We start from the raw sequence: 52,431 nt of genomic DNA, 5'->3' as shown, positions 1-52,431 counted from the left end.
GTACGTCGGCTTGATGCCGACGACGCCGCAGAACGCGGCGGGACAGCGGACGGAGCCACCGGTGTCGCTGCCGAGGGCGATGTCGGCCTCGCCGGCGGCGACGGCGGCGGCGCTCCCGCCGGAGGACCCGCCGGGCACTCGGGACTCGTCGACGGGGTTCTTGGTCGGGCCGAACGCCGACGTCTCCGTCGTCGTCCCCATCCCGAACTCGTCCATGTTGGTCTTGCCGACGATGGTCGCGCCCGCGTCTTTCAGGCGTTCGACGACCGTCGCGTCGTACGGCGGCACGTAGTCGGCGAGCATCTCGGAGCCACAGGTGGTCCGGACGCCTGCCGTCGAGATGTTGTCCTTGACGGCGACGGTGCGGTCCGCGAGGGGGCCGTCGTCGGCGCCCTTGATGTCCGTCTCGGTGATGAACGCGTCGTGGCTCATGAGACGCTCGGTCCCTTGAAGTAGCCGTCCTCGGTTTCCGGGGCGTTCTGGAGCGCCTCCTCCTGTGACAGACCCTCGCGCACCTCGTCGGGGCGCATGACGTTCACCAGGTCGGCCTCGGCGTCCACCTCGGGCACGTCGTCGAGGGCGTCGAAGTAGGAGAGAATGTCGGCGAACTGCACGGCGAAGCGGTCCACCTCCTCCTCGTCGAGGTCGATCCGCGCGAGGTCGGCCACGTGGCGTACCTCGTCGGGGTCGACCGGCGTCTCGCTCATGTCTCTGGGCACTGCCGGGCCGGCACTAAGGGTTTCGGTCCCGCCGCTGGCGACGGCCAGTAGCGCTTATGTGACTCGGGCAACCACGCTCCGCCGATGGTCGACGGAACCTTCGGCGGCTACGGTGGCCGTCACGTCCCCGAAGCACTCGAAGAGCCCCTCAAACACCTCGCGAACGCGTACGACGAAGTCGCGACGACCGAGGAGTTCCAGTCGGACCTGCGCGACCTGCTGGAGACGTTCGCCGGGCGCCCGACGCCCATCTATCACGCCCGCAACCTGAGCGAGCGCTACGGCGCCGACATCTACCTCAAGCGCGAGGACTTGCTCCACGGCGGCGCCCACAAGATAAACAACACGCTCGGGCAGGCCCTTCTCGCGAAGCGAGCGGGCAAGGACCGCCTCATCGCCGAAACCGGCGCCGGCCAGCACGGCACGGCGACGGCGATGGCGGGTGCGCTCCTCAACCTCGACACGGAGATTTACATGGGGAAAAAGGACGTGGAGCGCCAGAAGATGAACGTCTTCCGGATGCGGCTGATGGGCGCGACGGTCAACGAAGTGACGCGCGGCGGCGCGGGCCTCGCCGACGCCGTCGACGCCGCCCTCGAAGACATGGCCGAGAACATCGAGGACACCCACTACCTCGTTGGGAGCGTCGTCGGCCCCGACCCCTTCCCGCGGATGGTCCGCGACTTTCAGTCGGTCATCGGCGAGGAGGCGCGCGAGCAGACCCTCGACCGCCTCGGTGAACTCCCCGACGCCGCGGTGGCCTGCGTCGGCGGCGGGTCGAACGCCATCGGCCTGTTCCACCCCTTCCGCGACGATCACGTGGCCTTCTACGGCGCCGAAGGCGGCGGCGAGGGCGAAGGCTCCGGCCGCCACGCCGCACCACTCGCCGAGGGTGAAGACGAGGTCATCCACGGCATGAAGACGCGCGTCATCGACGATGATACGGAGGTTCACTCGGTGTCGGCAGGGCTCGACTACCCCGGTGTTGGCCCCGAACACGCCATGTTCCAGTCGGTCGGTCGAGCCACCTACACCGCCGTCAGCGACGACGAAGCGCTCGCCGCCTTCCGCGAACTCTCCGAGACGGAGGGCATCATCCCGGCGCTCGAATCGAGTCACGGCGTCGCGCTCGCCATCGAACTGGCGGAGGCGGGCGACCACGACACCATTCTCGTGAACCTCTCCGGGCGGGGCGACAAGGACATGGAGACGGCCGCGGAACACTTCGATCTGTAGCTGTACCACCCCGCCCCGCGCCGTTTACTCACGTCGAACAGCCGTGGCCCAGTCTATCGAATTACGGTTGCCTACTAGCCGTTCGGAATCTACAACTCCCTCCACATTTGTTTAGGCCTGCCAAAATTGAGGGTGATAGCGGGTGTACTGCCGGTTCTGTCTGCGAACAATTTGTAATTGGTTTTGATTACTTTGAGAATGATTGTTAATGGTGTTTGCGGGTGTCGATACACCGATTCCAAAATACTGTATGCGGAGAATAACGTCGTCAAGAGAGATATAATGACAGATTAAGCAAGCACCTCGATTCCATCAGGTTCGAATTTCGCGGAAGTGTGTACGTAAAGGCAAATGTTTATCACTGTTGGCACCCACTGTGTGAGTGTAATGGTTCAATCTATCACACTCGACACGGCAACGAAGTTGATTGAAGCGGCCAAGGAGAAGGCCGAAGAGATCGACAACCCGATGGTAATCGCAGTCACCAACAGCGAGGGCAACCTCATCGCACAGCATCGGATGGACGACGCGTGGCTCGCGTCCGTCTCGATTTCGCGAAACAAAGCCTACACCTCGGCCGCGCTGGACATGCCGACGCACGAACTCGCTGAGCCGTCCGAGCCCGGGAACTCCCTCTACGGTCTCCAGACCACTGACGAGGGACGCATCGTCATCTTCGGCGGCGGTTATCCGCTCCTGAACGACGAGGGCGACGTCGTCGGTGCGTTCGGCGTCTCCGGCGGCGCCGTCTCGCAGGACATGGAAGTCGCCGAAGCGGGTGTCGAACACTGGGAATCCATTCGTGGTGACGTGACCGAGGTGGCGCACTGATGTCCATGAACGCAGTCGTCTACCGAGGCCCCCACGAGGTAGCTGTCGAGGATGTTGAGGAACCCGAGATTCAGCACCCGAACGACGTCGTCATCGACATTACGACGACGTGTATCTGTGGCTCCGACCTTCACATGTACGAGGGGCGGACGGCCGCCGAACCGGGCATCGTCTTCGGGCACGAGAACATGGGCATCGTCGAGGAAGTCGGCGAGGCCGTCTCGAGCCTCGAAGTCGGTGACCGCGTCGTCGCGCCGTTCAACGTCGCCTGTGGACACTGTGAGAACTGTGAGAAGGGCTACACAGGCTTCTGTACGAACGTCAACCCCGGCTTCGCCGGCGGTGCGTACGGCTACGTCGCCATGGGTCCGTATCAGGGCGGACAGGCGGAGAAGCTCCGCATCCCCTACGCGGACTTCAACGCGCTGAAGCTCCCGAAGGGAACCGAACACGAGGACTCTTTCGCGCTCCTCGCGGACATCTTCCCCACCGGATGGCACGGCGTCGAACTCGCCAACCTCGAAGCCGGCGATTCGGTCGCCGTCTACGGCGCCGGTCCGGTCGGCCTGATGGCCGCCTACAGCGCGAAGCTCAAGGGCGCCTCCGAAATCTACATCGTCGACCGCGTCCCGAGTCGACTCGAACTCGCCGAGGAACACTGCGACGCGACGCCCATCAACTTCGAAGAGGGCGACCCCGTCGAGCAGATTAAGGAGATTCACGGCGGCGGCGTGGACAAGGGCGTCGACGCCGTCGGCTACCAGGCCGTCGACCCCGACAAAGAAGGCAGCGGCGACGCGTACGACCCCGCTCGCGAGAACCCTGCGGTCGTCATCAACAACCTGATTCGGACGGTCAAGCCGACCGGCGAACTCGGGATTCCGGGCCTCTACGTGCCGGAAGACCCCGGTGCGCCGGACGAGATGAACGCACAGGGCCGCATCGGTATCGACTTCGGCCTCCTCTTCGAGAAGGGGCAGGCGCTCGGCACCGGTCAGTGTAACGTCAAGGAGTACAACCGCGAGCTCCGCGACATGATTATCTCCGGTCGTGCCGACCCGAGTTGGGTCGTCTCCCACCGCGTCGATCTCGAAGACGCGCCGGAGATGTACGAGGCCTTCGACAACCGCGAGGAAGGCGTGACGAAGGTTCTCCTCGAACCGTAGCCGCGCCGCCCCGCTGACTCCCTCCGCGACACGCCTATTACCACTCCACGCGAACCACCTCCCATGTGCCAGTACTGTAGCTATCGACAACACGACGGCTGGACGGACTTACTCACGTACGACGACACCTACCAGACGGCGATGCAGGCCGACTCAGCGTCGACCTACGGCTTTCACGAGTCGTGGGACGACCTCCGCGACGACATCGGCCTCGGCGCCTAGGCCTCTCGCGGGAAGGGGTCGGTCGGCGCCGACGCCGCGCGCTCTTTTTCGGTCGCCAAACACTCGTCGAGCGCCGCCGTGACCGCGTCGGCGTCGAGGTCACGACTGATGACGACGAGACGCGTGGCGGGGTCGTCGTCGCCCCACTCGCCGATGGGGCCCGCCTGCACGGCCGGTCCGGCCTGACTGACGCCGAGGACCTCGTCGGGGCGACTCGCGACCCACGCGAACCCCTTCATGCGGACCACGTCGCCCTCCCAGTCGTCGAGCCACGCGTCGAATCGCTCCGAGTGGAACGGTCGGTCTCGTCGGTAGACGAACGACTCGACGCCGTGGGCGGCGGCGGCCGACTGCTCGCCGTGGTCGTGACCGCCCTCGTGGTCGTGACCGTCGTCGTGGTCGGCCCCCTCCGCCGCCGCGAGCGCCTGTTTCCAGCCTTGCTGTCGCTTCGTCGCTTCGAAGTCGAATCGCCCTGTTCCGAGGACGGCCGACGGGTCGATTTCGGAGTAGGTCGTCCGATAGAGTTCGGCGCGTGGCTGGAGTTCGCGAATGGACTCCTCGACGGCCGCGAGTTCGTCGTCGGGGACCATGTCGCACTTGTTCAACAGGAGCACGTCACAGAACTCGATTTGGTCGACGAGCACCTCCGCGAGTGGGCGGTCGGGCGTCGGCGCCGTCTCGGGCAGCGACGCCGAGGGGTCGAACGCCTTCCAGAACCCGTAGGCGTCGACGACGGAGACGGTGGTGTCGAGGCGGAATCGGTCGGGGAGCTGCCCCGACTCCGTGCCGACGGTGAGCGTCTTGGCTATCGGCATCGGTTCGCTGATACCGGAGGCTTCGACGACGAGGTAATCGAACGACCGCTCCTCGGCGAGGCGGGTGACTTCGGTGACGAGGTCGTCCTGCAGCCGACAGCAGATACAGCCGTTCGAGAGGTCGATGACGCCGTCCTCGCTCTCCTGTTCCAAGAGTTCGGCGTCGATGTTCACCTCGCCCATGTCGTTGACCACGACGGCGATGCGTCTGTCTCCCGGGTCGTTCAGCAGGCGGTTGACGAGCGTCGTCTTGCCGGCGCCGAGCGGACCGCTGATGAGGGTGATAGGAATCGTCGTTTCATTCTCGTGCATGTCGTTTATATCGTAACGACGAGCAGTTATCAATCCCCGGTCGTCCGCGCGAGAAGTGCCGAAGAAATGGCCACTGTACTCCAACAGACTTAAATGTATGCGCTGAATTACGTTCTGTATAGAGCCGTTTTGCTCACTGATACCCAATGACCGATAGCGTACGCGGTTACACGACCGAGCGCTCACGCGCGCGCGAGAGCGAGGACGAATCCGAGAGTACCGACAGCAGTGAACAGTTGCATTGCCCCGAGTGTGGCGGGCAACTCACCACGGACACCGAACACGGAGAGACGGTGTGTGCCGACTGCGGCCTGGTGGTCGAAGAGGACGAAATCGACCACGGGCCCGAGTGGCGCGCCTTCGACTCCAAGGAGAAAGACCAGAAGTCCCGCGTCGGCGCCCCGACGACCCAGATGATGCACGACAAGGGGCTGTCGACGAACATCGGCTGGCAGGACAAAGACGCCTACGGCAAGACGCTCTCCTCGCGACAGCGCGAGAAGATGCAGCGTCTGCGCACCTGGAACGAGCGTTTCCGCACCCGAGACTCCAAAGAGCGCAACCTGAAGCAGGCGCTCGGCGAAATCGATCGGATGGCCTCCGCACTCGGCCTGCCCGAGAACGTCCGCGAGACGGCGAGTGTCATCTACCGCCGTGCCCTTGCCGACGACCTACTCCCCGGCCGCTCCATCGAGGGCGTCGCCACGAGCGCACTCTACGCCGCGGCCCGACAGGCGGGCACGCCCCGCTCGCTCGACGAAATCGCGACCGTCTCTCGCGTCGAGAAAGACGAGATTGCGCGAACGTACCGCTACGTCGTCCGCGAACTCGGCCTCGAAATTCAGCCGGCCGACCCCGAGCAGTACGTTCCTCGCTTTGCCTCCGAACTCGACCTCTCCGACGAGTCCGAGCGCCGCGCTCGCGACCTGTTGAAGACGGCCAAAGACCAGGGCGTCCACAGCGGCAAGAGCCCCGTCGGCCTCGCCGCCGCCGCCATCTACGCCGCCGCCCTCCTCACCAACGAGAAGGTGACGCAGAGCGAAGTGAGCGATGTCGCCAACATCAGCGAAGTGACCATCCGGAACCGGTACCACGAACTCCTCGAAGCTGAAGAGCAGCTACAGGTTCCCTAATTCTCGGCTATTCGCGCTCGATGTTCACGGGCGCGTCGGGCGGAAGCACGATTCGCACGTCGTCACCAGAGAGGTCGATTTCTATCGTCCCAACCGTCGAATCGACGGGTATCGTCCGGTCGAGATAGTCGTCTGTGATGTGTACGTGTGTCACTGTCGGAGGGCACCTGTTGAAATATCCGTGTCAGCCGGCAAAAAGGTACGCGTCGCAACACCGATACGCACGGGGTTCGACCCCCTCTCTATGGAGACGACGCGACATTTCACCGCGACGGTGTACGTCGTCGAAGGCGGCGCCGTCGCGCTCCACGAACATCCACGACTCGGCATCCGTCTGCCGCCCGGCGGCCACGTCGACAGAGGCGAACTCCCACACGAGGCGGCGCTCCGCGAGGCGTGCGAGGAGACGGGACTGGAGCCGACACTGCTGACCGACTACGACGACGTGCGCTCGGAGACGGCGCGCGCCATCCCGCGTCCGCGACACCTGATGCTCGCGGACGTGAACGTCTGTGACGGCGAGGTGGGCCACCAACACGTCGACCACGTCTTCTACGCGACTGCCGAGAATCGAGCTATCGACCCCGCGCCCGGCGAACCCGACGCAGAGGCGTGGGCGTGGTACGACCCGCCGGCACTCCGCGAGGCCGACGTAGACCCAGACGTGCGCGAACTGGGACTGGAAGCGATTGCGGCCGCGGACTAGACGAGCGAGCGGACGTACTGCCCGAGGTGGTCGTCCATCCGCCGCTTGAAACCCGCTTGCCGCGCGAGGCGGTCGAGTTCGCGCGAGACCAGACTGCCGTACTGAACTGCTTTTTTGTCCGTCTCGACGACCGACGACGGGAGCCACTCGCGGGCGGCGCGGCGCAACCCCACTTTCCGTTCGTCGTCGGTGGCGAGGAGGTGTTCCGGAAGGGGGAGTGCGGCCTCAACGACACCGTCCGCGAGGAGCGGCGTCACCGGTTCGACGCCCGCCGCTCGGAGCGCGAGCACGTCGCGTTCGAGTTGGGCGGGGAGGCTCGCGATTACCTCGCGAGTCGCGCCGCGGACTGTCGTCGCGTCCACGCGGTCATCGTCTGCGGGGTCGACCACCTTCGCGTACCCGCCGAACAGTTCGTCGGCGCCCTGCCCGAGTGCGAGGCGGTCGGCGCCGTCGGCGGCGGCGCGCTCGGCCACTAGATAGAGCGGGAGCGCGATGCAGACGTCCATCGGATTCGTCCGCCCCGTCGCCGCGACCACCTCGGGGACGGCTCGCTCCAAGTCGTCGTGAGTCAGTTCGACGACCCGGAGGTCACGGTCCATCGCTTCGGCGGCGCTCCGGGCTGCTGCCACGTCGTGGGCGTCGGGAAACCCGACGACGTAACAGAGTGCATCGGGGACGCCGGCGGCGACGAGCGCGGAGTCGACGCCGCCGGAGAAGGCGACGGCCAGTCTCTCGGGGTCGAGCCGAGACAGCGAGTCGTCGATGGCGGCGCGAAGGTCGGCGATGGCCGTCGCATCGTCGCTCGCGGCGGGTGGGTCGGGCAGCGACCAGACGCGGCGGTCCGTCCCGTCGGCCTCGCGGACGTGTCCGGCGGGCACGGGTGTCGGGTCCGCGGCGTCGACGTCGCTCGGCGCGAACCCCCAGTCGTCGGGCGTGCCGAAAATCGGCTGGCGCCCGAGCACGTCGCGGACGAGCGCCCCGTCCAGCGCGCCGGCGAACCCGTTCGTTCCGGGGAGCGGGTCGCCCGAGTCGAGCGCGCGGCGGACCGTCTCGGCGTCGGTGCCGCGAATCACAGCCACTCGTTCACCGCTCTGATGACGCGGCGTTTCACGCCGCCAGCGGCCTGTCGGAAGCTGATTCGCCACGGGGTCCGGCGGCCGACGACGCTGGTTCGGCCCTCGGCGATGGCGTCAAGGATGCCCGCTGCGGAGTGGTCCGTCGCGTCGACTTCGGTGACCGCCTGCCCGACCATCTCGGCGATGTGGGCGTCGCTCCCGGCGGTCATGGGGAGGTCGTTGGCGATGGCGAAGCGCTCCGCCTTGCGGTTCGAGCGCCCGGTGAGGAGTCGGGAGTTGTACACTTCGATGGCGTCCGCGCTCGCGAGCGTCGCCCGCGAGATGTGGGGCGCGACGCCGTGGCGCGAGGATTGGAACGGGTGGGGGACGACGGCGATGCCGCCCTGCTCGTGGATTTGGTCGAGCGTCGCCTCGAAGGAGAGGCCCGCGGGGACGGCCTCGCGCACGCCGAGGGCGAGGACGTGTCCGACGGCGGTGGTGATTTCCATGCCGGGAATACCAATCAGGCCGTACTCGGGGGCCTGTTCGACCGCGTCGAGGCTGGCGTCGATTTCGTCGTGGTCGGTAACGGCGATGGCGTCAAGCCCGACCGATTCCGCCTGTTCGAGCAGATGCTCGACCGGGTCCCGCCCGTCGTGCGACAGCGACGAGTGCGTGTGCAGCTCGACCGATAACACACGCGACGTGTCGATGCGGGCGGTAAAAAGCGCGCCGATACGCGGCAGGCTAATGGAAAGACATTACCTCCACAGCGCGAAAGACGGAGGTGAATGAGCCTGTCCGATCCGGACCACGACCTCGTCACCGCCGAACTCGGGCGGGACCCCACGCCCGCCGAGGCGGCACTCTTCGAGAACCTCTGGAGCGAACACTGTGCGTATCGGTCGTCGCGCCCACTCCTGTCGGCCTTCGATAGCGAGGCGGAACAGGTCGTCGTCGGTCCCGGCGACGACGCTGCCGTCGTCTCCCTTCCAACGCACGCCACAGACGGCGAGGAGACGTATGTCGCCATGGGTATCGAGAGCCACAACCACCCGTCCTACGTCGACCCCTACGACGGCGCGGCGACGGGCGTCGGCGGTATCGTCCGCGACATCCTCTCGATGGGCGCCTACCCCATCGGTCTCACGGACTCGCTCTACTTCGGCGGCTTCGACCGCGAGCACTCCCGCTATCTCTTCGAGGGCGTCGTTGAGGGCATCGCCGACTACGGCAACGCCATCGGCGTCCCGACCGTCGGCGGGAGCGTCGAGTTCCACGACGACTACGAGGGCAACCCGCTGGTGAACGTCGCCTGCGTCGGCCTCGTCTCGTCGGACCGACTCGTCACGGCCGAGGCCAAGACGCCGGGCAACAAACTGATGCTCGTCGGCAACGCCACCGGCCGCGACGGCCTGGGCGGCGCCTCCTTCGCCAGCGAGGACCTGAGCGAAGACGCCGAGACCGAGGACCGCCCCGCGGTACAGGTGGGCGACCCCTACACGGAGAAACTCCTCATCGAGGCCAACGAGGCGCTCATCGACGAGGACCTGATTCGGGCGGCCCGCGACCTCGGTGCTGCCGGCCTCGGCGGCGCCTCCAGCGAACTCGTCGCCAAGGGCGGTCTCGGCGCCGAAATCGAACTCGACCGCGTCCACCAGCGCGAACCCAACATGTCCCCGCTCGAAATCCTGCTCGCTGAGTCTCAGGAGCGGATGTGTTACGAGGTCCGACCCGAGGATGTGGACCGCGTCCGCGACATCGCCGAGCGCTACGACCTCGGCTGTTCGGTCATCGGCGAGGTGCGCGAGGGCAACTACGTCTGTACCTTCGAGGGCGAGACAGTCGTCAACGTTCCCGCCCACTTCCTCGCCGAGGGCGCGCCGATGAACGACCTCGACATGGACGAACCCACGCAACCGAGCCGGGACCTCCCCGACGCCGACCTCGAGACGGCCTTCGACTCGGTCATCGGGAGTCCGAACACGGCGAGCAAGGCGTGGGTCTACCGGCAGTACGACCACGAGGTGGGCACGCGGACGGCCCGCCGCCCCGGCGACGACGCCGCCATCCTCGCGATTCGGGAGGCCGGCACCGGCCTCGCGCTCTCGGCGGGGGCGATTCCGGCGTGGACCGACGCCGCCCCCTACGACGGCGCACGCGGCGTGGCGCTGGAGAACGCGACCAACATCGCGGCCAAGGGCGCGACGCCCCACGCGGCGGTCGACTGCCTCAACGGCGGCAACCCGGAGAAGCCGGACGTCTACGGCGGCTTCGGCGCCATCGTCGACGGCCTCGCGGACATGTGCCGCGACCTCTCGGTGCCCGTCGTCGGTGGCAACGTCTCGCTGTACAACGACTCTGTCGCCGGCCCCATCCCACCGACGCCGACGCTGGCGATGATCGGCGTCCGCGAGGGCTACGACGCTCCGCCCCTGTCCGTCTCGGGCGAGGGGACGCTGCTGGAAGTCGGCGCGCGCGGCGACGCGCTCGGCGGGTCGACGTATCTCGCGGCGGCGGGTGGCAGCGACCGTTTCCCGGACCTGCCCGCGGACCCGGCGGCGGCCGTCGAGGCGGTCCGCGACGTGGCCGCCCTCGACTCGACGCTCGCGACTCACGACGTGAGCCACGGCGGCCTCGCCGTGACGCTCGCGGAGATGGTCGAGGACGCGGGCGTCGAGGTGAGCGTCGAGAGCGTCACCGCCCTGTTCGACGAGACGCCCGGCCGCGTCGTCGTCGAGACGACGGACCCCGACGCGGTGCGCGACGCCGCCGGCGACGTGCCCGTTCGCGAACTCGGAACGGCGACGGCGGACGCGACGCTCTCGCTGTCGGTCGGCGACGACGAACTCGTGCGGGACGCGGCGGCCATCCGTGACCTGCGCGACGTCATCGACCGCGAACTGGCGTAGTCGGCGCCACCACTTTACCGCGCTGGCGTGACAATAGGGGCGTGACCGACGACGCCCTCCGCAAGCGCCTCGACGCCGCGCTCGTCCTGTTGACCGCTAACTTCCTCCTGTTGCTCGGACTCTCCTTCCAGTCGACGCCGGAAACGGCGATTGGACTGCTGGTGCTGGCGGCGCTGCTCGGCTACGGGTTCGTGCGACAGAAGTGAGTGAGTCTCAGAACACCAGCGGCAGACCGAACGTCACCGCGAGACCGACGAGGAGGACGACGAAGCCGACACCGGCCTGCCCGGCCGTGAAGTCCTGCATCGGCGACGTGACGCGGCCCGTTTCCTCGTGGTGGTCGTCGTGAGCGTGGTCGTCCATGTCTCATCCTGCGGCGTCGGGCTACAAAAACACACCTGATTGGCGACACCGGGCGCCTTTTGACAGCCCCCGGCGTAGTTCGCGATACGGATGGCCGTAACCAAGCGCATCATTCCCTGTATCGACGTGGACATCGACGACGACGGCAACGCCGCCGTCTACACGGGCGTCAACTTCGAGGACTTGGAGTATACGGGCGACCCCGTCGAGATGGCGCGAGAGTACAATCAGGCCGGCGCCGACGAGTTCGTCTTCCTCGACATCACGGCCAGCGCCGAGGGGCGCGAGACGATGCTCCACGTCGTCGAACAGATTGCCGACGAGGTGTTCATCCCCCTCACTGTCGGCGGCGGCATCCGCACCCGTGAGGACATCAAGGAGACGCTCCGAGCGGGCGCGGACAAGGTATCGATCAACACCGCGGCCATCGAGAATCCCGACCTGGTGAACGAGGGCGCCGCCGCCTTCGGCAGTCAGTGCATCGTCATCAGCGTCGACGCGCGCCGGCGCTACGATGAACAGGGCGAACACTACGAACAGGTGGACGGCGAGTCCTGCTGGTTCGAATGCACCATCAAGGGCGGACGCGAGGGCACCGGCGTCGACGTCGTCGAGTGGGCGCGAGAGGTCGAATCGCGCGGCGCCGGCGAGCTCTTCGTCAACTCCATCGACGCCGACGGCACCAAGGACGGCTACGACATTCCGCTCACCCGCGCCGTCTGTGAGAACGTCTCGACGCCAGTCATCGCGTCGTCGGGGTGTGGTGGTCCGGAGGACGCCTACGAGGTGTTCACCGAAGCGGGGGCGGACGCGGCGCTCGCGGCCTCTATCTTCCACTTCGACGAGTACAGCATCCGCGACGTGAAGGAGTATCTCGACGAACGAGGCGTCCCGGTTCGGCTCTAAGCCGCCGCGTCGAACGCGGCCGTGAAGTCGTCCGCGAGGTCCTGCACGCGTCGGGACGCGTCACCGACGGCGTCGAGTGGGTCGGTGCCGTCCTCGGTCTTGACCGAGAGGATGGGGTCGGTCTGCCCACCGGACTGTTCGGGGTTCATGTCGTAGGTGGCGGCTTCGACGCCCGCCGTCTCCAGCAACGCCCCCTTCAGGACGTTCATGAACGTGTGGTCCTCCCCGGCAATCTCCATCCGCAGTTCCTCGTCCGTCTTCTCGATGACCCGCAGTTCCATACCCTTGGATACCCGTGGTTCGCGTTTCAAGGTTTCGTCTGTCGACGCCGAGAAACGGCAGTCGGCCGCTCCGAACGAACGGGCGACGCCGAAATGGCGTCCCCCGAACGGAGAACGTACGGGACCACACGTGGTGGCCATCCGACTGACCAAGCCACTGCGAGGAGCACCTGACTCGCAATGTGCTTCGATGCCGTGACGCGTTCGGTCAAACACCGACCGCGTCGGTTCCTAGGTTTACGTATGTGTTAAAAAATCTGTTGATAAGAATAATATCGGCCACTATTCTCTCCATCAGTAGTCATATACTCGTCAACATAGTCGTACGTAGCGCTGCACCCAGCCGACGCTACGGACCCAGCGGCGACTGCGTCGAGAAAAGCCACTCAGCGAACGAGATACGGTTCGTTGCCGGCGACGAACCGGCCGAGGTCCGTCTCGCGGCGGTAGTCGGTGGCACGGAGAGTGTCGATGGCGTCGACCAACTGCGTCGCGTCGTCGGACGCCCACGCCGTCGGCTCCCGAATCGGCAACACCAGCCAGCCACTCCCGAGCACTTCCGTCGCATGGAGGGCGTCGATGTCGACGTCGTCGGGGTTGCGAGCCGTGCAGGTTTCGAGTACGTGTCGCGTGGCTCGTTCGCCCACTGGGAGGAGGACGTGCGCGGCGATGGCGCGGAGTTCCGCGTCGAAAAAGGGCTCCATCCGGGCGTAGTCGTCCTCAGTCGGGTCGCCATCGGGGACGCAGGTATGGAGATAGGAGAGGTACGTCGAGTCGACGCTGGGTTCGTCGCCCGTCGACTCCAAGAGGCCGGCATCGTGGAGCGCGCGCTGGAGTCGGTGGCCGGCCTCGCAGTCGGTGAAGGGGACGCCCGTCTCGCTCCCGCCGTGGACACCGGGGTGGTCGCCGACGACGTGAAAGTGGGCGTTGGCGTCGCCGTAGCCGGGGACGAACCGCTCACAGGGCGGTTCCATACCGAACGGATTGCTGATGCGGTCGGTGACGGTTCGCACGGCCTAGAGTTCGACGCCCGACGGGATCAGACTCTTGGAGCGAAGCAGACTCCCGTTGGCGTCGTAGACGAGGAAGGTGCTCTTCTCGTAGGTGGCGACGGTGTCGCCGTCGACGCGGATGACGACGCTGTACTGTCCGCCGTCGTCGGTCGTCTGCCCGTACTCGCGGGCGGCGCGGACGAACTGTAACACGTCGTCGGCGTCTTCGTTGAGTTCGAGGAGGAAGTCACCGGTGATGCGGTCGGTGACGCTCACGACCCCTGCCGCGTCCGGGCTGTCGAGTGGGTCTTGGAGTCGGAAGGCAACGTCCGTCTCCGAGGCATCGAGCAAGTCGCCGTCGGCCCCCGTCAGTCGCTCGGTCAGTGTGTCCTCCGGCCCCGTGAAGTCGATGACGACGCGCGGCTCTGCTGGCGGCTCCCCCGACTCCACCCAGTCGACGTTGTGTACTTCCAACTCGAAGTGGTCGCGCCTCATTCCTTATAACCACCTTTGAGTTCAGGCGGTATGAACGTAACGCCCCGCGCGGTCGCCGTCTGTCGGCGCCGGCCGATGGGTTTTATCTGGTGGCTCTCATCGGGCACGCGTATGTGGGTCCGGTCCGAGTACGCCGGCGAACTGGCCGTCCTCTTGACGTGGCTGTCCGCGTTCATCCCGTGGAACGTTTCGTTCGCGTCGGCGTCCGGCGCGTCGGTGGTGTTCGTTCGCTTCCCGCTGGTGCAGGTGCGATACGTCTTCGGCATCGCCCTTGCCCGCAGCGTCGCCGTCGCCGACCCGCTCTCGGCGATTGCCTTCCAAGAGGGCCAACCCATCGAACTCGCCTATCAGGTGTGGGCCGCCGGCGCCGCCGTCTTCGTCGTTGCGCTCGCCGTCTCGGTCCTCTACTACCGCGACGAGGCGTGGGCGGAGTCGTGGCCCGTCGACCCCGTTCGCCTCCTCGGCGGCCTGCTTCTCGGCACCGGTCTCGTCTTCGCGGGCGCGACGTCTCTCCTCCTCTCGCGGGGGTTCGGCGGCCTGCCGATTCCGATTGGCGTCGTCTTCCTCTGCCTGTTCGGCGGTGTCCTCCTCACCGCCGAGCGAACGGAGTGACGCTAGCCGACGACGAAACGTATAATAACGAGGGCCACCCGTGTACGACCGTGAACGTCCCACGCGTCGCCGTCGGTGCTCGTCGCTCGCCAGCGACGCGTGGCCCCGCCGCTTTCCTGAAGAAACGCGGTCGGTAGTTCGCTCGTGGCGGGCGTAGCGCCCCCGTCTCGGGCGGTTGCCGACCGAATCGTTCCGACACGACTAACAGCGCAGACGCCCCATCAGAGCACATGACACTCACCGAGTTCCGCGGGGTCTATCCCGCCATGACGACGCCGTTCCACGAGGACGGCAGCATCGATTTCGAAACGTTACGCGAGGACGCCCACCGCCTCGTTGACGCCGGCGTCGACGGCCTCGTGCCCGTCGGGTCGACCGGCGAGAGCGCGACGCTCAGCCACGACGAACACATCGAGGTGGTCGAAGCCGTCATCGACGCCGTCGGCGACGAAGTGCCCATCATCGCCGGGTCCGGGTCGAACAACACCCGCGAAGCGCTCGAACTCTCCCGGCGCTCCGCCGAGGCGGGCGCCGACGCCCTCCTCCTCATCTCGCCGTACTACAACAAGCCCGAACCCGCCGGGATGGTCGACCACTACCGCACCATCGCCGACGAGGTGGACCTCCCCCAAATCGTCTACAACGTCCCCGGCCGGACGGGCCAGAACATCACCGTCGACACCGCGGTCGAACTCGCCAGCCATCCCAACATCTTGGGGTACAAGGCCGCGAGCGGCGACTTGAGTCAGGTGTCCGAGGTCGTCGAACGCACCCGCGACGAGGACTTTCACGTCCTCGCCGGCGACGACGGCCTCATCCTCCCCACCCTCTCGGTCGGTGGGACGGGGACCATCAGCGTCGTCGCCAATATCGAACCCGAGCGGACGGTCGATATGGTCCACTCGGCGCTCGATGACGACTACGAACACGCCCGCGAGCGCCACCACGAACTCGGTCCGCTGATGCGCGCGCTGTTCTGGGAGACGAACCCGATTCCCGTCAACGAGGCGATGGCCATCCGCGGCGACGGCCCGGGCAACGTCCGACTCCCGCTCACCCGCCTCTCCGAGGACCTGCGTGACGACTTGGCGGCCGTCCTCGACGACCTCGACCCCGTGGAGGTGGAGGCATGATAACGGTCGCCGTCACCGGCGCCGGCGGCCAGATGGGTCGCGAGGTGCTCGAAGCGGTCGCCGACCGCGAGGACATGGCGGCCGCCTTCGCGGTCAACCGCACGTCCGTCCCGCCCATCGCGGGTACCACCGTCGAGGACGAGGGGGACCTGCCGCGACTCCTCGAAGAGCACGACCCCGACGTGCTGGTGGATTTCACCGTCCCCGACGCGAGCACGCGCTACGTCGAGGCCTGTGCCGACGCGGGCGTCGCCGCCGTCGTCGGGACGACCGGCTTCTCGGACGCCCAACTCGAACTCCTCGCCGACGCCGCCAGAGAGATTCCCCTACTCCGAGCCCCGAACTTCTCGCGCGCCATGACGGCGTTTCGGGACGTGATTCGGGAGGCCGTCGCCGCGCTCGACGACTACGACATCGAGCTCTCGGAGACCCACCACAACCGCAAGCGAGACGCTCCCTCGGGGACGGCAAACGACATCCTCGACGACATCGAGGAGATTCGCGGCGACTTTGACCGCGTGCACGGCCGCGAGGGCGACCAGCCCCGAGAGGGTGACGAGGTGGGCGTCCACGCGCTCCGAGCCGGCGACATCAGAGGCGAACACGAACTACTACTTGCGGGGAACCACGAGGTGCTGACGCTCACGCATCGAGCCGAGTCCCGCGGCGTCTTCGCCGAGGGTGCGCTCGATGCCGCCGACTGGCTCGTCGGCCGCCCGGCCGGCGAGTACGACTTCGAGGACACAGTATGACACTCCAATCCGACGTATCCGACCTGTGGCAGCGCTACGACGACGACGCGGTCGACGCCGAGACGGCGACGACCGACGACATGGCGACTATCGACGCCTTCCTCGACGCTCTCGAGGCGGGCGAGATTCGCGCCGCCGAGAAGCAGGGCGACGAGTGGGAGGCCAACGAATGGGTGAAGCAGGGCATCCTGCTCAACTTCGGCCTGCGCGCGACGGAGGCACGCTCCTACGGCGGCGTCGACTACCACGACGTCCTGCCCCTGCGCGAGACGGGTGACCTCGGCGACCGGGGCACGCGCAACACGCCCGACGGAACGACCATCCGCCGCGGCGCCTACCTCGGCGCCGACTGCATCATGATGAGTCCCTCCTTCGTCAACATCGGTGCCCACGTCGGCGACGGCACCCTCGTCGACTCCTGTGACACCGTCGGCTCCTGTGCCCAAATCGGCGAGAACGTCAAGCTCGGCGCCAACACGCTCATCGGCGGCGTCCTCGAACCCGTCGAGGACGCGCCAGTCATCGTCGAGGACGGCGTCTCGCTCGGTGCCGGCTGTCGGGTCACGAGCGGGTTCGTCGTCGGCGAGAACACGGTCGTCGGCGAGAACACGCTCCTGTCGCCGCGCATCCCGGTGTACGACCTCGTCGAGGAGGAGGTCATCTACGGTCACCTGCCGCCGGAGCGCCGCGCCTTCACCCGGATGGTCGAGTCCTCCATCGGTGACCACGACCTGTTCGCGGGCGGCGCGTACAAGCCCGCGGTGGTCGCGATGGACATCGAGGCCGACACCCGAGACGCCACGAAGCGGGAGGAGGCGCTCCGGGAATGAACGCGCAGGCGGCCGGCCCGGCCGTGCGACGCCTCGCCGACTGGTCGGCTGCCGACCTCGCCGACCTCGCCGACGAGTACGGCACGCCGCTCTACGTGACCGACCTCGACCGGGTGCGCGAGAACGCGACCCGCCTCCGGGCGGCCTTCGACGCCGACACCGACGACGTCGACGTTCGTTACGCCGTCAAGGCCCACACCGGCCGGGCCGTCTTGGAGACGGTCCGCGAGAGCGGCCTCGGCGCCGAGTGTGCGTCCGCCGGCGAGGTGGTGCGCGCCCTCGACGCCGGCTACGACAGCGTGCAGTACACGGCGGTCAACCCGCCGGCCGAGGACCTCGACGTCGTTCTCGACCGCTGGCGCGACGGTGCCGAGGTGACTATCGTCGCCGGTGCTCGGGATACCGTGACGCGCCTCCGCGAGCGCGGTTTCGACGGCCGCCTCGCGATTCGGGTCAACCCCGGCGTCGGCGCCGGCCATCACGAGAAGGTGACGACCGGCGGCCACGCCAAGTTCGGCGTCCCCTACGACCGCGCGGCGGCCCTCGTCGACGACGCGCGGGCCGACTTCGACGTGGTCGGGATTCACGCCCACGCCGGTAGCGGCATCAGCGGCGACGACCTGGAGGCCCACCGCGAGCTCGTCTCGCGGATGGGCGACCTGGCGCGCTCGGTGGGCCCGCTGGAGTTCGTCGACATCGGCGGCGGGTTCGGCGTCCCCTACCGCGAGGCCGACGCGCCGCTCGACCTAGACGCCGTCGCCGACGCGACGAAGGACGCACTCGGCCCCGTAGACGCCACGCTTGCGGTCGAACCCGGGCGCTACGTCGTCGCCGACGCGGGCGTCCTCCTGACGCGGGTGAACACGGTCAAGCCCGTCGACGACGAGGGGTCGACCGGGAGCGTGCCCGTCGTCGCCGGCGTCGACGCCGGCATGACGACGTTGCTCCGGCCGGCGATGTACGACGCCTACCACGCGATTCGAAACCTGACCGACCAGCGTCCGGAACGGCCGGTGACCGTCGCCGGCCCCGTCTGCGAGACGGCGGACCTGTTCTGCGAGGAGCGACCGATGCCCGCCCCGCGTCGCGACGACTTGCTCGCAATCGGCAACGCGGGCGCCTACGGCTACGAGATGGCGAGTACGTACAACTCGCGGCCCCGGCCCGCTGAGGTCGTACTCGACGGCGACAAGGTTCGTCTCGCCCGCGAGCGCGAGACCATCGCCGGCCTCACCGCGCTGGAGGTGGACCGATGAGCACCGTCACCGCCGAGAAGTACCACGGGACGGCCAACGACTTCCTCGTCCTGCCCGCCGACGCGCCGGTGACGGACCGCGCGGCCTTCGCTCGCGTCCACTGTGACCGCGAGACGGGCGTGCGCGGCGAGCGAACCGGGGCCGACGGCGTGCTCTTCTTGGACCTCGACTCGTCGGCCACGCCCGTCCGGGTGACGATGACGCTCGTCCAACCCGACGGCTCTATCGCCGAGATGTGTGGCAACGGCGCGCGCGTCACCGCCGTCTGGGCGGCGCGGGCGACCGGCGCGCGCGAAGTCGTCATCGAGACGCCCGCGGGCGACCGCCACGCCGTCGTGCAGAGCGAGGGCGTCACCGTCGAGATGGGTCACCCGTCGTTCGACCCGACCGACGTACCCCTCGTGCCCGACCACGGCAACCAACTCGTTGAGGAGTCCGTCGAGGGACTGACTGTCACCGCCGTCGACACCGGCGTCCCCCACGCCGTCGCGTTCGTCGACGACGTGGACGACGTGGACCTCCCCAACGTCGCGCCGCCGGTCCGGCACGCCGACGTGTTCCCCGAGGGCGCGAACGTCACCCTCGCCTCCCGCGTGCGTCTGGACGACGACGCTCGCGAGGGGGCGCCCGGGCAGACGGCGGCCTTCCGCCAGCGCACCTTCGAGCGCGGCGTCGAAGGCGAGACGATGGCCTGCGGGACGGGCGCGGTGGCCATCGTCGCCGCCGCGAAGCGGACGGGCCGCCTCGACACCGAGGGCCCCGTCCGGGTGTCGCCACCGGGCGGTGACCTCGTCATCGTCGTCCCCGACGACGAACCGGCGACGCTCACCGGCCCGGTCGAGTACGAGTTCGAGGACGAACTGGAGGTCCCCGAGGCGTGAGCGACGCCTTCGACCCCGTCGACTTCCTTGAATCCGCGGTCCCAATCGACTCCCACGAGGACGTGACGGCAATGCGTGAGTTCCTCGTGGAGACGCTCGAAGCGAACGGCGCGGACCCACTCGTCGACGACGCGGGCAACACGCTCGCGACGCGGGGCGAGGGGTCGCCCCATATCGTCCTCAACACCCACATCGACACCGTCTCGCCGCATATCCCCTACGAGCGCGACGGCGACGTGATTCGCGGCCGTGGCTCCTGTGACGCGAAGGGACCGCTCGCGGCGCTCCTTGCCGCCTTCTTCGCCGTCGACACCGACCGCTCGGGACGGGTCACCCTCGCCGTCACGCCCGACGAGGAAGTCTACTCGACGGGCGCCGCGGCGCTCGACGTGACCGTCCTACCGGATGTCGACACCGACGGCGACTGCTACGTCGTCGGCGAGCCGACCGGGCTGGACGTCTGTACGGCCGCGAAGGGGCGCTTCGAGGGGACGCTCCACCTCTCGGGGCGGAACGCCCACGCCGCCGACCCCGACTCCGGCGTCAACGCCGTCGCCGCCGCGGAGGGGGCGCTGGCGGCGATTCGGGAGTTCGACGCCGAGCGCGACCCGCACCCGGACCTCGGCCCGGCGACGCTGACGCCGACAGTCGTCGAGGGCGGCAAGGTGACGAATCAGGTGCCGGCCGACTGTGCGCTCACCGTCGACCGGCGGAGCGTTCCCCCCGAATCGGCCGAGGGGTTCCGCGACTCGCTCGAAGCCACCGTCGACGACGCCACGCATGCCGACGTGGGCGTCGACTTCGAGCTCACCGACCGCCCGACGCCGTTTCTCGAAGCCTTCGCGACGGACGCCGACGCGCCGGTGGTGCGTCACCTCGCGGCGGCCGCGACGGGCGTCACCGACGGCGACGCGGGCGACGTTCGTCCATTTACCGCCGCGACTGAGGCGTCCTACTTCTCGCCCGCGCCCACCGTCGTCTTCGGGCCGGGCGTCCTCGCCGACGAGACGGGCCCCGTCGCCCACGCCGACCGGGAGTACGTCCGCGTCGCCGACGTGGAGCGCGCGGCGACGGCGCTGACCGACGCCCTCGCGGCGCTCCGGGGATAAGCGCAATCCCCAAGCGCCTCGGGGGTTTGGGTTGGCACATGTACGAGGCGGTCCACGCCCACCCCGACGGGACGAGCACGGCGACGCGATTCGCCACGACTGCGGCTCGCGTGGGCTACGAGGGCGTCGTGATTCGGGCGCGGGAGGCGACGCCCGACTACGACTCGCTCCGCGAGTCCGCGGGCATCGACGTCGTCGATGCCGTCGAAATCGTCGCCCCCGACCCCGAACGCGCGAGTGGTTCGGTGGGCGGCGAGCGCCCGGACCATACGCTCGTCTGCGTCCGCGGCGGGACCGACCGCCTCAATCGCTTCGCCGTCGAGAACGAACGCGTCGACGTACTCACGCGCCCGATGGACGGCGACGGCGACGTGAACCACGTCCTCGCCAACCGGGCGGCGACCAACGGCGTCCGCATCGAGTTCGACTTCGGCCCGGTGTTGCGCTCAACAGGCGGGGAGCGCGTTCGCGCGCTCCGTGACCTGCGGAAACTCCGCGAACTCGTCGCCGACGCCGACGCACCCTACGTCGTCAGCGCGACGCCGGACTCCCATCTCGACCTGCGAGCGCCGCGCGAACTCGTCGCCGTCGGCGAAGTCGTCGGCTTCGACCCCGAGACGGTTCGTGCGGGGCTTCGCGAGTGGGGCGCCCTCGCCGAGCGCAATCGCCACCGGCAGTCCGAGTCCTACGTCAGCCCCGGCGTCGAACGCGGACGATACGAGGAGGACGAGTCGTGAAGCACCTCCCCAAACACCTCCGCCCGCACTGGCGCTATCTCGCCGTCGGGCTAGAAGCGGAGGCCGACCTCTCGCGGAGCGCGTTTCAGCGCGCGGTGTGGTACGCGGCCAGCAACCTACTCGGCGACCCGGGAAGCGCCGATGCCGACCTGCGAGTCCTTCGATTCGATTTCGAGGACGGGACTGGCGAGGCCGTCGTCCGCGCGCGGCGCGGCGAGGTGGGGCCGGCGCGGGCGGCGCTGGCCTGCGTCCACGACATCGACGGCGACTCGGTCGGTGTCTGGGTCCGGGGCGTCTCGGGAACGATTCGCGCCTGCGAAGAGACGTATCTCGACTGAGCGGCGTCGTACGGGGTATGTGACTGTTTTCGGGAGATTTGAGGGCTCGTCTCGGCGAATTTCCGGCCTGAGTTCCACTACCCCGTCTCAGACGCACCCGGGGAACTCGTCGCCGGCGACGTGCAACGAGTCGACCCACTCGGGCGGTTCGTCGTCCGTGAAGCGGGACCGAGACCGCATGTACGCGAGGATGAACGCCCGCCGCCACGTCTCGGTCGTGTTCGGCGCGGTGTAGTGGGGCAGGAGACAGTGCTGGAAGAGGACGCTCCCCGGTTCCATCGGGAGGGCCACGGTATCGTCGATGTCGTAGTCACGCTCCGTGATGGCGATGTCCGTGTCGTACTCGATGGCCTCGTGGCCGATGAGGCCGTCCGTGTGCGCGCCCGGCACGACGCGCATACAACCGTTGTCCGTCGTCGCCTCGTCGAGTGCAATCCAGACGGTTACGTGGTCACGGGGCTGAATCGGGTAGTACGCGGCGTCTTGGTGGAACTTCTTCTCGCTCCCGACCTGTGGCGGCTTGAGCATCGCGGCGCTCCGGAGGAGGTCGACGTTCGGACCCTGGAGCTGCTGGATGACTTCGAGGATGCCCTCGTGGTGGGCGAGGTCGGCGAACACGTCGTCTTCGCGGGCCATGCTGACGCCCTCGAACTTCCGAACCGGGTCGCCCTCGTGGTCGAACTCGTCGGGGTCGATGTCGGGTTCGAGCATCCGACTGAACGTCGTCTCGGTCCGGTCGCCGGCGACGTACTCGCGGATGCGGTCGGTGACGCGGGCCACCTCGTCGTCCGAGAGCAAGTCCTCGACGACGACGTAGCCGTCCCGCTGATACTGTTCGAACTGTCGGTCGCTGAGCGACATACCTCTCGGTGGTAGTCGTGAGTCATGAATGTGCTGGGTTGGGTTCGGCTTCCCTCTGCCGACGCACGACACCAGCGACGTGTCCGAGGAAATCGAAACCGACGTGCGCTGGACGCCCGTGTTCGCCTCGCTCCCGGCCGTCGAGCGCACTGTCGACACTGATAAGCGTGGACGCTAATACGGCAGTCGACGGCGCAGTCTCAACAGGAAAGGTATTTAGGACGCCGGCCCGGAAATTTGGCCGAGAGATACGTCGTGTTCGAGACCGCCAGTGGGCGTGGATTGCGCCGCGACGGTACCGCGGCGGCCCGCCACGTAGCAGGCGTCGTGAACGCGACCGAACTCGATCTCGAGTCACAGTCAACGTGATACAATGCAGGGACAAGCCCAACAGCAGGCATACGACCGTGGGATAACGATCTTCTCGCCCGATGGCCGCCTCTATCAGGTCGAATACGCCCGAGAGGCAGTCAAGCGAGGAACAGCCAGTATCGGCATCCGAACGGAGGACGGCGTCGTCCTCGCAGCGGACAAACGCTCCCGCTCGCCGCTGATGGAGCCGACGAGCGTCGAGAAAATTCACAAGGCAGACGACCACGCGGGCATCGCCTCCGCGGGCCACGTGGCTGACGCACGCCAGCTGATAGACTTCGCTCGCCGACAGGCGCAGGTCAACCACCTCCGCTACAGCGAACCCATCGGCATCGAGGCGCTCACGAAGGAAGTCACCGACCACATCCAGCAGTACACGCAGGTCGGTGGCGCTCGTCCCTTCGGCGTCGCCCTCCTCATCGGCGGCATCGAAGACGGCGAACCCCGTCTCTACGAGACCGACCCCTCGGGAACGCCCTACGAGTGGAAGGCCGTCTCCATCGGCGCCAACCGTGGCGACCTGCAGGAGTACCTCGAAGAGAACTACACGGGGTCGGACGGTCTCGACATCGACGACGGTATCGAGCTGGCGCTCCGCGCCCTCGCGACGACCAACGAGGACACGCTCGAACCCTCGGGCGTCGACGTCGGGACGGTCGACGTCGACAGCGAGGAGTTCCACGAACTCGACAACGACGAGATCGAGACCCACCTCGACGACTTCGACCTCCTGCCCACCGAGGGCGACGAGGACGAGTCGAACGAGGAGTAAGGACACCGCGTCTTCGCCGTCTCCGCTTCTCTTTCCGTTTCGAATCGCCTCGCTCGTCACGCAGATTTATCTTCGTCTCCGCCTTCGCTCCCACATGGTCCTCCATCCGTTCCTCTTCGTCCCTCCAATCGTGGCGCTCGCGATGGGTGTCGTCTTCGGTGACGCCCAGCGACGCGAACTCCCGAGTCGAACGAAACACCTGTGGACGCTCGGCGTCGGGAGTCTGAGCCTCGTCGGCTTCGTCGTCGTCTTCGCGCTGCGGGGACCGCTGTTCCGGCAGGTCCACCTGCTGTTCGGCTGGCCGCTCGTGGTCCGGACGCCGTACGAACTGCTACTGTGGTTTCTCGGTATCGGGACCGCGTTCACTGCGTTCCTCTGTGTCGGCTACGCGGTCGGAAGTCGGTGGCGCGTGCGGTCGGGGTAGCGTCGGCACTCGCGCGTTCAGGCCCGATACGCGTACCAGAGCAAGAGCAGGCCGAAGAGGTCGAACAGCGCGCCGGCGTAGAGTGCGATGACCCGCGCGTCCCCCGACGGGAGGGCGACCCAGAGGACAGGCCCTATCGCGAGCAGTCCCACGCCGAACAGCCCGGCGACGACTCGCTCTGGCCGGCCGATGGTCGACTGGTCGTCAGGCGTCGACTCCGGTGCCCGCTCGACCAGACGCGTCACGACGCCGACTGCGTCGGCGGGGACGATTACGAAGCGTGGGGCAGTCGGCGCGCCGCGGACGTACGAGAGCCAGCAGACGGCGATGGCGCCGAGCGAGAGGGTTCGGACGCGCCACACCTGCTGGAGGGGAACCTCGTCCCCGTCGACGACGAGCGTCCCCGTCGACGGGTCCGCGCGACCGCTCGTCGGGAACGTCGCGGTGACCACGAGCGGCACCCAACTGGCCACGAAGACGACGAACGGGGCGGCGTCGTTCACCAACGCGCTCCCGAGGAGGACGAGTGCGCCGAGGAGGCTCCCGACGAGCAGTCCGCGACGCGAGAAGCGCTCGAAAAACGAGTTCGTCGCGTTCGTCTCGAGTGCCGCTGGGAGGTATCGTCGGGAGACGAGTGCGAGGGCGGTGACGACGACTGCGGCGATAGCGCGTCGGAAGTTGCCGGCCAAGACCGACGCGGCGAAAAACACCACCAGCGCCCCGCCGACGAGTACGACGGCGCCGCCGAGGACGCTCGGGAAGACGTAGGCGAGCGCGAGAGAGAGGGGCGAGGCGTCGACGTCGAGATTCCACTCCGTCTCGTCGCGTCCGGCGTGAGCGGGGACCATTCGTCACGCCGGGCTTCGCATCCCTCGCATATATAGCCGGAGTCCGGGGGCGGCGGTCGAGCGTTCGCGCCGCCAGCCGATGGCAAAGTTGATACGCGTCGCCGGGCACGTCCCGCCAATGCGCCCCCGAGACAGCCCAGCGGAGGTGAACGCGGCGGTCGTGGACGTCGACCGCCCGAAACGGTGAGTCGGTCACCCGTCCGCGCCGCCGCCGACCGTCTGGCCGCCGTCGACCGACTGTCGACCGCCCAGCGGGCCATCCTCGGGTACTACGCCGAGACGGGGCGGTTCGACTACCGCGCCCTCCGCATCAAGTCGGCCGTCGACGACACCCTCGACGAGATTCTCGACGACGTGTACGCGGAGATAGCGTCGGAGATTGCCGCCGACCTCGGCGTCGACGAGGTGGAGTTCAGCTACGAGACGAAGCTCACCCTCCCCGCGGAACTGACGCTCGGCTACCTCTATCGCCGGGCGCTCGCTCGTTCGACCGACGGCTACGACCCCATCACCGACGAGTCGGGTGGCTGGCTCTCCCGGGGCGACGCCGACGCGGACGCCAACCGCGAGGCCCGCGAGTACGTCGAGGCCGCCGAGGAGGCGACGGCGCTCATCGTCCAAGCCTTGCTCGACGGCGACATGCGCGACGCCATCAACGACGACGAGTTCGAGGACTTCGAGGTGCGGGTCGCCGGCGAGTCCGACCCCGACCCACGCCGCGTCGCCGAGTGCGCCCAGTCGCACCTCCAACGCGTCGTGGAAGCGGCGTTCGACCGCGCGCCGGACGCCGTTCGCGACGCCTACGACGACGCCGTCGATATCTCCGAGGCCCACCAGGACCAAGACGACCATTTCCGCGTGCTGTTCGACAACGCCCTCGACGGCGACGAAGACGCGAGGCAGGCCATCGAAGACGAGTACAAGTTCGCCGCGATGCCCGCCGACGCCCCCTTCGACGAGGGCGAACGCGACTTGCCCTACCTCAAGACGCAGTACGACCGCGTGGGCGTCATCTACAAGGGGATGCTCGACGCCTACCGCGGCATCGGCTTCGAGATTCCCGAGGCGTTCGGCACGTCCATCGTCCTCGCCATCATCGGCGCCCAAATCTGGCTCGACGACGTGGACGACTACCGCGACGACGTGGAGGAGGGACAGCTCACCCCCGTCACCGCCGAGTACGTCTTGGCGCCGTCCGACGAGGCGGCCTACGAGAACGTGGTCGACATCGCGACGGAGTACTTCGACTTGGCGCGCGCCCACGCGGACGAAGCGGACTCGCCGCTCAACGGCATCGCCATCGAGTACATCCTCCGCTCGGGCGACCCGACGCGACTGCCCGGTAGCGACTGACGGTCGTAGAGTTTCTCGGAAATCATCCTCGGTTCTCGCCAGACGCGCCGGCGAGAACCGACGGACAGGTACGAGAACCTATCAGTTCCGACCGAGGTCGACCGCCGTCCCGTCTTCGACCAAGACGCCGCGCTCCACGGCCGTCTCGAGGATGCGCTCACACTGTGGCCCCGTCACGTCGTAGGCGCCCGTCACGATGGCCGTCAGGTCGGCACGCTCCATGGGGAATTCGCGGTTCTGGAGCAGTCGGAGCACCCGGTAGTAGTCCTCCGGGAGGTCGTCGTCGGTCTCCGTGTTCTCGCTCGCGTCGAAATCTGTCTTCGTCCTCTTCTCGTCGCCGTCTGCACTCGCTTCGGGCGTCGCGTCGCTCTCGTCGGCATCGGCGCTTTCGTCCGGCCGTTCGTCGCTTGATTCTCCCGCGTCCTCGGACTCGTCCGGTCGCGTCTCCGACTCGGTCTCGCTCGTTTCACCGGACTCGAAGGTCACTTCGTCGAGTGCGTCGACGGTGTCGTCGGGTGAGGGAGGTTCTTCCGCGGCGTCGAGGACGGGTTCCAGGACGCGCCGGAGCTTCTCCTGACAGGTCGAACAGAGCACCGCCGACCGCGACTCGTCGGCCGACGCCAGTCGGTCGGGCACGACATCGTACTCCTGTAACGAGTCACCGACGGCGCCACAGAAATAACAGGACCGCAACTGGGTCATGGTCGACCCTCCGCCGGGCGCGTGCTAAGTGTTTTCGCTCGGGCACCGATACGGTGGAACGTCACTAAATAGTGAAAAAATAGCGCGTTCGTAAACTTATACCACGGAAATACTTAATTGAACGCGCACAATACTGTCTGTGTGATGGCACGTTACGTCTGCCCGGGCTGTGACCGAGAACTGGAAGCGGGGCCGTTCCGGATGACCTGTCCGACCTGTGGTGGTCGGCTGGTGAACTACCTGCGGGCTCGCTCCGGGCCGTAGCGTCGCTCACTCGCGAATGTCCGCGGCGTCGAGTGGCGACGCCGCGTCCCAGTACGTCTCGAAGGTGTCGTGGGCCCAGTCGCTCACGGCTCGGTCGTCGGTGTCGACGGAGGCCTGCAGGACGCCGTTCACGTCTCGCAACAGTAGGTGGACCACGTCGTCGGCGACAGTCGTCGCCACGGGGATGTCGTCGTCGCGAACGCGGAGGCTCGCCTCGGGGGCGTCGAGTAGTGATGTCAGGCGGCTGCGCAGGCCCTCGTCGTCGGCCACGGCGTCGATGGCGTCGCGCGAGAAGACGCCCTCGAAGGTCATCTCGCCGTCGGTGACGCGGCGCTCGATGACGTCGAGACTCCCCTCGTTGAAGGCGTGGGAGAACACGCGGACCGACGACGATTCCCGCAAGAGGTCGAGGACGCGCCGAATGGGCGCGTTGGGTTTCGTCCCGCTTGGGACGGTGATGGTCGCATCGCCGAGGCGTCGAAGGTCGAACCCCAGCGCCGCCGTCGGGAGATACTCGACGATGGGCCGCAGGTCGTGTTCCGTCTCGACGACCGACAGCAAATCCAGAAAAGCGTCGGCGACGAGTTCGCCAGTCGCGGTGGCGACGTAGGCGCCGTCGACCCGCTCTATCCACGACCGCTCCTCGAAATCGCGGAGGATACGACCGAGCGTGGCCTGTGAAGCGCCGGTCGTCACCGCGAGGTCCCGTCGCGTGTGACGCTCCTCGGCGAGCAATCGGAGCACCGACACGCGATTGGGCGAGAGCGCGAGGAACTCGATGTCCGCCAGTGCCGACTCCATACCACCTCTGCTCTCCGAGCCGGCAAACCGTTTTCGCCCCGTGAAACTATTTCACGCCGTGTGTACCGACACGGGGAGTGCGAGCCTTTCTTGCCGTGAAAATTTTTACGAATTAAACTATACGTCGGCAGCTCGTACGTGTAGATATGCACGGCTCTCTGTGGATTTCGGATTCGGTATCGACGCGCGAACGCGACGGTCGGGAGGGTGCGGAGTGACGACGGCAGACCGCCGGTCGCTCGGCGCGTTCGTCGTCGCCAGCGTCCTCTTCGGGGGGACGTTCGTCGCGGTGAAGGCTGGGCTCGACTACTTCCCGCCGCTGCTCTTCGTCGCCCTTCGGTTCGATATCGCGGCCGTCGCCCTCCTCGCGTACGCCGCGGCGACGACGCCGCGTGGCGAACTCCTTCCGCGCACGCCGCGGGACGTGGCTGGCGTGTTGGCGACGGGCGTCCTCGCCATCGGCCTGACGAACGCCCTCCTGTTCGTGGGGCAGACGCACACGACGAGCGCTGTCGCCGCCATCGTCTTCAGCCTCAACCCGATTCTGACGCCCGTCTTCGCCGCACTCGTGCTGGCGGACGAGCGCCTCTCGCGACGCGGCCTCGCGGGCATGGCGCTCGGATTCGTGGGCGTGGCGCTCGTGGTCAATCCCGACCCCGCGATGCTCCTCGACCTCGGCGTCGGGAAGGCCATCCTGCTCGCGGGCGCCGTCGCCGGTGCGCTGGGGAGCGTCCTCATCCGCTGGGCCGGCGGGTCGCTCTCCAGCACTGCCCGCACCGCGTGGGGCCTGCCCTTCGCCGCCGTCCTCTGTCACTTCCTCAGTTGGACGGCTGGCGAGTCCGCACGCACCATCACGTGGAACACCGAGGCAATCCTCGCACTCGCGTACGTGGGCCTGCTCGCGGGCGCCGTCGCCTACATCGCGTACTTCGGCTTGCTCGACGCGGCCGGCGCGATTCGCGCGAACCTCGTGTTCTACGCCGTCCCCGTCGTCGCCGCGCTTGGCGGGTGGGCGTTGCTCGGCGAAGTCGTCTCCCAACTCGCGGTCGGTGGCTTCGTCACCATCTTCGTCGGCTTCGCCGTCCTCGGGAGCGAGTCCATCGACGTTCGCGCGGCCCTCGACAGACTCCGTGACCGGGCCGGCGACTCCGTGGACGTCCTCGACGCAGACGCACTCGACGTGGACGACTCGACTTGCGTCGATATCGACTCCGACTGACGCCGCTGGCCAGATTTCCCGCGGTCCCCACGCTTAACGTGTCGTGTGCGATACCACGGCACATGGTTCACACTACTCGTCTCGGCGTCGACTACACATCCCAACGCGCTCGGCGCCCGCGGAGGTGAGCGCCGTGGCAACGGAACTCCAGCCGTCACCCGAGTCGCTCACCTGTTCGCTCTGTGGGACGAGCATCGACGACGCGGGCTATCTCCCGGCGACCGACCGCGGCGCGACGTACGAACCGATAGCCGACGAGGCCGTCTGTGGCACCTGTGGCTTCAACGAAGTCGGGATGGCGGGGTGTGCACCCGCCGTCGACGACGTGACCGACCCCGGTCCCGACGCCGTCCTGTTGTACGTCCAGCGGACCGACGAGGGGTTCGAAGTCGTGTCGGTGAAGCGGTAGCGGGACCGGATCGAGTCGGACGGCCGACCGACCGCCTCGATATGCTCGCGATATCGAGCGCACACCTTTCAGCGGTCGCGCCGTCCCGGAAACTGCAATTCGCGTTGTAGTCTTCGATGGCAATATCTTGGACCCGTTCCTCTGTCCAGTTGCCCCTGCTGTCCTCCCCGAGACTGGCAGGGGTTCCCACCTCCCCGTCCGCTTCAGCTGTGCGACTCCTGTCCAGCTGCCCACCATGGGCCATTGCCCATGGTTTTCGGCTGCGTATTCCAGTCTCCCCCAGATACTGGTGACCCTGATTCGACGGGTCCACGTCGAAAACGGAGTCGCAACGCTGTGGGAGAGTGAAAGATTCGATAGAGGTCCTGCGAGAATGGCTTTGAACCGTTCGTTCGAAGCCAGGGGTGGGATTTGAACCCACGAAGTCTCGATTACAAGTCGAGTGCATGAACCGCCCATGCTCCCCTGGCGCGACGGCAGGTTATCGGTCCCCGTGCGGGCGTTTATCGTTTTCGACCTCGCGCTCGAATTCGATTCGATGCGGCCGGTAGCCCTGCCGTTCGTAGAAACGGACCGCGTCCTCGTTGGGCGCGAGTGCCTCCACCGCCACCGTGTCGACACCGCGGTCGTCGAGTGCTGCCTCGGCGGCGTCGAGCAACTGCGTTCCCACGCGCTCGCCGCGTCGCCCCGCCCGAACGTACAGGTCGCGGACGACGCCGCGGGTGCAGTCTTGGACTAGCGGCCCGCGCTCGATTCTGAAGCAGACGAACCCGACGAGGCCGTCGTCGCGAGCGACGAGCAGTCCCCCGTCGGCAGCGTGTTCGGCCAGCGACCGTCGAACTGTGTCGCGGTTCGCGTCCGCCCGGAGGTGTGACCCGTGGCGTCGCTGGTCGCGGGCGAGTTCGACCCAGAGGTCGGCGACGGCGTCGGCGTCGGCCGGCGTCGCGGATTCGACGGTGACCACGGCGGCCGTACGGCGACGCGCGGCAAGTCAGTTCCGACGTGTTCAGGCGCCGCCGACGGACGCGTCCGCGCCCTCGTAGAACCAGTAGCCCTGTTCGCGCATCGCCTCGCCGAGTGCCTGATGGAGGGTGACGAAGTCCTCGAACTCGTCGCCGTCGACGCCTTCGAAGACGTCCCGAACCGAGACGACCGTCTCGAAGTCGATTCGAACGGGTTCGTCACCGTGTTCGTCGACGAACGCAGCGACGTCGAGGGGGAAGTCCTCCTCTTCGTCGATTTTCTTGGCGATGACGGCGTGGCCGTACTTGCGTCGGCCTTCGCTCCCCTCCTCGCCGTCCGGGTCGTGTGGCCAGTCCATGTCCGGGAGTTGGTCGCACGGCCCAAAGCCGTTACGGGTGTCCAGCAATCCGGCCGCTACAGCGGAGAGAAGTGGTGTACCGTGCGTGCGTGGTCGAGGAGTTCCTCGGTGGAGTCGAACGTCTCACCACACCCGCACTGGTGCGCTTCGGTCGCCGACGGCTGCTGTGTCGACATACGCAATTCTTGGCTCTACAGGTATATAATGGTTCTTCAGGTGGGTGGTACCGTGGCACTAGCGGGAGACAATTACAGGGAATGTGTGGGTTTCCTAAGTAACAGAAGATAAGCACACAATATAATTTGCCGACGGGTTAGCCCAGGGCGTAATTCCGCATTCAATTACGAGATTGAATCAAATAGACTTGCGAGATAATTCCAAGTCCAACCATTAAACCGCCAAAATATAATCCGTCTGAAATCACTATGCCAATCAGATAGCCAACTGTCTGTGCAAAATTATCCTTGACAAGCGGAATCTCTAACTGAAATATACTATATCTCCAGAATAGGGAGAGAGCAACCCACAGCAATCCGGAAGTATATAATTTGAATGCGCTAAATGAACCAAGTTCCGTTCTTGGTGCTTTTTCACCTGTTAGTTCATCTATAGGCTGGGAAATCAACCAGGTCGCTACCAGAATTACGGCAGCTAGTATTATTGATTGAGATATTAGTCTGATCAGACCAGATAGCAAATTTGGCGCAGTGACAACGTTTCTTAGAACAAATACGACAGCAATAACCGAGGCACAACCTGTCTGAATGATAAATCCTACCTGTCCAATCATTCGGAAAAATATGATCCAATCTTTTTCAGAGAGAGAATTCCAGGATTTTGTTAAAGATTCCATAGGGATGGCATCTCGCAACAGTATTTTAGCAATAGCCCATAGGCTGTCCTCCATCGCTATTGTACTTTGACGGGTGATTTATTAAGCTCCGCTTCAGCAAGTCACGAAGTCATATCATATAATAAAATAATATATATTTGTGTGTAAGCGCCGCGAGAGTGAACTATGAATCACCACCAATTGCTATACAGTTAACTGTAGGAATATGCGGTGGGACTGGGATTCGAACCACGGTCGTTTCGCTCACGTCCGTTCGCGTCACTCCCTGATTCGAACCACAGCGGTCGCTCTCCGCTCACTAGTGTTCGCGGAGAAGCGGTGGGACTGGGATTCGAACCCAGGAAGCCGTGAGGCTACCTGCTTTCAAGGCAGGCGCAATAGGCCGCTCTGCCATCCCACCACACGCGAATCGCCCGGCGGGCGACCAACGCCACCGGAGTCGGTCGTACGCAAACGCCCGACGCTGTTGAAGCTATCGTTCCCGTCGGCCTCCCGCGATGAGGGCCGGGATTTTAACGTCCGGCCGTCCACAGTCAACCCATGTCACGGACCGTCGAACTCAGCGACGACCTTGCGGACCGACTCGACGAACACCGAGCAGAAGACGAATCCATCGAGGAGTTCATCGAGGAGCTCGTCAACATCTACGAGCAAGAGGGCCGGTTCAGCGACCCCGGCCTGTAAGTCGACGGTCAGCGTTCCAGTATCGTCCCCGACGCGCCGACGGCGACGTGTGGATGACCGACGGTGACGCCGTGAAGCGTGGCCTCCGTCGGTGACGACACTCGCCACGCTCCGGGTTCGTCCTGTTTCTCGCCGGGGCGGTGGACGACATCGCCGTCGACGCCGACGGCGTGGACGCCGCCACAGGCGCAGATAGCCACGTCGGTCAGCGCCGCGTCCGTCACGTCCACGGTCCGCCAGCCGTCGTCGGTCCGCTCGTGGACCTTCGAGCCGACGACAGTCACCTCGTCCTCGACGGCGACCGCTTCGAGGTGGCTCTCGGCGTCGAGTCCGGCGCGCTCCCACTCGGTCCCCGTGGTCGTCTCGAAGACCGACCCGGTTCCGTCGACGAGGGCGGCGTGTGTCTCGTCGTCGGTGTCGAGGCCGTGAATCGTCGCGCCCGACCCGGGCGTCAGGTGCGTCCAGGACGCCCCGCCGTCGCGGGAGACGTGGACGTTGCCCGAGGCGTCACCGAGGTAGACGGTCGCCTCGTCGCCCGACCCGGTGACCGACAGGGCCGTGAGGGTGTCCGTCACGTCGTCCGGCGCCGTGTGGTCGGTGAGTTCGGCCGCGTACACGTCGTACGCGCCGAGCGCACCGCTGGCCCCGGCCATCCAGATCTGCGTCCCGTCGTCGTCCACGTCCACCGCGTGGAGGTCGTTGCCGTTCCCGCTGGGACCGTTCCGTCGCCGGACCGTCCACCCGTCGCTCGTCCGTTCGAGGAGGATACCGTTGCTCCCCGCGGCGAACGCGCCGACCGGCGTCTGCACCGCCGCTTCGAGGGTTCGACTCGTCGGCGTCTCGACGGCCGTCCAGCGTCGGTCGCCCATCGCGGCGAGATAGTCGACACCCGCGGGGGCGGCGAGCGTGAGCGCCGCGCTCTGGAGGTAGGTTCGACGGTCCAGCATCTACCGCGAAGGAAGCGTCTCGGCCCCAAGAAGCCCGGGCCTAGTCGACGACCAGTCGTGGCTCGTCGCCGTCGCGGGCGACGCGCAGGCCGAGTTCGTCGACGACGGTGGCCGTGTGAACGGGGACGGCGCGCTCGGCGTCGATGCGCGCCTTCAGAATCGGGAGGGCGTCGAGCAGGTCCGCACCCGTCTCCACGACGGGGTGAATCGGGAGGAAGTCGATTTCGCCGCCGGCGTCGCGGCCGCGAGCGGTTAGCGTCTCCAGCGCCGGGTCGGCGAAGGCGCCGTCGAAGTCGATGGGGTCGGTGAAGCCCGCGTAGTACACGCGGCCGCGGGTCGACGTACCCAGCACCACGTTCGAGCGCCGGAGTTTCATCGCCGCGTTGTCGATGACCGGTCGCGTGAGGAAGGGGATGGTCGGGTCGACGACGGCCGCGGAGTTGACACCCTCCTCGCGGAGGAGGTGGGTGACGGTGTTGCCGGCGCGGGCGTCGACCGTCGACCCTACCTGTGGCTCGAAGCGCACGTCGTCGATGTCGTCGAGGGCGGACGCCACGACGGCCCGCACCGCCGCTTCAGAGGTCGTCTCCGTGACGTGGTCGTCCGGCAGGAGGTCGTCGGGGCGGTAGTTGACGAGGAGGTCGCCGCCCGACCGCTCGACGGCGACGGCGATGTCTTTCAAGACGGCCTCGTACCACGCAGCAGCTTGAGACTCGCTCAGCGGACTCGTCGCCGCGAGGTCTGTCGCGACGAGGCCCGGCCGCGGCGGGGCTGCCAGCACGGCGATAGTAGTCATGTCACTCGCTCGTGGCGGCGCGCCCTTGAACGCGCCGGTCCGCGCGGACGGCTCAGTCGTGGGCGCCGCTTCGACCCTTCGTCTGTCGGTAGTCCCGGCCGAGCACCGACTCGGCGAGATGCTCGACGAACGCCTCGGTGTCGGCGTCGGTCTGGTCGTCCAGAGATTTCATCGGCACGAGTTCGAAGCCACGGCCCCGAACCGTCGTCGCGTGCAGGTCGTCGGCGTCGAGCGTTTCGGGGTCGCGTGTCGTGTGTTCGACGGCCACGCCGCGGAGCGCCGTCGTCCCGATGGGGACGATTATCTCCGGGTTTATCATCCGGAGGTCGGCGGTGAGATAGGGGTCGCAGGTGGTTATCTCCGCGTCGGTCGGGCCGCGCTCGGGGTGGTGACACCGGGTGAGATACGTCAGATAGGCGTTGTCGAGTTCCGGCCGGTCGGCGTCGGGCGACGAGTTCGAGAAGCCCAACTCGCCGAGGATGTACTGGAGTCGGCGCCCGGTATCGTCGCCGGTGAAGGGGATGCCGGTCCGGTCGGCGCCGGGACTGGGTTGCCCGCCGACGAACAGGAACTCCGCGCCTGCGTCGCCGTAGCCGTGGACGACGTTCGTGCGGGTCTCACAGAGGTCCGCGCAGTTCTGACAGTCGGCGTCCATACCGAACGGGTTCTCGGGAGATTCCTGTGCTGGGTCCACGCTCTCACCTCGCCCTCCGCCCACAAAAGCGGACTGACAGCGTCACGTTTCCGAGGCGCGCCGTCGGTTGATGACGCCGACGTTGTTGGCCACCTCCTCGGTGACGACGCGGAAGGCGTCGGCCGTCTGGTCGTCGTCTTTCAACACTATCGGGTCGCCATCGGTTCGAATCGCCGGGTCGAGGGGGATGCCACCGAGGTAGGGGATGTCGGTCGTTTCGGCGAGCGCCTGCCCCCCGCCGGAGCCGAACACGTCGTGTTGGCCGCCACAGTCCGGGCAGACGAACGAACTCATGTTCTCGACGAGGCCGAGGACGTTCGTGTCGTGGCGGCCGAACATCTCGACGCCCTTCCGCGCGTCGTCGATGGCCACTTCCTCGGGCGTCGTGACGATGACCGCGCCGGTCAGCGGGAGCGTCTGGAGGATGGTGAGTTGGGTGTCGCCCGTCCCCGGCGGCAGGTCGAGGACGAGGTAGTCGAGGTCACCCCACTCCACGTCGTCGACGAGCTGGGTGAGCACCTGATGCACCATCGGCCCCCGCCAAATCACGGGGTCGTCCTCGCCGACGAGGTAGGCCATGCTGATGTGGCGCACGCCGTACCGCTCCGGGGGGATGATGGTGTCGTCCTCGGTGGTCGTCGGTGACTCCTCGGAGCCGAGCATCTGGGGGACGTTCGGACCGTAGACGTCGGTGTCGAACAGGCCGACGCGGGCGCCGAGCTTCGAGAGGCCGGCGGCGATGTTGACGGCGACGGTGGATTTCCCGACGCCGCCCTTGCCCGAGGCGACGGCGATGATGTTTTTCACGCCGGGAAGCACGTCCTCGTCGCGCAGCGAGGCGGGTTGTTTCGCCGTGAGTTCCACGTCGATGCCGGCCTCGCCGAGGACCTCCCGGACCCGCGTGGCGATATCCCGCTCGGTGGGAGCGTAGGGGGCCCCGAGTGCGAGCGACACCTTCGCGACACCGTCCTCGACGGCGATGGCGTTGACCAGGCCGAGCGACACGATGTCGTCGCCGAGGTCCGGGTCCTCGACCCGGCGGAGTTTCTCCCGCACGTCGGCTTCGTCCATGCCGCAGCGTGGGCGTGAGGCGCGGATAAGAGTTTTGTCACACCCCGTGAGCGAAACTCCGGCAACGAACGAGACGACGCCGATAGTAATCGAATACAGTTACGCAACCGGGTCCGGATGGCGCGAATTTAAGCCTCTTGGGACGAAGGAGGAAGTAGAATGCTGGAGGACGATTTCGGTCGAGAGGTGACTGGCGTGCGGGTGTCGCTCACCGACCGCTGTAACTTCGACTGTGTCTACTGTCACAACGAGGGACTCGGTGACACTCGCGGGCCGATGGAGGCACAAGACGACGAGATGTCGGCGGACGAGATTGTTCGCTTTCTGGAGGTCGCGGCGGAGTTCGACGTCGACAGCGTGAAATTCACCGGCGGGGAGCCGATGCTCCGCGACGACTTGGAGGAGATAATCCGCCGGACGCCGGACTCGATGGAGGTGTCGATGACGACGAACGGTACCTATCTCCCCGGTCGGGCGCAGGACCTCGTGGACGCCGGTCTCGAACGCGTCAACGTCTCGCAGGACGCCCTCGACCCCGAGGAGTTCGCCGAGATAACGAAATCCGGAGCGTACGACAAGGTGATGGAGGGCGTCGAGGCGGCACTCGACGCTGGCCTCGACCCGGTGAAACTCAACATGGTCGTCTTCGAGCACACCGCCGGCTACGTCGAGGGGATGGTCAACCACGTCGCCGAGAACGATGGGCTCCAGCTCCAGCTCATCGAGTACATGCCCGAACTGACCGGCAAGCCCGAGTGGAACATCGACATCGGGCGCGTTCACGACTGGCTTGCGGACGTGTCCGACGAAATCGAGCACCGCGAGATGCACGACCGCAAGCGCTACTGGGTCAACGGCGGGATGGTCGAAATCGTCGACCCCGTCGAGAACCCGACGTTCTGTGCCAACTGCCACCGGGTCCGAGTCACCCACGAGGGCTACCTGAAGGGTTGTCTCAACCGCAACGACGACCTGCGCTCGATGGGCGACATGACGCGCGACGAGATTCGCGAGACGTTCAAAGAGACCGTCGCCAACCGCGTGCCCTACTACGGCGAGTACATGGTCCAGAACGACGACGGCGAGTGGGAGATCAACGAGAAGTACATCGGCGCACCGACCGCGTAATCTGTTCGCCCGCGTGCGACGCGGGACTCTTCTCACCGACGCTGTGAGGCGACCACATGCGGCTCGCCCTTTCGTGATGTTTAAGTACTGGCCCCGGGTTGATTCGAATGCATGCTGCAGGGGCGTTCGGCCCCGAGTCCGCAAGGGCGACAATACAGAACGCAGGTGTTGCGGTAGCCAAGCCTGGCCCAAGGCGCAGGGTTGCTAACTCTGTGGCGTCAAGCCTCCGGGGTTCGAATCCCCGCCGCAACGCTGGCACCCCATATCCATGAGTGCAGAAGAACCACAGGACGGCTCCCCCGAGGACGACGAAGACCTTCGGTACTTCGTCCGAATCGGACAGACCGACCTCGACGGCACGAAGGCTGTCGAGCGGAGCCTCACCGACATGAACGGCATCGGCAAGCGCACGGCGCGCATCGTCGCCGACTCGGCTGACGTGGACCGAACCGCCACGTTTGGCCGACTCGACGACGACGAAATCGACCGCGTAGTCGAGGCAGTGGAGAACTTCGCCGACGAAGTCCCCGAGTGGATGGTCAATCGGCGTAACGACTTCTACACCGGCGAGAGCGACCACATCGTCGGCTCCAACCTCAGTCAGACGCGCACGCAGGACATCAATCGCATGAAGATGATTGATTCCTACCGTGGCGTCCGACACAAGCGCGGACAGAAGGTGCGCGGCCAGCGGACGAAGTCCACCGGCCGCACCGAAGGCACCATCGGCGTCAACGTCGAGGCCATCAAGGAAGACATGGCCGAAGAGGAAGCGGGCGAGGAGGAGTAATCAATGAGCACCGGCAAGAACACCAAGTTCTACGAGACGCCGAATCACCCCTACCAGGGCGAGCGCATCGCCGAGGAGGCCGACCTCCTCGGACGCTACGGCCTGAAGAACAAAGAAGAACTCTGGCGAGCCCAGTCCGAACTGCGAGAGATGCGCCGCGAGGCGCGACGACTGCTGGGCGACGCACAGGGTAACGTCGAGGAAGCCGCCGACGCTGGCGCCGAGTTCGTCGCTCGACTCCAGCGACTCGGCATCCTCGGCGGTGAGGACGACATCAGTGACGTCCTCTCGCTCGAAGTGACGGACCTGCTCGAACGACGCCTGCAGACGGTCGTCTACCGGAAGGGGCTGGCACACACGCCCCAGCAGGCTCGTCAGTTCGTCAGTCACGGCCACATCACGGTCGAGGGCGCACGCGTGCAGACGCCCTCGAAGAAAGTCGAGGCCGACGAGCAGAGCGCTATCGAGTTCGACGAGACGAGTCCGCTCGCGGACGACCTCCACCCCGAACGCGCGGAGGGTCAAGAATGAGTGCTGAAGAACAAGAGAGCAAGTGGGGCATCGCCCACGTCCACGCGTCGTTCAACAACACCCTGATCACCATCACGGACCAGACGGGTGCCGAAACCCTCGCGAAGTCGAGCGGCGGGACGGTCGTGAAGCAGAACCGAGACGAGGCGTCCCCGTACGCCGCGATGCAGATGGCCGAAGTCGTCGCCGAGGAAGCCATCGCCGCGGGCGTCGAAGGCGTTCACGTTCGCGTCCGCGGTCCCGGTGGCAACGGCAACAAGTCCCCCGGGCCCGGCGCGCAGGCAACCATCCGCGCGCTCGCTCGTGCCGGCCTGGAAATCGGTCGCATCGAGGACGTGACCCCGATTCCGCACGACGGCACGCGAGCACCCAAAAACAGCCGCCTCTAACATTATGGTAGCCGACTTCGAAGTCGAGTTCATCGAACGCGACGACCGGAACGCCCGGTTCCTAGTCCGGGGTGTGACGCCGGCCTTCGCCAACGGCATTCGCCGGGCGATGGTCGCCGACGTCCCGACGTTCTCCATTGACACCGTTCGGTTCGTGGAGAACTCCTCGGTCATGTTCGACGAGATGATCGGCCTTCGACTGGGGCTGGTGCCACTGACGACCCCCCTCGACGACTTCGAGGTGGGCGACGAAGTGACGCTGGCGCTTGACGTCGAGGGGCCGGCGACGGCGTACTCGGGCGACATCGAGACGTCCGACGACTTCGTCAAACCGGCGGACGACAACATCCCCATCATCGAACTCAAAGAGCAACAGCGGATCGAACTCGAGGCCGACGCCGTGCTGGACCGTGGCCGCGACCACGCCAAACATCAGGGCGGCGTGGCCGTCGGCTACCGTCACCTGCAGCACGTCGAAGTCGTCGACGACGCTGGCGAGTTCGACGAACAGGAACCGAACATCCTTCGCGGGGTCATCGAGACCGAGGACGGCGAACTCGTCGCAACGAGCGAGTTCGACCACGACCTCACCAACCGATACCCCGGCAAGGAACTGGAGATTCATGACGTGTCCGACGCGTTCGTCTTCCACGTGGAGACGGACGGGTCGTTCAGCGTCGAGGAACTGGTCACGCGCGCCGTCGAGTCCATCGGCGACCGCGCGGCGGAACTGGAAACCAAAGTCGCAGTTTAGGACCCCAATGCCCCGACACACCATCCCATCGTCGCTCGCATCGACCGCGAGCGACGGCGTTCGCTCCACCCGATTCGGAGCGGGGACCGAAAGTGGTTTGAAGGGGCGACCGATACTGCGCTATGCGTGCAGGGATAGCCAAGTCAGGCCAACGGCGCAGCGTTCAGGGCGCTGTCCCATAGGGGTCCGCAGGTTCAAATCCTGCTCCCTGCACTCCTTTCTGGAGGAAGACAATGAGTAAAACGAATCCGAGACTCAATAGTCTCATCGCCGAGTTGAAGGCGGTTGCGCGCGAGTCTGGTGCCGGTGTTTGGCAAGACGTCGCAGACCGCCTGGAGAAGCCACGGCGCACCCACGCAGAGGTCAACCTCGGGCAGATCGAACGATACGCCCGAGAAGACGAGACCGTCGTCGTGCCCGGCAAGGTGCTGGGCAGTGGTGTGCTCGAAAAAGAAGTTACCGTCGCCGCTGTCGACTTCTCGTCGACGGCGCGGACGAAGATCGAACAGGTCGGTGACGCCGAGCAGCTCGAACAGGTCGCCGAACGCAACCCCGAAGGTTCCAACGTGCGGGTGATTCGATGAGTCTTGCAGAGTTCGACGCCGACGTCGTCGTAGACGCCCGCGACTGTATCATGGGCCGGGTCGCGAGCGAAGTGGCCCAGTCCGCGCTCGACGGTGAGCGCGTGGCTATCATCAACGCCGAGGACGCAGTCATCACGGGTAACGCAGAATCCACGATGGAGACCTACCGCAAGCGTGCGAATCTGGGCTCCGACAGTGGGCCGTACTACCCCAAGCGGCCGGACCGCATCTTCAAGCGGGCCGTCCGCGGCATGGTCCCGTACAAGAAGCCGCGCGGACGCGAGGCGTTCGAGAACGTCCGTGTCTACGTCGGCAACCCCTTCGATGAGGACGCCGAGGTCCTCGAGGGTACGTCGCTGGACCGACTCTCGAACATCAACTTCGTCTCCCTCGGAGACGTCTCCAAAGAACTGGGTGCGAACGTCACATGGTAACTAACACGAGCGGCAAGAAGAAGACGGCCGTCGCCCGCGCCACCGTGCGTGAGGGCGAGGGTCGCGTTCGAATCAACTCTCAGCCCGTCGAGCTGGTCGAACCGGAGCTGTCGAAGCTGAAGATGCTGGAGCCGTTCCGCATCGCCGGCGACGACCTCCGCGAGACGGTCGACATCGACGTCGACGTCTCCGGTGGCGGCTTCGCCGGACAGGCAGACGCCGTCCGAACGGCCATCGCCCGCGGGTTGGTGCAGCACAACAACGATGCCGAACTCCGCGATGCGTTCATGGAGTTCGACCGGTCGCTGCTGGTCAACGACGTCCGGCAGTCCGAACCCAAGAAGTGGGGCGGTCCCGGTGCGCGGGCCCGCTACCAGAAGTCCTACCGCTAAGGTGATTCACCCATGATGATCCCAGTCCGGTGTTTCACGTGCGGGAAAGTCATCGGCGAGCACTGGGAGGAGTACCAGGCTCGACTCGATGACGGCGAGGACCCCGAAGAGGTGCTCGACGACCTGGACGTGACCCGGCACTGCTGTCGACGGATGTTCGTCTCGCACAAGGACCTGGTCGACGTAGTCTCCCCCTACCAATGAGTCAGGGACGCTACAATCGCTACGAGAAGGCACGCATCCTCGGGGCGCGAGCCCTGCAGGTGTCGTACGGGGCCCCCGTCCTCGTCGAGACTGACCAGAGCGAGCCGATTCTCGTCGCGGCCGAGGAGTACGACGCCGGCGTGCTCCCCTTCACGGTGAGGCGGGAGGGCAAATGACGCTGATTCGCTCGGTGAGTCTGCGTCGGATTCTCGACTCGCGGGGGAACCCGACCGTCGAGGCCGACGTGTTGACCGAGTCGGGTGGCTTCGGCCGCGCGGCCGCACCGAGCGGTGCCTCGACCGGCGAGTACGAGGCTATCGAACTGCCGACGGGCGAGGCTATCGCCGCCGCCCGCCAGCACGCCGTCCCCCGACTGGTCGGCGAAGTACACGCGGGCAACCAGCGCGACGTCGACGCCGCTCTGCACGGTTCGGACGGCACCGACGACTTCTCGATCATCGGCGCCAACAGCGCCGTCGCCATCTCCATGGCGGCGGCGAAAGCCGGTGCCGACGTGCTGGGTGCGCCGCTGTTCCAGCACCTCGGCGGCACCTTCCGCGGCGACAGTTTCCCGGTTCCGCTCGGGAACGTCGTCGGGGGCGGTGAACACGCCAAGGAAGCGACCCACATTCAGGAGTTCCTCGCCGCGCCAATCGGTGCGCCGAGCGTCTCCGAAGCCGTCTTCGCCAACGCCGCCGTCCACGAGCGCATCGGCGAACTGCTCGACGAGCGGGGCGTTCCCGCCGGCAAGGGCGACGAAGGCGCGTGGGCGCCCGCCGTCGACGACGCCACGGCGTTCGAAATCGTCGCGCAGGCGACGGAAGACGTGGCCGACGACGTGGGCTTCGACATCGGCGTCGGTCTCGACGTGGCCGCCTCGGAACTGTACGACCCCGAGGACGAGGTGTACCGCTACGGCGACGTGGAGCGGACGCCGGCGGAACAGGTCGACTACATGGCCGACCTCGTCGATGAGTACGACCTCGCGTACGTCGAGGACCCCGTCGAGGAGAACGACTTCGACGGCTTCGCCGACCTGACGGAACGGGTTGGCGACCGGACGGTGCTCTGCGGTGACGACCTGTTCGTCACCAACGTCGAGCGCCTGCAACGCGGCATCGACGAGGGGGCAGGCAACGCCATCCTCGTCAAGCCCAACCAGATCGGGACGCTCTCCGACGCCGTCGACGCGGTGGAGCTCGCGACCCGAAACGGGCTGGACGCCGTCGTCTCGCATCGCTCGGGTGAAACCGAGGACGCGACGATTGCACACCTCGCCGTGGCGACCAACGCCCCGTTCATCAAGACGGGGACGGTCGGCGGCGAGCGAACTGCCAAACTCAACGAACTCATCCGCATCGCGGAGGACGCTGTATGACAGACAACGATAACGAACTCGAGACCCCGGACGGCGAGGAGGCGGCCGACGAGGACGCCCCCGCCGAGACCGCGGAGGAACCGACCGCCGAGGCAGCCGACGAGGCGGCCGAGGCAGAGACTGACGACGTGGAGGCCGAGGAGGAGCCAGGCTCGCCGTTCGACGAGAACGTCATGCCCGACGACGAGGCCGACCTTCTCATCCCCGTCGAGGATTACCTGGGCGCCGGTGTCCACATCGGGACCCAGCAGAAGACCGACGACATGGGCCGGTTCATCCACCGCGTCCGTGACGACGGCCTGTACGTGCTGGACGTGAGCCAGACCGACCAGCGCATCCGCACCGCCGCGGACTTCCTCGCGAACTACTCGCCCGAGCAGGTCCTCGTGACCTCCTCGCGCCAGTACGGCCGCTTCCCGGCCGAGAAGTTCGCGGAAGCCATCGGCGCCCGCGCTCGCACCGGTCGCTTCATCCCCGGCACGCTGACCAACCCGGACTACGATGGCTACATCGAACCGGACGTGCTGGTCGTGACTGACCCCATCGGCGACTCGCAGGCGGTCAAGGAGGCCATCACGGTCGGCATCCCCGTCATCGCCATGTGCGACTCGAACAACCAGCTCAGCAACGTCGACCTCGTCATCCCGACGAACAACAAGGGCCGACGCGCGCTGTCGGTCGTCTACTGGCTCTTGGCCAACGAGACGCTCGACCGCCGCGGCGCCGAACCCAGCTACGCCCTCGAAGACTTCGAGGCGGGCATCTAAGGGGAGACGGACTTTTCGTAGCCGATTCGTTTGCGCGGAAGCGTTTTTAGTCACTACCGACACGACTGCGTATGGACATCTTTCGGAGCGTCCGCACCGTCACCAGCGCGTCGGGCGACGGCCACGTCGACTGGACCGCCGTCGCCGACGCCGCCAAGGCCAGCACGGCGGCCGGGTCGCTTGAGTTGAGCGAGGCCGACCGCTCGGGATACGCGACGGACGTGCGCGACGCGCGTGACCGCCTCCGGTCGCTCGGCGGCGTCGAGTTCGACCTGCCGGACACGGTCGAAATCCAGAACCGCCACCACTGGATCGACGCCAACGTCGACACCTTCCGCCGCGTGATGGCGCCCGTCGAACGCGAGGTGCCACAGACGCTCTTCCCCGGCGTCAGTCGCGTCGTCAACACGGGCACGCTCTCTTTCATGCTCGCTTTCCTCGGGCGGAACGTCCTCGGGCAGTACGACCCGCTCCTCCTCGCGGAGGCGGCGCCCGACGACCGGAACCACGCGCTCTACTTCGTCCACCCGAACATCGTGCAGGTGGCGACGGACCTCGACGTGTCGCTCCCGCGGTTCCGGCGCTGGATCGCGTTCCACGAGGTGTCACACGCCGCCGAGTTCGGCGCCGCACCGTGGCTCTCGACCTATCTCGAACGGCGGGTGGAGCGCGGCGTCGACGCCCTCGCCGCTGGCGACGTCGACCGCGAGGCGTTCGCGGAGTTGGATACCGCGATGACGGCAGTCGAGGGGTACGCCGAACTGCTGATGGACCGGGCGTTCGACGACGACTACGCCGACCTGCGGGCGAAACTCGACGCCCGTCGACAGGGTGGTGGCCCGGTCGCCCAACTCGCTCGCCGCCTCCTCGGACTCGGCCTGAAGCGTCGGCAGTACGAACGCGGCGCGGACTTCTTCCACGCCGTCGCGGACGACCGAGGGCTGGCGGGTGCGAGCATCGTGTGGGAACAGCCAGAAAACCTACCGACGGACGCGGAACTCGACGACCCCGAGCAGTGGCTGGCGCGGGTCTAGCGGTTCTGCTGCCACTCGCGCCCGACCCGGCCGAGGTAGGCGACGAGCGCCCAGCCGACGAGACAGCCGACAGCGAGGGCAACGAGGGTCTGTACCAGCGTCGCGCCGACGGCGAGGCTGACGAGGCCGCCGGAGAGGCCGACAAGGCCGATGAAGCCGAGTTTGAGGCGGCGCGTCGCGGTGCGGCGGTCCTCCTCGGTGAAACTCGGCCCCACCATCAGCCGTCGACGTAGGGCGTGCTGACGTGCATCCCCACGAACACCCACTCGTCGTCGCGGCGTTCGAGCGTCCCGCTCCATCGCGTCGAGAGGGCGTACTCGGTTTCCGGCGTGGTCCACGACATGAACACCGCATCGGAGAAGTGCGCGTGGTCGTCGCGTTCGATGACGCGGAGATCTTGGCTCTGGACGGTCCAGTCGTCGGTCGTTCGCGTCTGTTCGCGTAGGCCCTCGGCGACGGCGTCGTAGCCGACGAGGCGTTCGCCGACGCCGAACTTCACCACGTCGGGATGCTCGGCAAAGTAGGGGTAGAGCGGTTCGCCTCGCCGGAGCGACTCGTAATACTCGCGAATCGTCGCCGCCGCATTCATGCCCGAATGGATAGGCCGATAGCGGTTAACTCTTTCAGGACCGCGCAGCGTCGAGGGCGCGACGGAGTGTTCCGAGACCCACGAATCGCGGGACGCGCGCCGCGTAGCGGTCGTACGCCTCCCCGAACTCGGCGCGTAGGTGTGGCTCTTCGGCGCGGGGCAAGAGGAGGACCCAACCGACGTGGACGGCAGCGAGAACCGCCACCAGCGCCGAATCGACGGCCAGTGCGAATCCGGGCACACCGACGACCATGCCCACGTACTGCGGGTTGCGCGTGTAGGCGTACGGGCCGTCGGTGTAGAGGGTGCCCGTGACGCCCATCGTCTCCGCGGCGCGCATCGTCCGCGTCCCCCACGCGAAGACGGCGGTACCGACGAGAGCGGCGACGACACCGAGAAGAGAGAGGGCACGGGGCAGTCCCCACGCACCGAAATCGAGGATAGCAGTCCCGAGTACTGCCACGTCGAAGACGCCAACGAGCGTCCAGTGGCAGTAGTACGCCGGCGTTCGGTCGCCGGGCGGCCACCACTCGTGGTCGGTCAGCAGCGTTGCGACGACGAGTACGTATACGCCGGCGGCCGACACGATGCCGGCCGCGAACGCGAAGCCGAGTAGGCTCATGTATCAGCCTCTCTCCCGACGACCCGAGTCGAAACTGCCTCACACACGAGGGTTTTATTTATTGGCGTACGAGCACCGACCGATGAAGTACGCGCGACTGCGGGTTCATCACGACCCGGATACCCTCCACCCGATGCACGCCTTCGAGATGGACCACGAGGCCATCGAACGCGCGTCGCTCCTTCACTGGAACACGGTCCTCGACGAGACGAACACGATGGTGTTCCGGGTTCGGGGCGACCCGGCGCCGTTCCGCGCGAAACTCGAGGCGCGCGACGCGACGGAGGCGTTCAGCCTCACCGACGCCGTCGAAGGCGTCTTCTACTGCTGCGTTCGCGACCGAGTGACAGACGCCGACCGCGGATATATCGACGCGTTCGCGCGGGGGACGCTCGTGGTGGTGCCACCCGTCGAGTTCGAACCCGACGGGACGACGGCAGTCACGCTGGTCGGCACCGCGGCCGACCTCGACGCCGCAGTCACGGAGTTGCCCGACGGACTGCGTGCCACTATCGAATCCGTCGGCCCGTACCGACGCCGGGCCGGCGAGTCGGACTGGCGTCTCACCGACCGACAGCGCGAGGCCGTCGCTGCCGCTGTCGAGTGTGGATACTACGACTCACCACGTTCCGGAACGGTCGCCGACGTGGCCGACGACTTGGATATCGCACCGGGGACGGCCGCAGAACATCTCCGCAAGGCGGAGGCGACAGTGATGCGACGCGCCAGCGATTAGTAGAGCAGTTCGTCGTCGTTCTCGGCCATGTAGAGCGTGCGGGCGGCGATGTTGACCGCGTGGTCGCCGATGCGTTCGAGGTCGCGGATGGTGAGCAGAAGGCGTGAGACGTCCTGCATCAGCGACTCCATCTCCTCGTCGTCGTCGAGGTCGTCGGCGAGGCGGTCGCTCTCGATGAGGTCGCGCACGACGAGTTCGCTCGCGGCTTCACACATCGCGTCCACCTCGTCGTCGTGGTCGGCGACGGCGTAACACGCCTCCACGTCCTCGTTCGCGTAGGCGTCCATCGCGTCTTCGAGCATATCGAGCGTCGTTCGCCCGATGCGCTGCATGTCCACGTCGGGGAAGAGGTCGCGCTCGGCGTCCAGCGTGTAGCCGCCGAGGTTGACAGCCAGGTCGCCGATGCGTTCGAGGTCGGTGATTATCTTGAACGAGGCGGCGATGAAGCGAAGGTCGCTCGCCACGGGTTGCTGGAGGGCGATGAGGTCGACACAGTCGCCTTCCAGTTTGAGATACATCTCGTTGATTTCGTCGTCGCCATCGATCACCTCGCGAGCCAGCCGTTCGTCCTTCCGTTCGAGCGCGTCCAGCCCCGTCCGGAGCCGCTCCGCGACCACTTCGCTCATGTAGAGGATGTCGTCGCGGAGTTCCTCCAACGACGACTGATAGTCCGTTCTCGCCATACACCACGCTCGGCGGGAGCAACCTAAAACGTTGTCCCGTATCTACTGTTGGCTATAGAGAGGTCTATAGTTTCCTCGGGACGGCTCTATAGCGCTACCCGAACTTCCCGGTGATGTAGTCCTCGACGCGTTGGCTCTCGGGGTTCTCGAAGATTTTCTCGGTGTCGTCGAACTCGACGAGTTCGCCGCCGGTGAGGAAGACGGCCGTCTTGTTCGAGATGCGTGCCGCCTGTTGCATGTTGTGGGTGACGATGACCACCGTGTACTCCTCAGCGAGCTCCGAGATGAGGTCCTCGATTTGGGAGGTTGCGACGGGGTCGAGCGCGGAGGCGGGTTCGTCCATCAGGATGACCTCGGGGTCGGGGGCGATGGCTCGGGCGATACAGAGTCGCTGTTGTTGCCCGCCGGAGAGTTCGAGGCCGGACTGGTCGAGTTGGTCTTTCACCTCGTCCCACAGCGCCGCTCGCTTCAGCGACTGCTCGACGATTTCGTCGTAGTCGCCCTCCTTGTCCTGAATCTCAAGGCCGTAGGCCACGTTGTCGTAGATGCTCTTGGGGAAGGGGTTGGGCGACTGGAAGACCATCCCGACGCGACGGCGGAGTGCGACGGGGTCGACATCGTCGTCGTAGACGTTCTTGCCGCGGAGGTGGAGGTCACCCTCGACGTGCGCGGCGTCTATCAGGTCGTTCATCCGGTTGATACACCGGAGGAACGTGGACTTGCCACACCCCGAGGGTCCAATCATCGCGGTCACCTGATTCTCGGGGATGTCGAGCGTGATGTCCTGCAACGCCTGTTCGTCGTTGTACCAGACGCTGACGTTCTCCGCGCTGACGACGGTGTTCGCGTGCTGGGTCGTGTCGGACGACGAAACGCTCGTGCTCACGTCAGTCTCGATGCTCATCTCGTCGGCCGTCGGGTCGTCGGTCGATGCAGTGTACTCTTGCTCTGAATTGTCGGTCATTGCGAATCACTCTGATATTTGTTGCGGAGCACGATTGCCACGGAGTTCATGCTGAGTAGGACGACGAGCAACACGACGACGCCCGCAGGGACGGCGGCCTGATAGAACGGGTCGCTGGCGAAGAGACTCGCCCAGGCGTACACCTGCAGGGGCATCGCGCTCACCTTCGAGGAGAGCCCCGTCGGCAGCGAGAAGAGGACGTTCGGCGCGCCAATCATGATGAGCGGCGCCGTCTCGCCGATGGCGCGGCCGAGGGCGAGAATCGTCCCCGTCAAGATTCCGGGGAACGCCCGGGGGAGGACGACGTTCCGAATCGTCTGCCAGCGCGTCGCGCCCATGCCGTAGGAGGCCTGTCGCATCGAATCCGGTACGCTCCGGAGCGCCTCGCGCGCGGAGATGATGACGATGGGCAGGATGAGGAGGGCGAGCGTCGCGCCGCCGATGAGCACCGTCCCCGTCGGCTGACCGAGGTACGTGACGAACACGGCGAGTCCGAGCAGTCCGTAGACGACAGAGGGGACGCCGGCCAGGTTGGAGATGTTCACGTCGATAAAGCGCGTGAAGCGGTTGTCCGGGGCGTACTCCTCGAGATACACCGCGGCCCCGACACCGAGGGGGAAGGAGAGTGCGGCGACGGTGACCATCAGGAGGATGGAGCCACCGATGGCGGGGTAGAGACCGGCATCGACCGCGTCCCCGCTGTGGGCGTTGGTGAGGAACTGCCAGTCGACCCACGACTGCGGTCCGGCGAAGCCGAGGGCGTCGACGGCAGCTGCGCCACCGAACGCGCCGAGGAGGACGACGGCCGTGAGGACCAGTCCTGCCCGGCGCGCGGGGTGTCGGCGGACGGTGCCGACGGCGTAGCCTGCGGTGGGGACAACGGCGAGGGAGAGAATCACCGTCGCCGGGACGGGCGTGACACCCAGGAGTGGTCCGACCACGCCCCCCAGACCGATGGCGACGACGCCGGCTCCGATAGCGAGCAGTCGCCCGCGCCGGCCAGCGTCGGCGGCGGCGTACCGGCCGACGACAGCGGCGATGGGTGCGCCAAAGGAGAGCGTGAGCAGGATGTCGTCCGTCGGATACACCGGCAGCGACTGGACGAGTCCGGGTACGACGGCGAAGGCGCCGACGACGACTGCGCCCGCAGCGACGAACCGCGCGAGGAAGGGGAGCTGGCGGTCGAAGCGCTCGATGACGACGACGCCCGCGAGTGAGAGACAGAGCGCGAGGACGTAGCCGAACCAGACCACCGGCGGGACGATGTCGACGAATATCATCGCCATGCCACCCGCGAACATGGTACTGACGGCGAGTAGGCCGACGATGCTGGCGCCGAAGCGGAACGATACCGGGTCGGTTCGGAAGAGGTAGCCGCTCACGGCGAGTGTGGGCACGACGAGCGTCAGGAAGAAGGTGAGATGCCAACCGGGGTCGGCGGTCAGCGGTTGGATGGCGTCGTTGGCGACGTATAGCAACAGGACCGCCAGCGCGACGATGCCGAACAGCGTCGCCGCGAGCAGCAGATATCGGAAGACGGTGCCGGCAGTCCGGCTTACGTGGCCGAAGTCTTCGATGACGTCCTCTCGTGTTGCCATATCAGTACTCCTCCCGGTATCGTTGGGCGACTAGGTCGCTGATGATGTTCATGATGAGCGTGATGACGAAGAGGGTGAGACCGATAGCGAACAGGCTCCGGTAGGCGACACCGCCGCCGGTGACGTCGCCGGTGAGGAGGTTCACCATCGCGGCGGTCATCGGGAGTGCGCCCTCAAGGTACGCGGTGGGGTTCAGCGGGTTCAGGAGGTTCGCCTGCGACCCGGCGGCGACGGTGACGGCCATCGTCTCGCCGATGGCGCGCGAGAGCGCGAGGATGAACGAAGAGAAGATGCCCGACAGCGAGGCGGGAACGACGATGCCGACGGAGACGTCGAACTTCGTCGCGCCCATCCCGTAGCCCGCCTGTCGGAGCGAGTCGGGGACGGCGGACATCGCGTCCTCGCTGATGGAGGCGACCATCGGGATGATCATGATACCGACGACGATGCTCGCCGAGAGCATGTTGAAGGTCCCGAGACCGGGGATGACCGTCTTGAGTGCGGGCGTGATGTAGACGACGGCGAAGAAGCCGTAGACGACGGTCGGAACGCCCGCGAGCACTTCGAGGGCGGGTTTCAACACGCGCTGTGCGCGCGAGCTCGCGTACTCGCTGAGATAGATGGCGGTGGCGACGCCGAGGGGGATGGCCACGACGGCGGAGCCGATAGTGACCGCGAGCGTCGCCGAGACGAGCGGTAGCACGCCGAACTGCTCGTTGTTGATGACCCACTCCGTTCCCGTGAAGAAGTCGACGACCGACGCGGTGGGTCCCTCGATACCCATCAGCGGCGCGGTGACCGAGAAGAACTTCGCCGCCTCGGTGGTCAACATCAGGATGATGCTGACGGTGGTGACGATAGATAACACCGCACACAGGAAGAAAAACGAGCGAGTCAGGAGTTCTCGCGGCGAGTTTTCCGTGCGACGGGTGAGGTCCCGCGTGATGTCGTCTGTGCTCATCTACTGGATTGAGATTTTCGGCTGGGGCGAAAAAACTCTTCGTTCGGTCGGCGTTAGCCCTGTGCTTCTTCGATGGCCGCTTCGAGCGCGTCCATCGCTTCCTGCTGGTCCGAGTCGTTCAGGGGGACGTAACCCACTTCGTCGGCGACGATTTCCTGGCTCGTGGCGTTCTCTATCCAGAAGCGGGCGAACTCGGCGACGTGCTCTTCCGCGAGCGATTCCTGTTTGGCGTAGGTGAACAGGGGTCGGGAGAGCGGCGTGTACTCGCCGGCGCGGGCGGTTTCGAGCGATGGCTCGACACAGCCGTCACCGTCGTCGATGCCGAGTGCCTTCACGCGGTCCTGGTTCTCCGTGTAGTACGCGAAGCCGAGATAGCCGATGGCGTTCTCGGAGCCTTCGACACCCTGGATGATGGTACGGTCCTGCTCGGTCGCGGAGTAGTCCTGTCGGTGACCGGGGCCTTCCTCGCCGAGGATGGCCTCGATGAAGTAGTCGTAGGTGCCGGAGGCGTCAGTGGGACCGTAGAGTTCGAGCGGTTCGTCGGGCCAGTCGGAGTTCACGTCGCTCCACATCGACGGCGGGTTCTCGGCCGACCAGATCTGTCGGAGCTCCTCGACAGTCATGCAGTCGACCCAGTCGGCCTCGTCGTTGACGACAACGGTCAACGCGTCCGTCGCGACGGTGAGCTCGACGGGCGCAACGTCGTTCCCGGAACACACCTCTTCCTCTTCGGACTGGATGGGTCGCGAGGCGTTGTTGAAGTCCGTCCGCCCGGGGCAGAAGTGGTTGGCGAAGCCGCCACCGGAGCCGGTGGACTGAATGTTGATGTTGACACCCGAGTGCTCGGACTGGAACCGCTCGGCCATCGCCGTCGCCAGCGGGAACACCGTCGAACTCCCCGCGATGTCGATGGTTCCGGAGAGCCCCTCGCTCTGGCCGCCGTTGTCACCGCTCTGGGTACAGCCAGCCAGCCCAATCGCTCCGACCGTTCCGGAAGCCGCGAGGAACTTTCGGCGCGACACACGTCCACTCGTAGAGTCGTCCGTCATCACCCGAACGTGGCCGGCTAGGCCGTAAGTACCCTTCTATGATAACTATATAGATATCAGTACGGGAACCGATGACGGGGTATCTGTGACGGTGCGAGTGCCGTCGCTGTGTTCGGCATTTCAGCACGGTCGCTATGTATCGATATGGACGACAAATGCCGTGATTTAGGCGCTATTAAAGCTCAGAACCCGCAGAACGTGACTGCGATTCTCGTCGCACATCGACTGTTCTCGCGTGCGCTGTTCGCTGTGATTCGCCGAACCGGCAGGAGTATATAGATATACAAGGTTTTATTTCGGATACGTCGTTCTCTCCGAACATGGTCGAGACTCGAAAGGTGCAGGTGACGGGCGGGTCGACGTACACGGTGTCGATTCCGAAAGACTGGGCGACCGACAACGGCGTTTCGGCGGGGAGCGAGGTGGCGTTCTACCCCGAAGGCGACTCCCTGTTCATGACGCCGCGAACCGAGGACGAACGGACCGAGGGAACCCTCGACATCGGCGACCTCTCCGGCGAGGAACTCATCCGCGCCGTCATGACGATGTACGTCAGTGGGTTCGACATCATCGCCCTCGAGAGCGCCCGCATCACGACCGACCAGCGACGGACCATCAGAGAGGCCACCCAGAGCCTCGTCGGCCTCGAAGTCCTGGAGGA

The 52,431-nt window shown here is 66.4% G+C and carries 68 protein-coding genes, 4 tRNA genes and 1 pseudogene (2 of these 73 cut by a window edge); 42 read left to right on the top strand and 31 right to left on the bottom strand.

Annotated elements, in window-relative coordinates:
- On the bottom strand, positions 1–432 hold the 5' portion of the coding sequence (gatA, locus tag BLU18_RS02325) for an Asp-tRNA(Asn)/Glu-tRNA(Gln) amidotransferase subunit GatA (protein WP_092630853.1). The gene continues 837 nt to the left of window position 1, outside the view; 432 of the gene's 1,269 nt are visible here — the first part of the coding sequence; its start codon is at positions 430–432; its stop codon lies off the left edge, out of view.
- Positions 429–707: an Asp-tRNA(Asn)/Glu-tRNA(Gln) amidotransferase subunit GatC gene (gene gatC / locus BLU18_RS02320; protein ID WP_092630849.1), complete on the bottom strand. Its 279-nt coding sequence runs from the start codon at positions 705–707 to the stop codon at positions 429–431. The genes gatA and gatC overlap by 4 nt, the downstream gene beginning before the upstream one ends.
- 96 nt (positions 708–803) lie before the next feature.
- Between gatC and trpB the strand changes: the two genes are divergently transcribed.
- The 4 genes from trpB (at position 804) to BLU18_RS14720 (ending at position 4,174) form a co-directional block, all read left to right on the top strand.
- Positions 804–1,955, top strand: a complete 1,152-nt coding sequence (gene trpB / locus BLU18_RS02315; RefSeq protein WP_092630846.1) for a tryptophan synthase subunit beta — start codon at positions 804–806, stop codon at positions 1,953–1,955.
- Positions 1,956–2,342: 387 nt separating this feature from the next.
- On the top strand, positions 2,343–2,786 hold the full coding sequence (locus BLU18_RS02310) for a GlcG/HbpS family heme-binding protein (protein ID WP_092630843.1): 444 nt from the start codon (positions 2,343–2,345) through the stop codon (positions 2,784–2,786).
- Between the two features lie 5 nt (positions 2,787–2,791).
- The gene (locus BLU18_RS02305) at positions 2,792–3,952 is read left to right on the top strand and encodes a glutathione-independent formaldehyde dehydrogenase (protein ID WP_092633582.1); all 1,161 of its coding nucleotides are present in this window, start codon (positions 2,792–2,794) and stop codon (positions 3,950–3,952) included.
- Between the two features lie 63 nt (positions 3,953–4,015).
- The gene (locus BLU18_RS14720) at positions 4,016–4,174 is read left to right on the top strand and encodes a hypothetical protein (protein WP_176791165.1); all 159 of its coding nucleotides are present in this window, start codon (positions 4,016–4,018) and stop codon (positions 4,172–4,174) included.
- Here the strand turns inward: BLU18_RS14720 and BLU18_RS02300 are convergent.
- Positions 4,171–5,301: a CobW family GTP-binding protein gene (locus BLU18_RS02300; RefSeq protein WP_092630840.1), complete on the bottom strand. Its 1,131-nt coding sequence runs from the start codon at positions 5,299–5,301 to the stop codon at positions 4,171–4,173. The genes BLU18_RS14720 and BLU18_RS02300 overlap by 4 nt on opposite strands.
- Before the next feature lie 146 nt (positions 5,302–5,447).
- On the opposite strand from BLU18_RS02300, the gene BLU18_RS02295 reads away from it, so the two are divergent.
- Positions 5,448–6,434, top strand: a complete 987-nt coding sequence (locus BLU18_RS02295) for a transcription initiation factor IIB (RefSeq protein WP_092630837.1) — start codon at positions 5,448–5,450, stop codon at positions 6,432–6,434.
- 7 nt (positions 6,435–6,441) lie between these two features.
- Here BLU18_RS02295 and BLU18_RS14715 read toward each other — a convergent pair whose 3' ends face one another.
- Complete coding sequence (locus BLU18_RS14715; RefSeq protein WP_176791164.1) at positions 6,442–6,588, bottom strand: hypothetical protein; 147 nt, start codon at positions 6,586–6,588, stop codon at positions 6,442–6,444.
- Between the two features lie 90 nt (positions 6,589–6,678).
- Between BLU18_RS14715 and BLU18_RS02290 the strand changes: the two genes are divergently transcribed.
- Positions 6,679–7,140 carry an NUDIX hydrolase gene (locus BLU18_RS02290; RefSeq protein WP_092630834.1) on the top strand — a complete coding sequence of 154 codons (462 nt, stop codon included), beginning with the start codon at positions 6,679–6,681 and terminating at the stop codon, positions 7,138–7,140.
- Here BLU18_RS02290 and BLU18_RS02285 read toward each other — a convergent pair.
- Positions 7,137–8,210, bottom strand: a complete 1,074-nt coding sequence (locus tag BLU18_RS02285; RefSeq protein WP_092633579.1) for an asparagine synthase C-terminal domain-containing protein — start codon at positions 8,208–8,210, stop codon at positions 7,137–7,139. The genes BLU18_RS02290 and BLU18_RS02285 overlap by 4 nt on opposite strands.
- A complete protein-coding gene (locus tag BLU18_RS02280) occupies positions 8,210–8,893 on the bottom strand; it encodes a PHP domain-containing protein (RefSeq protein ID WP_092630832.1) in 684 nt (227 codons plus the stop codon). The genes BLU18_RS02285 and BLU18_RS02280 overlap by 1 nt, the downstream gene beginning before the upstream one ends.
- Positions 8,894–8,986: 93 nt before the next feature.
- Here BLU18_RS02280 and purL point away from each other — a divergent pair, with 93 nt between their 5' ends.
- Both purL and BLU18_RS14710 read left to right on the top strand, forming a co-directional pair.
- Positions 8,987–11,107 carry a phosphoribosylformylglycinamidine synthase subunit PurL gene (purL, locus tag BLU18_RS02275; protein ID WP_092630829.1) on the top strand — a complete coding sequence of 707 codons (2,121 nt, stop codon included), beginning with the start codon at positions 8,987–8,989 and terminating at the stop codon, positions 11,105–11,107.
- Between the two features lie 41 nt (positions 11,108–11,148).
- Positions 11,149–11,313 (top strand): hypothetical protein, encoded by a 165-nt coding sequence (locus BLU18_RS14710; protein WP_176791163.1) that lies wholly within the window; start codon positions 11,149–11,151, stop codon positions 11,311–11,313.
- Between the two features lie 7 nt (positions 11,314–11,320).
- Here the strand turns inward: BLU18_RS14710 and BLU18_RS14705 are convergent, their stop codons facing one another.
- Positions 11,321–11,470 carry a DUF7550 family protein gene (locus tag BLU18_RS14705; RefSeq protein ID WP_176791162.1) on the bottom strand — a complete coding sequence of 50 codons (150 nt, stop codon included), beginning with the start codon at positions 11,468–11,470 and terminating at the stop codon, positions 11,321–11,323.
- Between the two features lie 90 nt (positions 11,471–11,560).
- Between BLU18_RS14705 and hisF the strand changes: the two genes are divergently transcribed.
- A complete protein-coding gene (hisF, locus tag BLU18_RS02270) occupies positions 11,561–12,376 on the top strand; it encodes an imidazole glycerol phosphate synthase subunit HisF (protein ID WP_092630826.1) in 816 nt (271 codons plus the stop codon).
- Here the strand turns inward: hisF and BLU18_RS02265 are convergent.
- The 3 genes from BLU18_RS02265 to BLU18_RS02255 form a co-directional block, all read right to left on the bottom strand.
- Positions 12,373–12,657, bottom strand: coding sequence for a DNA-directed RNA polymerase subunit L (locus BLU18_RS02265; protein WP_092630823.1), 285 nt, complete (start codon positions 12,655–12,657; stop codon positions 12,373–12,375). The two genes, hisF and BLU18_RS02265, sit on opposite strands and share 4 nt — an antisense overlap.
- Before the next feature lie 386 nt (positions 12,658–13,043).
- Positions 13,044–13,670, bottom strand: coding sequence for a uracil-DNA glycosylase family protein (locus BLU18_RS02260; protein WP_092630820.1), 627 nt, complete (start codon positions 13,668–13,670; stop codon positions 13,044–13,046).
- Positions 13,671–13,673: 3 nt separating this feature from the next.
- The gene (locus tag BLU18_RS02255) at positions 13,674–14,144 is read right to left on the bottom strand and encodes a DUF5793 family protein (RefSeq protein ID WP_092630817.1); all 471 of its coding nucleotides are present in this window, start codon (positions 14,142–14,144) and stop codon (positions 13,674–13,676) included.
- 111 nt (positions 14,145–14,255) lie between these two features.
- Here BLU18_RS02255 and BLU18_RS02250 point away from each other — a divergent pair, with 111 nt between their 5' ends.
- The 9 genes and pseudogenes from BLU18_RS02250 to BLU18_RS02210 form a co-directional block, all read left to right on the top strand.
- The gene (locus tag BLU18_RS02250; RefSeq protein WP_092630813.1) at positions 14,256–14,756 is read left to right on the top strand and encodes a DUF7549 family protein; all 501 of its coding nucleotides are present in this window, start codon (positions 14,256–14,258) and stop codon (positions 14,754–14,756) included.
- A 230-nt stretch (positions 14,757–14,986) separates the two neighbouring features.
- The gene (gene dapA, locus BLU18_RS02245; protein WP_092630809.1) at positions 14,987–15,889 is read left to right on the top strand and encodes a 4-hydroxy-tetrahydrodipicolinate synthase; all 903 of its coding nucleotides are present in this window, start codon (positions 14,987–14,989) and stop codon (positions 15,887–15,889) included.
- A complete protein-coding gene (gene dapB, locus BLU18_RS02240; RefSeq protein WP_092630806.1) occupies positions 15,886–16,641 on the top strand; it encodes a 4-hydroxy-tetrahydrodipicolinate reductase in 756 nt (251 codons plus the stop codon). The genes dapA and dapB overlap by 4 nt, the downstream gene beginning before the upstream one ends.
- Positions 16,638–17,471, top strand: coding sequence for a 2,3,4,5-tetrahydropyridine-2,6-dicarboxylate N-succinyltransferase (locus BLU18_RS02235; RefSeq protein ID WP_092630803.1), 834 nt, complete (start codon positions 16,638–16,640; stop codon positions 17,469–17,471). Before dapB ends, BLU18_RS02235 begins: the two co-directional genes overlap by 4 nt.
- Entirely contained in the window at positions 17,468–18,727 is a 1,260-nt protein-coding gene (gene lysA / locus BLU18_RS02230; protein ID WP_092630799.1) for a diaminopimelate decarboxylase, read from the top strand. Before BLU18_RS02235 ends, lysA begins: the two co-directional genes overlap by 4 nt.
- Entirely contained in the window at positions 18,724–19,608 is an 885-nt protein-coding gene (gene dapF / locus BLU18_RS02225) for a diaminopimelate epimerase (protein WP_092630796.1), read from the top strand. The genes lysA and dapF overlap by 4 nt, the downstream gene beginning before the upstream one ends.
- Positions 19,605–20,717, top strand: a complete 1,113-nt coding sequence (locus tag BLU18_RS02220) for a M20/M25/M40 family metallo-hydrolase (RefSeq protein WP_092630793.1) — start codon at positions 19,605–19,607, stop codon at positions 20,715–20,717. Before dapF ends, BLU18_RS02220 begins: the two co-directional genes overlap by 4 nt.
- Before the next feature lie 38 nt (positions 20,718–20,755).
- Positions 20,756–21,454, top strand: coding sequence for an RNase P subunit p30 family protein (locus BLU18_RS02215; RefSeq protein ID WP_092630790.1), 699 nt, complete (start codon positions 20,756–20,758; stop codon positions 21,452–21,454).
- Positions 21,451–21,786 (top strand): annotated as a pseudogene (locus BLU18_RS02210) (Rpp14/Pop5 family protein); the annotation flags it as partial. The gene BLU18_RS02215 and the pseudogene BLU18_RS02210, both read left to right, overlap by 4 nt.
- A 93-nt stretch (positions 21,787–21,879) precedes the next feature.
- Here the strand turns inward: BLU18_RS02210 and BLU18_RS02205 are convergent.
- Positions 21,880–22,653, bottom strand: coding sequence for a phytanoyl-CoA dioxygenase family protein (locus tag BLU18_RS02205; protein WP_092630783.1), 774 nt, complete (start codon positions 22,651–22,653; stop codon positions 21,880–21,882).
- A gap of 28 nt (positions 22,654–22,681) precedes the next feature.
- Between BLU18_RS02205 and BLU18_RS14700 the strand changes: the two genes are divergently transcribed.
- From BLU18_RS14700 to BLU18_RS02195, 3 genes are all read left to right on the top strand, one after another.
- Entirely contained in the window at positions 22,682–22,831 is a 150-nt protein-coding gene (locus BLU18_RS14700; protein ID WP_176791161.1) for a hypothetical protein, read from the top strand.
- Positions 22,832–23,026: 195 nt separating this feature from the next.
- The gene (psmA, locus tag BLU18_RS02200; protein WP_092630780.1) at positions 23,027–23,797 is read left to right on the top strand and encodes an archaeal proteasome endopeptidase complex subunit alpha; all 771 of its coding nucleotides are present in this window, start codon (positions 23,027–23,029) and stop codon (positions 23,795–23,797) included.
- Between the two features lie 94 nt (positions 23,798–23,891).
- Positions 23,892–24,221: a hypothetical protein gene (locus BLU18_RS02195; protein ID WP_092630777.1), complete on the top strand. Its 330-nt coding sequence runs from the start codon at positions 23,892–23,894 to the stop codon at positions 24,219–24,221.
- 17 nt (positions 24,222–24,238) lie between these two features.
- Here the strand turns inward: BLU18_RS02195 and BLU18_RS02190 are convergent, their stop codons facing one another.
- A complete protein-coding gene (locus tag BLU18_RS02190; RefSeq protein ID WP_092630774.1) occupies positions 24,239–25,069 on the bottom strand; it encodes a hypothetical protein in 831 nt (276 codons plus the stop codon).
- A gap of 183 nt (positions 25,070–25,252) precedes the next feature.
- Here BLU18_RS02190 and BLU18_RS02185 point away from each other — a divergent pair, with 183 nt between their 5' ends.
- A complete protein-coding gene (locus tag BLU18_RS02185) occupies positions 25,253–26,422 on the top strand; it encodes a hypothetical protein (protein ID WP_092630771.1) in 1,170 nt (389 codons plus the stop codon).
- Between the two features lie 81 nt (positions 26,423–26,503).
- On the opposite strand, the gene BLU18_RS02180 is transcribed toward BLU18_RS02185, so the two are convergent.
- Positions 26,504–27,124 carry a hypothetical protein gene (locus BLU18_RS02180; protein WP_092630768.1) on the bottom strand — a complete coding sequence of 207 codons (621 nt, stop codon included), beginning with the start codon at positions 27,122–27,124 and terminating at the stop codon, positions 26,504–26,506.
- 270 nt (positions 27,125–27,394) lie between these two features.
- On the bottom strand, positions 27,395–28,189 hold the full coding sequence (locus tag BLU18_RS02175; protein WP_092630765.1) for a helix-turn-helix transcriptional regulator: 795 nt from the start codon (positions 28,187–28,189) through the stop codon (positions 27,395–27,397).
- Positions 28,190–28,403: 214 nt separating this feature from the next.
- On the opposite strand from BLU18_RS02175, the gene BLU18_RS02170 reads away from it, so the two are divergent.
- Together BLU18_RS02170 and BLU18_RS02165 are read left to right on the top strand one after the other, a co-directional pair.
- Complete coding sequence (locus tag BLU18_RS02170) at positions 28,404–29,408, top strand: DMT family transporter (protein ID WP_245697854.1); 1,005 nt, start codon at positions 28,404–28,406, stop codon at positions 29,406–29,408.
- Between the two features lie 133 nt (positions 29,409–29,541).
- Entirely contained in the window at positions 29,542–29,817 is a 276-nt protein-coding gene (locus BLU18_RS02165) for a hypothetical protein (RefSeq protein WP_092633577.1), read from the top strand.
- Positions 29,818–30,213: 396 nt separating this feature from the next.
- Here the strand turns inward: BLU18_RS02165 and BLU18_RS02160 are convergent.
- The 5 genes from BLU18_RS02160 to BLU18_RS02145 all read right to left on the bottom strand — a co-directional run bounded on the left by BLU18_RS02160 (position 30,214) and on the right by BLU18_RS02145 (position 32,391).
- Positions 30,214–30,287: transfer RNA gene (locus BLU18_RS02160), tRNA-Thr, on the bottom strand.
- Between the two features lie 11 nt (positions 30,288–30,298).
- Positions 30,299–30,781 (bottom strand): GNAT family N-acetyltransferase, encoded by a 483-nt coding sequence (locus BLU18_RS02155; RefSeq protein ID WP_092630759.1) that lies wholly within the window; start codon positions 30,779–30,781, stop codon positions 30,299–30,301.
- Between the two features lie 42 nt (positions 30,782–30,823).
- Positions 30,824–31,138: a DUF5785 family protein gene (locus BLU18_RS02150; protein ID WP_092630756.1), complete on the bottom strand. Its 315-nt coding sequence runs from the start codon at positions 31,136–31,138 to the stop codon at positions 30,824–30,826.
- Between the two features lie 337 nt (positions 31,139–31,475).
- Entirely contained in the window at positions 31,476–32,045 is a 570-nt protein-coding gene (locus BLU18_RS14470) for a hypothetical protein (RefSeq protein WP_143025214.1), read from the bottom strand.
- 262 nt (positions 32,046–32,307) lie between these two features.
- Positions 32,308–32,391, bottom strand: a tRNA-Ser gene (locus BLU18_RS02145).
- 140 nt (positions 32,392–32,531) lie between these two features.
- Between BLU18_RS02145 and BLU18_RS14695 the strand changes: the two genes are divergently transcribed.
- Positions 32,532–32,675, top strand: coding sequence for a DUF7557 family protein (locus BLU18_RS14695; RefSeq protein WP_176791160.1), 144 nt, complete (start codon positions 32,532–32,534; stop codon positions 32,673–32,675).
- A gap of 8 nt (positions 32,676–32,683) precedes the next feature.
- Here the strand turns inward: BLU18_RS14695 and BLU18_RS02140 are convergent, their stop codons facing one another.
- Genes BLU18_RS02140 through BLU18_RS02125 form a run of 4 tightly spaced genes read right to left on the bottom strand, consistent with a single transcriptional unit; the run spans position 32,684 to position 36,183 of the window.
- Entirely contained in the window at positions 32,684–33,622 is a 939-nt protein-coding gene (locus BLU18_RS02140; protein ID WP_092630753.1) for a WD40/YVTN/BNR-like repeat-containing protein, read from the bottom strand.
- A 40-nt stretch (positions 33,623–33,662) separates the two neighbouring features.
- Positions 33,663–34,418, bottom strand: a complete 756-nt coding sequence (locus tag BLU18_RS02135; protein ID WP_092630750.1) for a hypothetical protein — start codon at positions 34,416–34,418, stop codon at positions 33,663–33,665.
- A 52-nt stretch (positions 34,419–34,470) separates the two neighbouring features.
- Positions 34,471–35,112, bottom strand: coding sequence for a uracil-DNA glycosylase (locus BLU18_RS02130; RefSeq protein WP_394327313.1), 642 nt, complete (start codon positions 35,110–35,112; stop codon positions 34,471–34,473).
- Between the two features lie 42 nt (positions 35,113–35,154).
- Positions 35,155–36,183 carry an Mrp/NBP35 family ATP-binding protein gene (locus tag BLU18_RS02125; RefSeq protein WP_092630747.1) on the bottom strand — a complete coding sequence of 343 codons (1,029 nt, stop codon included), beginning with the start codon at positions 36,181–36,183 and terminating at the stop codon, positions 35,155–35,157.
- Positions 36,184–36,342: 159 nt separating this feature from the next.
- Here BLU18_RS02125 and moaA point away from each other — a divergent pair, with 159 nt between their 5' ends.
- The 15 genes from moaA (at position 36,343) to BLU18_RS02050 (ending at position 44,568) form a co-directional block, all read left to right on the top strand.
- The gene (moaA, locus tag BLU18_RS02120; protein ID WP_092630744.1) at positions 36,343–37,311 is read left to right on the top strand and encodes a GTP 3',8-cyclase MoaA; all 969 of its coding nucleotides are present in this window, start codon (positions 36,343–36,345) and stop codon (positions 37,309–37,311) included.
- 167 nt (positions 37,312–37,478) lie between these two features.
- Positions 37,479–37,563, top strand: a tRNA-Ser gene (locus tag BLU18_RS02115).
- Positions 37,564–37,579: 16 nt separating this feature from the next.
- The gene (locus BLU18_RS02110; RefSeq protein WP_092630741.1) at positions 37,580–38,101 is read left to right on the top strand and encodes a 30S ribosomal protein S13; all 522 of its coding nucleotides are present in this window, start codon (positions 37,580–37,582) and stop codon (positions 38,099–38,101) included.
- Between the two features lie 3 nt (positions 38,102–38,104).
- Complete coding sequence (locus BLU18_RS02105; RefSeq protein ID WP_092630738.1) at positions 38,105–38,632, top strand: 30S ribosomal protein S4; 528 nt, start codon at positions 38,105–38,107, stop codon at positions 38,630–38,632.
- Positions 38,629–39,021 carry a 30S ribosomal protein S11 gene (locus BLU18_RS02100; protein WP_092630734.1) on the top strand — a complete coding sequence of 131 codons (393 nt, stop codon included), beginning with the start codon at positions 38,629–38,631 and terminating at the stop codon, positions 39,019–39,021. The genes BLU18_RS02105 and BLU18_RS02100 overlap by 4 nt, the downstream gene beginning before the upstream one ends.
- 4 nt (positions 39,022–39,025) lie before the next feature.
- Positions 39,026–39,775 carry a DNA-directed RNA polymerase subunit D gene (locus tag BLU18_RS02095; protein ID WP_092630731.1) on the top strand — a complete coding sequence of 250 codons (750 nt, stop codon included), beginning with the start codon at positions 39,026–39,028 and terminating at the stop codon, positions 39,773–39,775.
- A 128-nt stretch (positions 39,776–39,903) separates the two neighbouring features.
- Positions 39,904–39,988: transfer RNA gene (locus tag BLU18_RS02090), tRNA-Leu, on the top strand.
- Between the two features lie 20 nt (positions 39,989–40,008).
- A complete protein-coding gene (locus tag BLU18_RS02085) occupies positions 40,009–40,359 on the top strand; it encodes a 50S ribosomal protein L18e (protein WP_092630728.1) in 351 nt (116 codons plus the stop codon).
- Entirely contained in the window at positions 40,356–40,793 is a 438-nt protein-coding gene (locus tag BLU18_RS02080; protein ID WP_092630725.1) for a 50S ribosomal protein L13, read from the top strand. The genes BLU18_RS02085 and BLU18_RS02080 overlap by 4 nt, the downstream gene beginning before the upstream one ends.
- Positions 40,787–41,185 (top strand): 30S ribosomal protein S9, encoded by a 399-nt coding sequence (locus tag BLU18_RS02075; RefSeq protein WP_092630722.1) that lies wholly within the window; start codon positions 40,787–40,789, stop codon positions 41,183–41,185. The genes BLU18_RS02080 and BLU18_RS02075 overlap by 7 nt, the downstream gene beginning before the upstream one ends.
- Before the next feature lie 12 nt (positions 41,186–41,197).
- Positions 41,198–41,389, top strand: coding sequence for a DNA-directed RNA polymerase subunit N (locus BLU18_RS02070; RefSeq protein ID WP_092630719.1), 192 nt, complete (start codon positions 41,198–41,200; stop codon positions 41,387–41,389).
- A complete protein-coding gene (locus BLU18_RS02065) occupies positions 41,386–41,565 on the top strand; it encodes a DNA-directed RNA polymerase subunit K (RefSeq protein WP_092630716.1) in 180 nt (59 codons plus the stop codon). Before BLU18_RS02070 ends, BLU18_RS02065 begins: the two co-directional genes overlap by 4 nt.
- Complete coding sequence (gene eno, locus BLU18_RS02060; protein ID WP_092630712.1) at positions 41,562–42,767, top strand: phosphopyruvate hydratase; 1,206 nt, start codon at positions 41,562–41,564, stop codon at positions 42,765–42,767. Before BLU18_RS02065 ends, eno begins: the two co-directional genes overlap by 4 nt.
- Positions 42,764–43,534, top strand: coding sequence for a 30S ribosomal protein S2 (rpsB, locus tag BLU18_RS02055; protein WP_092630709.1), 771 nt, complete (start codon positions 42,764–42,766; stop codon positions 43,532–43,534). Before eno ends, rpsB begins: the two co-directional genes overlap by 4 nt.
- Positions 43,535–43,605: 71 nt before the next feature.
- Entirely contained in the window at positions 43,606–44,568 is a 963-nt protein-coding gene (locus BLU18_RS02050) for a zinc-dependent metalloprotease (RefSeq protein WP_092630706.1), read from the top strand.
- On the opposite strand, the gene BLU18_RS02045 is transcribed toward BLU18_RS02050, so the two are convergent.
- Genes BLU18_RS02045 through BLU18_RS02035 form a run of 3 tightly spaced genes read right to left on the bottom strand, consistent with a single transcriptional unit; the run spans position 44,565 to position 45,779 of the window.
- Positions 44,565–44,786, bottom strand: a complete 222-nt coding sequence (locus BLU18_RS02045; protein ID WP_092630702.1) for a hypothetical protein — start codon at positions 44,784–44,786, stop codon at positions 44,565–44,567. The two genes, BLU18_RS02050 and BLU18_RS02045, sit on opposite strands and share 4 nt — an antisense overlap.
- A complete protein-coding gene (locus BLU18_RS02040; protein ID WP_092630699.1) occupies positions 44,786–45,157 on the bottom strand; it encodes a nuclear transport factor 2 family protein in 372 nt (123 codons plus the stop codon). Before BLU18_RS02040 ends, BLU18_RS02045 begins: the two co-directional genes overlap by 1 nt.
- A gap of 34 nt (positions 45,158–45,191) precedes the next feature.
- Positions 45,192–45,779: a methyltransferase family protein gene (locus BLU18_RS02035; RefSeq protein ID WP_092630697.1), complete on the bottom strand. Its 588-nt coding sequence runs from the start codon at positions 45,777–45,779 to the stop codon at positions 45,192–45,194.
- Between the two features lie 82 nt (positions 45,780–45,861).
- Here BLU18_RS02035 and BLU18_RS02030 point away from each other — a divergent pair, with 82 nt between their 5' ends.
- Positions 45,862–46,515 (top strand): helix-turn-helix domain-containing protein, encoded by a 654-nt coding sequence (locus BLU18_RS02030; protein ID WP_176791159.1) that lies wholly within the window; start codon positions 45,862–45,864, stop codon positions 46,513–46,515.
- On the opposite strand, the gene phoU is transcribed toward BLU18_RS02030, so the two are convergent.
- The 5 genes from phoU to BLU18_RS02005 all read right to left on the bottom strand — a co-directional run bounded on the left by phoU (position 46,512) and on the right by BLU18_RS02005 (position 51,770).
- Positions 46,512–47,198 (bottom strand): phosphate signaling complex protein PhoU, encoded by a 687-nt coding sequence (gene phoU, locus BLU18_RS02025; RefSeq protein ID WP_092630691.1) that lies wholly within the window; start codon positions 47,196–47,198, stop codon positions 46,512–46,514. The two genes, BLU18_RS02030 and phoU, sit on opposite strands and share 4 nt — an antisense overlap.
- 94 nt (positions 47,199–47,292) lie before the next feature.
- The gene (gene pstB, locus BLU18_RS02020; protein ID WP_092630688.1) at positions 47,293–48,162 is read right to left on the bottom strand and encodes a phosphate ABC transporter ATP-binding protein PstB; all 870 of its coding nucleotides are present in this window, start codon (positions 48,160–48,162) and stop codon (positions 47,293–47,295) included.
- A complete protein-coding gene (gene pstA / locus BLU18_RS02015) occupies positions 48,159–49,760 on the bottom strand; it encodes a phosphate ABC transporter permease PstA (protein ID WP_092630685.1) in 1,602 nt (533 codons plus the stop codon). The genes pstB and pstA overlap by 4 nt, the downstream gene beginning before the upstream one ends.
- Before the next feature lies 1 nt (position 49,761).
- Positions 49,762–50,721 (bottom strand): phosphate ABC transporter permease subunit PstC, encoded by a 960-nt coding sequence (gene pstC / locus BLU18_RS02010; protein ID WP_092630682.1) that lies wholly within the window; start codon positions 50,719–50,721, stop codon positions 49,762–49,764.
- 53 nt (positions 50,722–50,774) lie between these two features.
- Positions 50,775–51,770 carry a PstS family phosphate ABC transporter substrate-binding protein gene (locus tag BLU18_RS02005; protein ID WP_092630678.1) on the bottom strand — a complete coding sequence of 332 codons (996 nt, stop codon included), beginning with the start codon at positions 51,768–51,770 and terminating at the stop codon, positions 50,775–50,777.
- Positions 51,771–52,090: 320 nt separating this feature from the next.
- On the opposite strand from BLU18_RS02005, the gene BLU18_RS02000 reads away from it, so the two are divergent.
- Positions 52,091–52,431 carry the beginning of a phosphate signaling complex PhoU family protein gene (locus BLU18_RS02000; protein ID WP_092630675.1) on the top strand. 661 nt of this gene lie beyond the right edge of the window, so 341 of the gene's 1,002 nt are visible here — the first part of the coding sequence; it begins with the start codon at positions 52,091–52,093; its stop codon lies off the right edge, out of view.

It is taken from the genome of Haloplanus vescus (genome assembly GCF_900107665.1).
Taxonomy (GTDB): Archaea; Halobacteriota; Halobacteria; order Halobacteriales; family Haloferacaceae; genus Haloplanus; species Haloplanus vescus.
This window is presented reverse-complemented; position numbering and strand designations above follow the sequence as displayed.

Excerpts from the sequence above, each read along its gene's own strand:
- gatC (WP_092630849.1), bottom strand. The coding sequence starts at position 707 with ATGAGCGAGACGCCGGTCGACCCCGACGAGGTACGCCACGTGGCCGAC.
- trpB (WP_092630846.1), top strand. The coding sequence starts at position 804 with ATGGTCGACGGAACCTTCGGCGGCTACGGTGGCCGTCACGTCCCCGAA.
- BLU18_RS02310 (WP_092630843.1), top strand. The coding sequence starts at position 2,343 with ATGGTTCAATCTATCACACTCGACACGGCAACGAAGTTGATTGAAGCG.
- BLU18_RS02305 (WP_092633582.1), top strand. The coding sequence starts at position 2,792 with ATGAACGCAGTCGTCTACCGAGGCCCCCACGAGGTAGCTGTCGAGGAT.
- BLU18_RS14720 (WP_176791165.1), top strand. The coding sequence starts at position 4,016 with ATGTGCCAGTACTGTAGCTATCGACAACACGACGGCTGGACGGACTTA.
- BLU18_RS02300 (WP_092630840.1), bottom strand. The coding sequence starts at position 5,301 with ATGCACGAGAATGAAACGACGATTCCTATCACCCTCATCAGCGGTCCG.
- BLU18_RS02295 (WP_092630837.1), top strand. The coding sequence starts at position 5,448 with ATGACCGATAGCGTACGCGGTTACACGACCGAGCGCTCACGCGCGCGC.
- BLU18_RS02290 (WP_092630834.1), top strand. The coding sequence starts at position 6,679 with ATGGAGACGACGCGACATTTCACCGCGACGGTGTACGTCGTCGAAGGC.
- purL (WP_092630829.1), top strand. The coding sequence starts at position 8,987 with ATGAGCCTGTCCGATCCGGACCACGACCTCGTCACCGCCGAACTCGGG.
- BLU18_RS14705 (WP_176791162.1), bottom strand. The coding sequence starts at position 11,470 with ATGGACGACCACGCTCACGACGACCACCACGAGGAAACGGGCCGCGTC.
- hisF (WP_092630826.1), top strand. The coding sequence starts at position 11,561 with ATGGCCGTAACCAAGCGCATCATTCCCTGTATCGACGTGGACATCGAC.
- BLU18_RS02265 (WP_092630823.1), bottom strand. The coding sequence starts at position 12,657 with ATGGAACTGCGGGTCATCGAGAAGACGGACGAGGAACTGCGGATGGAG.
- BLU18_RS02255 (WP_092630817.1), bottom strand. The coding sequence starts at position 14,144 with ATGAGGCGCGACCACTTCGAGTTGGAAGTACACAACGTCGACTGGGTG.
- BLU18_RS02250 (WP_092630813.1), top strand. The coding sequence starts at position 14,256 with ATGTGGGTCCGGTCCGAGTACGCCGGCGAACTGGCCGTCCTCTTGACG.
- dapA (WP_092630809.1), top strand. The coding sequence starts at position 14,987 with ATGACACTCACCGAGTTCCGCGGGGTCTATCCCGCCATGACGACGCCG.
- dapB (WP_092630806.1), top strand. The coding sequence starts at position 15,886 with ATGATAACGGTCGCCGTCACCGGCGCCGGCGGCCAGATGGGTCGCGAG.
- BLU18_RS02235 (WP_092630803.1), top strand. The coding sequence starts at position 16,638 with ATGACACTCCAATCCGACGTATCCGACCTGTGGCAGCGCTACGACGAC.
- lysA (WP_092630799.1), top strand. The coding sequence starts at position 17,468 with ATGAACGCGCAGGCGGCCGGCCCGGCCGTGCGACGCCTCGCCGACTGG.
- dapF (WP_092630796.1), top strand. The coding sequence starts at position 18,724 with ATGAGCACCGTCACCGCCGAGAAGTACCACGGGACGGCCAACGACTTC.
- BLU18_RS02215 (WP_092630790.1), top strand. The coding sequence starts at position 20,756 with ATGTACGAGGCGGTCCACGCCCACCCCGACGGGACGAGCACGGCGACG.
- BLU18_RS02205 (WP_092630783.1), bottom strand. The coding sequence starts at position 22,653 with ATGTCGCTCAGCGACCGACAGTTCGAACAGTATCAGCGGGACGGCTAC.
- BLU18_RS14700 (WP_176791161.1), top strand. The coding sequence starts at position 22,682 with ATGTGCTGGGTTGGGTTCGGCTTCCCTCTGCCGACGCACGACACCAGC.
- psmA (WP_092630780.1), top strand. The coding sequence starts at position 23,027 with ATGCAGGGACAAGCCCAACAGCAGGCATACGACCGTGGGATAACGATC.
- BLU18_RS02195 (WP_092630777.1), top strand. The coding sequence starts at position 23,892 with ATGGTCCTCCATCCGTTCCTCTTCGTCCCTCCAATCGTGGCGCTCGCG.
- BLU18_RS02190 (WP_092630774.1), bottom strand. The coding sequence starts at position 25,069 with ATGGTCCCCGCTCACGCCGGACGCGACGAGACGGAGTGGAATCTCGAC.
- BLU18_RS02180 (WP_092630768.1), bottom strand. The coding sequence starts at position 27,124 with ATGACCCAGTTGCGGTCCTGTTATTTCTGTGGCGCCGTCGGTGACTCG.
- BLU18_RS02175 (WP_092630765.1), bottom strand. The coding sequence starts at position 28,189 with ATGGAGTCGGCACTGGCGGACATCGAGTTCCTCGCGCTCTCGCCCAAT.
- BLU18_RS02150 (WP_092630756.1), bottom strand. The coding sequence starts at position 31,138 with ATGGACTGGCCACACGACCCGGACGGCGAGGAGGGGAGCGAAGGCCGA.
- BLU18_RS14470 (WP_143025214.1), bottom strand. The coding sequence starts at position 32,045 with ATGGAGGACAGCCTATGGGCTATTGCTAAAATACTGTTGCGAGATGCC.
- BLU18_RS14695 (WP_176791160.1), top strand. The coding sequence starts at position 32,532 with ATGTCACGGACCGTCGAACTCAGCGACGACCTTGCGGACCGACTCGAC.
- BLU18_RS02140 (WP_092630753.1), bottom strand. The coding sequence starts at position 33,622 with ATGCTGGACCGTCGAACCTACCTCCAGAGCGCGGCGCTCACGCTCGCC.
- BLU18_RS02135 (WP_092630750.1), bottom strand. The coding sequence starts at position 34,418 with ATGACTACTATCGCCGTGCTGGCAGCCCCGCCGCGGCCGGGCCTCGTC.
- BLU18_RS02125 (WP_092630747.1), bottom strand. The coding sequence starts at position 36,183 with ATGGACGAAGCCGACGTGCGGGAGAAACTCCGCCGGGTCGAGGACCCG.
- moaA (WP_092630744.1), top strand. The coding sequence starts at position 36,343 with ATGCTGGAGGACGATTTCGGTCGAGAGGTGACTGGCGTGCGGGTGTCG.
- BLU18_RS02110 (WP_092630741.1), top strand. The coding sequence starts at position 37,580 with ATGAGTGCAGAAGAACCACAGGACGGCTCCCCCGAGGACGACGAAGAC.
- BLU18_RS02105 (WP_092630738.1), top strand. The coding sequence starts at position 38,105 with ATGAGCACCGGCAAGAACACCAAGTTCTACGAGACGCCGAATCACCCC.
- BLU18_RS02100 (WP_092630734.1), top strand. The coding sequence starts at position 38,629 with ATGAGTGCTGAAGAACAAGAGAGCAAGTGGGGCATCGCCCACGTCCAC.
- BLU18_RS02095 (WP_092630731.1), top strand. The coding sequence starts at position 39,026 with ATGGTAGCCGACTTCGAAGTCGAGTTCATCGAACGCGACGACCGGAAC.
- BLU18_RS02085 (WP_092630728.1), top strand. The coding sequence starts at position 40,009 with ATGAGTAAAACGAATCCGAGACTCAATAGTCTCATCGCCGAGTTGAAG.
- BLU18_RS02080 (WP_092630725.1), top strand. The coding sequence starts at position 40,356 with ATGAGTCTTGCAGAGTTCGACGCCGACGTCGTCGTAGACGCCCGCGAC.
- BLU18_RS02075 (WP_092630722.1), top strand. The coding sequence starts at position 40,787 with ATGGTAACTAACACGAGCGGCAAGAAGAAGACGGCCGTCGCCCGCGCC.
- BLU18_RS02070 (WP_092630719.1), top strand. The coding sequence starts at position 41,198 with ATGATGATCCCAGTCCGGTGTTTCACGTGCGGGAAAGTCATCGGCGAG.
- BLU18_RS02065 (WP_092630716.1), top strand. The coding sequence starts at position 41,386 with ATGAGTCAGGGACGCTACAATCGCTACGAGAAGGCACGCATCCTCGGG.
- eno (WP_092630712.1), top strand. The coding sequence starts at position 41,562 with ATGACGCTGATTCGCTCGGTGAGTCTGCGTCGGATTCTCGACTCGCGG.
- rpsB (WP_092630709.1), top strand. The coding sequence starts at position 42,764 with ATGACAGACAACGATAACGAACTCGAGACCCCGGACGGCGAGGAGGCG.
- BLU18_RS02050 (WP_092630706.1), top strand. The coding sequence starts at position 43,606 with ATGGACATCTTTCGGAGCGTCCGCACCGTCACCAGCGCGTCGGGCGAC.
- BLU18_RS02045 (WP_092630702.1), bottom strand. The coding sequence starts at position 44,786 with ATGGTGGGGCCGAGTTTCACCGAGGAGGACCGCCGCACCGCGACGCGC.
- BLU18_RS02040 (WP_092630699.1), bottom strand. The coding sequence starts at position 45,157 with ATGAATGCGGCGGCGACGATTCGCGAGTATTACGAGTCGCTCCGGCGA.
- BLU18_RS02035 (WP_092630697.1), bottom strand. The coding sequence starts at position 45,779 with ATGAGCCTACTCGGCTTCGCGTTCGCGGCCGGCATCGTGTCGGCCGCC.
- BLU18_RS02030 (WP_176791159.1), top strand. The coding sequence starts at position 45,862 with ATGAAGTACGCGCGACTGCGGGTTCATCACGACCCGGATACCCTCCAC.
- phoU (WP_092630691.1), bottom strand. The coding sequence starts at position 47,198 with ATGGCGAGAACGGACTATCAGTCGTCGTTGGAGGAACTCCGCGACGAC.
- pstB (WP_092630688.1), bottom strand. The coding sequence starts at position 48,162 with ATGACCGACAATTCAGAGCAAGAGTACACTGCATCGACCGACGACCCG.
- pstA (WP_092630685.1), bottom strand. The coding sequence starts at position 49,760 with ATGGCAACACGAGAGGACGTCATCGAAGACTTCGGCCACGTAAGCCGG.
- pstC (WP_092630682.1), bottom strand. The coding sequence starts at position 50,721 with ATGAGCACAGACGACATCACGCGGGACCTCACCCGTCGCACGGAAAAC.
- BLU18_RS02005 (WP_092630678.1), bottom strand. The coding sequence starts at position 51,770 with ATGACGGACGACTCTACGAGTGGACGTGTGTCGCGCCGAAAGTTCCTC.